Raw genomic sequence first — 57671 nt, 5'->3', positions numbered from 1 at the left:
GACGGCAACTCGCCCCAGGTGATCTGCGCCAACCCGATCCGGTTCTGCCCCGGCAGCTCGCAGGGCGTGTTCGGTGGCCAGGTCGCGGCGCCGACGTGGTTCAACGCGATGAAGGCGATCCACGAGGGCCTGCCGGTGGCGCCGCTGCCGCCGGCCGCCGCCAAGTACAAGTAGGGGCGAGTCCAGCACGGACTTGCCCGGCCTGAAGGGCCGCCGGACGCCAGCCGCGTCCGGCGGCCCTTTGCTTTGGGTGGGGTCTGTGGCGATGGACGGGGCAACGCCGCGATTGGTGGGCCCGCGTGGTGATGCCGCGCTGGGTAGATGACCTCCCACGCCTCGTCCATGCCCGAAATCCCGCGCGCACACGCCTGGTGACCGTCCCCAGGCGAGCCCGCCTCAAAACACGGCCGTGACCCTTTCACGATAAAGCGACTGACCAGTACAAACACCAAGACCGGGATTGGTACAAAGTGCGTTGACCAAGCAACTTGCCGCGTGACTACAGCGCGTTACCGCTAGTGGGCCTTGTCACCCAAACCCCCACATGGCTTGCCCGGGCCGGTGACGCGAGGTTACGTTCTGCGCCGCATGTCACGGTTCGATAACCGCAAGGACACGGATCCGCCCCCGAAGCGGTCCAGTCCACCACCGGGCCCCCGAAGCCCGCAGCCAGGCCCCCCGACGCCAGGCGAAGCGCGGTTGCCGAACTCCCCCGAGTGCATGGAGGCAGGTTTGGCACGGCATCGAGCGAAGGGCCCGCTGGTCGATTTCGTCGGCAGAGTGGACCTGGACCGCAAGAAGGCCGTTGCGGCGGTTGTCGCCGCGGGCGCCCTCGCCGGCGCTGGTTTCACCCAGGCGATGGCCACGGTCACGCCGGTCGACCGCATCGTCCCCGTTGCGGCCACCAAGGATCTCGCGGCGGCCATGACCGGACAGTCGCAGCCGCAGCCGCAGGACATCCAGACGATCCACTCGCTGGACACCGGTGCCGAGACGCGCAAGCTGCTTCAGGCCGAGCAGATTCAGGCGCAGTTCCACGTTCGTGAGGCGCTCAAGTCCGCTGAGGGCGCCTACGTGCAGCGGCAGGCGGCCATCAAGGCCGAGCAGGCTCGCATCGCCGCCGAGGAAGAGGCGAAGCGTCCCAAGGTCGTCAGGCCGGCCCAGGGGACGTTCACGTCCGGGTTCGGTGCTCGCTGGGGCACCAGCCACAACGGTGTCGACATCGCGAACGCCATCGGCACGCCGATCGTGGCCGTGATGGAGGGCACCGTGATCGAGGCCGGGCCCGCGTCCGGGTTCGGGCTGTGGGTGCGGATCCAGCACGCGGACGGCACCATCACCGTCTACGGGCACATGAACACCATCGACGTGCCGCAGGGTGCGAAGGTCAAGGCCGGGCAGCAGATCGCGACGATCGGCAACCGCGGCCAGTCGACCGGGCCGCACCTGCACTTCGAGGTCTGGGTCGGCGGCGGGCAGAAGGTCAACCCCGTGGGCTGGCTCGCCGAGCGCGGCGTCACCCTTTAGCCGTCCCATCAGGGTCCTTTCAGTAGTCGCAGCACGGCGAAGAGTGCGGATAGTCTCCGACCACGCTGCTGGGTATCAGGCCCGGCAGCGTGGACAACGGAGTCGAGCAAGTGATCTACCGCAGCCCCCTGCCGGCGGTGGTCGTTCCCGAAACCACCTTGCCCGCGCACGTCCTCGCGCCCAGCTACGACAAGCTGGCGCTGCTGGACGCCGTCACGGGCGAGCGGCTCACCTACGCCGAACTCCGGCAACAGGTCGAGAGCGTGGCGAAAGGCCTGGTCAGAACCGGCACGAAGCCCGGTGACACGGTCGCGATCGCCAGCATGAACCGGCCGAGGTACGCGGTCGGGCTGCACGCGATCATGGCGGCCGGTGCGACGGCGGCGTTGATCAACCCGATGCTCACGCCGCAAGAGCTCGCACGGCACAAGGACCTCGCGCGCGTCACCCGGACGCTCGACCTCGACGACCTTCCCGAGGGCGGCACCGAACCGCTCCCGCCCGGCGACCCCGGTGGGATCGCGGCGATCCTGTTCTCCAGTGGCACCACGGGACTCACCAAGGCCGTGAAGCTGAGCCACCGGGCGCTCACGGCCAACCTGGAACAGCACCGCCCCGGCTGGCGCATCGACGAGACCGACGTGCTCGCGGCGAACCTGCCGTTCTTCCACATCTACGGCTTCGCGATCATCCTCAACTCCGGCCTGCTCGGCGGCGCCACGCTGGTGACCCTGCCCCGCGGCGACGCCGGCACCTACTTGCGGCGCCTCGCCGAACATCGCGTCACACGGGCGTTCCTGGTGCCGCCCCTCGCCGCCGCGATCGCGGACCACGAAGGCGAAATCCCGAGTCTCGACCTCAAACTCGTCCTGTGCGGCGCCGCCCCGCTCGACGAAGGCATTCGCCAGGCCGCCGAACGCAAGATGCGGGCCCCGATCCGGCAGGGTTACGGACTGACCGAGGCGGGCGGCACGCACCAGACATTCGACGACGACCTGGAATCCGACCCCACGAGCGTCGGCGTGCTCTGTCCCGGCACCGAGGCGCGGATCGTCGAGCCGGGAACGGGCAACGACGCGGCCGAGGGCGAGATGCTCCTGCGCGGCCCGCAGGTCATGGACGGCTACCTGAACGACGACGAGGCCACGCGACAGGCCTTCGTGGACGGATGGCTGCGGACCGGGGATCTCGTGCGCGTCCACAACGGCCGGTTCCACGTCGTCGACCGGATCAAGGAAATGATCAAGTACAAGGGCTACCAGGTCGCGCCCGCCGAGCTGGAGGCCTTGTTGCGGCGCCATCCCGCGGTCGAGGACGCCGCGGTGATCGGTGCGCCCGATCGGGTTAACGGCGAGGTGCCCAAGGCCTTTGTGGTGACTCAAGGCGACGTCACCGCGGAGGAGTTGATGGCGTTCGTGGCGGCGGAGGTGGCGCCTTTCAAAAAGGTGCGCCAGGTTGAGTTCGTGGAAGAGATACCGAAGTCCGTCTCGGGCAAGATCCTGCGCCGGCTGCTGAAAGAGACCGAGTAGTGCGTGTTCTGATCACCGGCGGCGCCAAGGAACTCGGCAGGGCGTTCAGTGAAGTTCTTGGCGCGCAAGGACACCGGCTCGTCATCACCGGCCGCGACGAGAAGGCGCTCGACGCGGCGGAAGCCGAGCTGAAGGCCAGGGGAGTGGACGTCTCGGCGCACGTCGCGGACCTCGGTGACCCCGACGCGACCCCGAAGCTGATCGAGAGCCTCGGCGGGATCGACGTGCTGGTCAACAACGGCGCGCTCGGCGGACCGGTCGGACCGACGTGGCAGGTCGACGAAAACGAGTGGTGGCACACGTTCGAGGTGAACCTGCGCGGCACCGCGTTCGCCGCGAACGCCGCGATTCGCACCATGACGAGCGGGCGGATCATCAACGTGGTCAGCAACGCCGGGGTGCACCGATGGCCTTACGTCACGGCGTATTCGGTGTCGAAAGCGGCCGTGATCAAGCTGACCGAGAACCTCGCGATCGAGCTCAAGCACCGGCCGATCGCCGCGCTGAGCTACGACCCCGGCATGGTCGACGTCGGCCTGATGCGCCGCGGCGCCACCATGGAGTCCGATGACCCCGACCAGCAGCGGATCTCCGAGTGGGCAAGGTCTCAGCGCGACGCGGGCAGGTTCACTCCGCTGGAGCAGTCGGTCGATCTTTTGGCCCGAATCGTGAGCGGAGAGTTCGATCACCGCTCGGGAGGGCTCATCACGCCCCAGGACGGCTGAACACCTTTGCTGTCAACGGACAACGACTTTCTACCACGCGCTGGAACGGAGAAAAGAAACTTCTTCGTGTAGTGCGTTTAGACCCTTCCTCGCGGACAGATCAACCGGGATCGTCGCGAGTGGCTCCCCATGTCGTCCACAGGAGGCGTCGTGCCTGTCGGAACTTCTGCCGCCGCCATCACCCTGGCCGCGGCTCTCGAACCTGCCCACCTCGAACGCGCGCGCGATCCGCTGCACGTCGAACTTCCCGGCGACGTGCGGGCGCGGATCGCGCGGTGCCGCGAATTCGTGCTCGAAGCCAGTGGCTCCGGACGCGAGATCTACGGCGTCACAACGGGTTTCGGCCCGCTCGTGGAATTCCGGGGCCGCGCGGACGGCGCCGGTCAAAGCGACAACACGATCATTCACCACATCGTCGGCCACGGCGAACTGTTACCGTCGGCGGTCGCCCGCGCGGCTGTGCTGGCCCGGCTGTTCTCGTTGGCACAGGGGCGATCCGGAGTATCGGAGCAGGTCGTGGACTCGCTGATCCGCATGCTGGACACCGAGTTCGCCCCCGCGGTGCCCAGACTCGGCTCGGTCGGCGCGAGCGGTGATCTCCAGCCGCTCGCGTACGTCGCACATGCGTTGCGTGGTAACGGGAACGCGTTGTTCCAGGGTCGGCTCATGCCCGCGGGGGAAGCCCTCGCCCGCGCCGGGCTCCCGAAACTGGAACTGGACGGCCGGGACGCGCTCGCGTTGGTCAACGGCATTTCGGTGACCGCCGCAGCACTCGGACTCGCTGTCGCACAGGCCATCCGCGCGCGCCGGATCGCGGAGTTGTTGTCCGCCTTGATGACCGACGTCCTCGGCTGCGGACTTGAGTTCACGTCGGGTGGACTACTGGCCGCGTTCGGCCATCCGGACGTCGCCGACACCGGCGCGGCGATCAGAACCTGGCTGGAGGGCGGCACGCCGTCCGGTGAGCGTCCGTTGCAGGAGGCCTACAGCATTCGTTGTACGCCACAGCTGATCGGTGCGGCCGGCACGAGCATTCGGCACGCGGAGGAGGTGGTGCGCCGCGACCTCAACGGGGTGAGCGACAACCCGTTGTTCTTCCCGGAGACCAACGAGATCGTGCACGGCGGCAACTTCTTCGGTCAGCCCAGCGCTTTCGCGGCCGACCAGCTCAACGTCGCCCTGGTGCAGCTGGGCAATCTGGCCGAACGTCAGCTGGACCTGTTGGTAGATCCCCATCGCACCAGTGGTTTGCCGCCGATGCTCAGTCCCGCACCCGGCATGCACCACGCGTTGCAGGGCGTGCAGATCTCCGCGACGGCGACCGTGGCCGCGATGCGCCGTGCCGCCGCGCCCGCCTCGGTGCAGAGCCTGCCGACGAACCTGCACAACCAGGACGTCGTCCCGTTCGGCACCCAGGCCGCGTTCACCGCGCTCGACCAGGCGAACCTGCTGCGGTACCTGCACGCGGGGCTCGCGATCGCGCTGCGCCAGGCCGTGCACGTCGGCGCGCGTCGCCCACACGCGTCACGGCTCGCGGCGGCGTTCGACCGGATAGCCGAAGAGGTGCCACCGATCGTGGAAGATCGGCCACTCGACACCGCGCTGGGCAGGGTGGCGGACCTCCTGGACGTCCTCGTGTCCGAAGTGGAGGGTGTGCGATGAGTGCTCCCGCCTGCCTTCCCACGTGGGGCCACACGTGGGTCGACCTGCCTCTTCTGCGCATGCCGATGCCGGGTGCGGAATTGATTCCGTGCGCGAGCGGCTGCTATCAACTTCCCATCGTGATCAGCCCCCCCGAAGATCCGGTCGAACGCGCCGTGCACCGCTGGTTTCTCGGCCATCACGGTGCATTTCTGGTCTGGAGGTTTCTTTCGGATTCACTCGATCGGTTGATACGCGAGCCTGATTCGCAACTAGTCCCCCTCGCTGCGCTTGGATATGACGCGTACTCGGTGATGCTTGCCTATTCGGGCAGTTGTTCCCGTGAGGTGTACGAGGACGTCATCCGGCCGATGATGGTGACGTTCGACCCGGCGTTCAGCGGGCGGTGGGCACGTGACTACGAGCCCGTGCCCGGCCTGCTGCGCCGGGCCCGTGCCGCACTGGGGCCCGTGGCGGCCGCGCCGCTTTCCCTCGCGAGCAAGGCGAACCTGTTGGCACACATGGAGGTCATGCGCAGACTCGTACCCGACGGCAACTCGCTGCTGCGCGAGTCGGGTCGTACCCGCGTGACCACCACCGATGCCGAGAGAGCGCGGTTCGACGAGTTCTTCCTCGTCAGCCGGGAGAACGTGTGCGTGAGCCGCTATCGGGCGCACCGTGCCGCCATCTTGTCCGCTATCGGCCTTGACCTCGCGAAACACCCCCTGCCGCCCGAGTGCGGAGCCACACTCGGGGACACACTCAGGACGTTCGTCACCCGACTATGAGAGAAGGCCGCGCGTGAACGACTTCAAGGCCGTGGTCATGACCCCGCAGATCTACCGCTACGTGCGCGAGCAGGCAGGCCAGCCCAGCGCGGTGCAGGAGAAGCTGATCGCGCGGACGCTGGAGCTCGGCGACTCGGCGGAGATGCAGATCCCGCACGAGCAGGCGGTGCTGCTGTCCCTGCTGGTCAAGCTCACCGGCGCGCAGACCGTGGTCGAGGTCGGCACCTACACCGGGTACTCCACGCTGGCGTTCGCACAGGCACTTCCCCCGTCCGGCAAGGTCATCACCTGCGACATCTCGAGCGAGTGGACCGCGATCGCCGAGGAGGCCTGGCAGGCGGCGGGCGTGCGCGACCGGATCGAACTGCGCCTCGGCGCCGCCGCGCAGACGCTGGCCGAGCTGCCGGAGGAGCCGGTCATCGACCTCGTGTTCATCGACGCGGACAAGGTCGGTTACGTGCACTACTGGGACCTGCTGGTGCCGCGGGTCCGGCAGGGCGGCCTGCTGCTCGCGGACAACACCCTCTACTACGGCGAGGCGGCCGCCGAGCAGCCGGAGGGCAACGCCGCCGCGATCGACGCGTTCAACAGGTTCGTGCGCACCGACACGCGCGTCGAGTCGGTGCTGGTGCCGATCGCGGACGGCCTGACGATGGCGCGGAAGAAGTAGGTCGCGGAAGAAGCAGGTCGCGGAAGAAGCAGGTCTCCGAACATGCTTCGAGGCGCCGGTACGCACGTGCGGTTGTGAGCATACCGACCGGTCGGTAGGGTGGCCTCCAAGTAGTGACACTCATAGAAGCAAGCTGAGCTGGTGATGTTGTCGACACGCGAGAAAAGCACTCGCGTGTCGACAACATCACCAGCGATGTGGAGGCTGTTCATGGCTCGTTGGGGAATCACGCTGCCGCTGCTCGGCGTGCCGGTGCTGGAGCACCGCGCGCTGGTGTCCGAGCTCGCCGGACTCGGCTACACGGACGTGTGGTCGGCCGAGACGACCGGCACGGACGCGTTCACGCCGCTGGCGCTGGCCGCGCAGTGGTCCTCCGACCTGCGCTTCGGCCCGGCGATCGCACCCGTCTACACGCGTGGGCCTGCGACGCTCGCGATGACCGCGGCAACCATGGCGGAGGTGACCGGCGGCCGGTTCGTGCTGGGCATCGGCTCGTCGTCGCCGGTGATCGTGCAGCGCTGGAACGCGATCCCGTTCGAGGAGCCGTTCAAGCGGACCCGTGACACGTTGCGCTTCCTGAAGGCCGCGCTGGCCGGCGAGAAGGTCACCGCCGAGTACGACACGTTCTCGGTGTCGGGCTTCAAGCTGGAGCGCCCGCCGGCCGAGAAGGTGCCGATCATGCTGGCCGCGCTTCGGCCGAACATGCTGCGCCTGGCCGGTCGCGAGGCCGACGGCGCGATCACCAACTGGCTGGCCGCCACCGACGTGGCGCAGGTCCGCGAGGAGCTCGGCGACTCGGAGCTGGCGGCACGCGTCTTCGTGTGCCCGACCGAGGACGCCGACGCCGCACGGGCGTTGGGACGCATGCTGATCAGCACTTACCTGACCGTGCCGGCGTATGCGGCGTTCCACGACTGGCTCGGTCGCGGCGAGGTGCTGCGCCCGATGCACGACGCGTGGGCGGCGGGCGACCGCAAGGCTGCCTCGAAGTCGATTCCGGACGAGGTCGTGGACGCGCTGGTCGTGCACGGTTCGCTGGACGAGTGCCGCGCCCGCGTGGCCGAGTACCAGACGGCTGGCGTCGACACGCCGATCATCGCCCTGCTCCCGACCGGCGGCGACCAGGTCGAGCAGGTACGCGCCCTGGCTCCCGGGGCTTAGCGATGCCCAGCGCGACCGAGCAGAAGATCATCGACGCGGCCGTCCGCCTGTTCGCGGCGCAGGGCTACGACGCGACCTCGGTGCAGGAGATCGTGGCGGCCGCCGAGGTGACCAAAGGCGCGCTGTACCACTACTTCCGCTCGAAGGACGACCTGCTCTTCGAGATCTACCGGCTGCTGATCACCTCCCAGTCCGCCGACATGGACCGGATCATCGGCCTCGGCCTGCCGGTCGCCGACACGGTCCGGGAGATCCTCGCCAGTCTGGTGGTGTCGACGGCCGAACGGGTCGACGAGACCGCGGTGTTCGTCCGCGAGTTGCACCGGCTCGGCGAGGATCGGATGACCGACTTCCGCGCCGAACGCCGCCGCTACCACGAGACGTTCCTCGCGGTGATCGAGAAGGGGCAGGCGGACGGGTCGTTCAGCTCGGCCGTGCCCGCGGACACCGTGGTGCGGATCGCGCTGGGCGTCGTGAACCAGCTGCCGATGTGGTACCGGCCGGACGGGCCGAAACCGCCACTGGCGCTCGCGGCGGAGATCGCGGACTTCGTGCTGGCGGGGCTGCGGTAGCGGTTAGCCTCCGTACAGGGTGGTCTGATCAACTGCGCGCATGGATCTGTTGTTCGCGACCATGCCGGTGCCGGGTCACGTCGCGCCGCTGCTGCCGATCGCCCGCGCGCTGACGTCGCGTGGTCACCGCGTGCGCTGGTGCACCGGCCGGGTGTTCGAGGACCGCGTCACCGCCACCGGCGCGGAGTTCATCGCGATGGATCCGTCGATCGACCACCTCGGGCGCAACGTCGACGAGCTGTTCCCGGACCGCACCAGGCTCAAGGGCATCGCGAAGCTGCGCTACGACATGCGCTCGGTGTTCCTCGACCCCATCCCGGCCCAGGTCGACGACCTCCGGCGCGCGCTCACCGCGCGGTCGGCCGATGTCGTCTTGCACGACGCCGCGTACGTCGGCGCCACGGTGCTGGAACAGCTCGGCGGCCCACGCGCGGTCAGCGTCGGCGTCACTCCGATGATGCTGCCCGCGCCGGACGTGCCGCCGTTCGGACCGGGTCTGAAGTACCGCGGCGGTCCGCTCGCCCGGCTGCGCAACTCCCTGGTGCAGGGGCTGCTGGACAACGTGGTGTTCAAGCCCGTGTTCGAGCACCGCGACCAGATCCTCGCCGCGCTGGGCCTGCCTGCCGGAGAACGCCGGCTGGCGAGCGTGTCGCCGCACCTGCACCTGCAGAACGGGGTCGCGGGCCTGGAGCACCCGCGGGCCTTCCTGCCGCCGCAGGTCAAGTACGTCGGTGCGCTGGTCGATCAGGCGCCGGCCGCGGAACTGCCGGAGTGGTGGGACCGGATGCTGAGCTCTGGCCGTCCGATCGTGCACGTCACGCAGGGCACGGTCGCCGACATGGACCTCGGGCACCTCGTCCTGCCGGCCATTCGCGCTCTTGCCGCCGAGAACGTCACCGTCGTGGCGAGCGTCGGTGCGCACGACGTGGGCCCGTTGCCCGCCAACGCTTTCGCCGCGCCGTTCCTGCCCTACGACCAGCTGCTGCCGAAGGTCTCGGCCATGGTCACCAACGGCGGGTTCGGCGGAGTGCAGCTCGCACTGGCCCAGGGCGTGCCGCTGGTCGTGGCCGGTGCGACGGAGGACAAGCCCGAGGTCGCGGCGCGGGTCGAACGGTCCGGCGCCGGGCTGAACCTGCGCACGTCCACGCCGTCGGAGAAGGCGATCAAAGCCGCGGTGGGCCAGGTGTTGCGTGGTGACTCGTTCCGGGAGCAGGCTCAGGTGCTGGCGGCGGAGTACCGGCGGCACGACGCGGGCGCGCTGAGCGCTGACCACGTCGAACGGCTCGGTCAGACCAGCGCCGCCGCCCGGTGACGGCGGGCTGTACGAGATCGACTTCCCGGTGAGGGGGTCACATGTCGCAGCAACCGCACGAGTACGGGGTCGCTCCGCCGTTGCACGAGGTGCGCAAGACGCGCAAAGGGCCGTGGATCTTCTTCCTGGTCATCGCGTTGCTGGCGCTGGGTGCGGCGATCTACGGCGGCCAGGCGATCAGCGCGTTGAACGAGAGCATCGACAACGGCACCGCTCCCGGCCGCTACACGGAGCCTCCGCCGCCGCCCGTCCCGCCCACGCGCGTGGTGGTGTTCGAGGTGACCGGCAGCGGCAAGGCGTTCAACGTCACGGCGACCGTCGGCGCGACCGTGCACAACGAGTCGAGCGTGGCCCTGCCGTGGACCAGGACCGTCGAGGTGCCGGCCGACCCTGCCTCCGAGTCCGTGATGCTCGTGGTGGTGGCGGGGCCGGACGGCGCCGAGGTGCACGGCAAGTACACGATCAACGGCGTGACTGTCCGCGAGGGCAAGGCTTCCGGGCCCTACGGCGTGCTGACGATCACCGACTCCTGAGTGCCGCCAGCGCCTTGTCCGCGTGGGAGTTCATGCTGAACTCGCTCTTGATCACCTCGATGATCTCGCGGTCGGCGCCGATGACGAACGTGTGCCGCTTGACCGGGATGGGCCCGAACCGGCGGCGCACGTCGTACTGCTCCGCGACGTCGCCACCGACGTCGGCCAGCAGCGGGTAGTCGAAGTTGTTCAGCTCGGCGAACTGCTTCTGCTTCGCCACGTCGTCCATCGAGATCCCCACGCGCTGGGCTCCCGCCTCCTCGAACTCCTTGCCGAGGTCGCGGAAGTGGCAGCTCTGCGCGGTGCAGCCGGACGTCATCGCGGCGGGGTAGAAGAAGAGCACGACCGGGCCGTCGTTGAGGAGATCGGACAGCTTGCGCTCGGTGCCGTCCTGGTCGGGCAGGGTGAAGTCGGGGGCGAGGTCGCCGGGCTTCATGGATCTCCAATACGCTCGGGCCGTGACCAGCATGTCCGATGTGGCCAAAGCCGCAGGGGTGTCGGCTGCGACCGTATCGCGGGCCCTGCGCGGCGAACCGGGCGTGTCCGAGGCCACGAGGCAGCACGTGAGCGAAGTCGCGCGGCGCATGAAGTACGCCATCGCACGCGACGCCTCCTCTCTCGCCGGTGGGCGCCGGTACGCGATCGCGGTGCTGACGTCCGAGGTCAGCCCCGTGCTGGCCGGCGCGGAGGGCGCTCTGCGGCAGGCGGGCTACGACGTGCTGCTGTACGTGCTCGGGTCTGCGGACGCACGCGAGAAGTTCTTCGACGAGCTGCCGCTGGGCCGCCGTGTGGACGGTGTGCTCCTGCTCTCCATCTCCATGACGGACGCCGAACGAGCGGCGTTGGAGTCGCTCGAGGTCCCGCACATCACCGTCGACGACGCCGACCTCCGGCACGCGTTGCGCACGGCCGTCGCGCACCTGCAGGCGCTCGGTCATCGGGACGTGGCGCTGGTGCTGTCCGACGGCGAGGACGAGTCGTACGACGAGATCCTGATTTCGGCCGGCCTCGAGGTGCGTCCGGAGTGGACGGTCTGGTGCTCGCCGACCGTCGACGGCGGCGAGCAGGTGGTGGACGTGCTGCTGGACGGCGAGCGGTTGCCGACCGCGGTGATCAGCTCGAACGGCGCGGCCGCGCTGGGCATCTTCCTGCGGATGCAGCGGGACGGGCGGGCGGTGCCGGACGAGGTGTCGATCGTGTCGCTGGACGGGCAGGAGCTCACCCGCGTGGTCGGGCTGACCGCGGTCGAGGGTGCGGCGAAGGAGCAGGGGGAACGGGCGGTCGCGGACCTGTTCACGTTGATCCGCGGCGGGGAGATCGAGCCGGCCGAGCACCACGTGCGGCTGGTCGTGCGGAACTCCAGCGGACCTGTCGCCTGAGTAGTGTTCGGCCCATGCCCGCCGAAGAGCGTCTGACCGAGCTGCCCGCGCTGCCGACCACGCCCGGCTACGCCCACGCGGTGGCGGTCACCGGGAAGCTCGCGTTCATCTCCGGGCAGGTGGCCGTCGACGCCAAGGGATGTGTGGTCGGGGTGGACGACCTGGCGGCCCAGACGCGGCAGGCGTTGAGCAATCTTCATCACGTCATTCGGAGGTTTGGCGCGGACTGGTCGGATGTCGTGAAGTTCACCTGGTTCGTGCTCGACGCGTCGGAGGTGCAGACCATTCGTGACGTGCGGGACGAGATTCTGCGGCCCGCGCTCGGCGAAGTGCCCAACCCTGCCAGCACGTTGGTTCAGGTGGCGGCGTTGTTCGGACGTGATTTCCTGGTCGAGGTCGAAGCCGTTGTGGCGATTCCAGGCGAAGCATCCGATGTTTGAGTAAATGCACCTCTGGGTGTGCGTCCCAACCGGCCTGCACCCTTCGGGTGACCAGGGACCATTTGCTCTGGTAATAACCATCGAGCTGTGACATAGCTTGTAGTTGTGGAGGAGTTGGTGGCGCGGCTGGCGGACGCTTGGGGCGTTGCCACTCGGTACGAGAACGCGGACCAGCAAGAGGTCACCGTCGATCCGGACGTCGTGGTGAAGGTGCTCGCCCAGTTCGGTGTCGACGCGTCCACTGAGGACTCCGTCGCCCGCGAGCTCGCCGCGATCGAGCAGCGCCGCGCGGAGCAGGCCCTGCCGCCCACGATCGTCATCCGCGAGTACGAGACGTACGACCTGCGCGGCCCCGCGACCGTCGAGCTCGAGGACGGCACCAGCTTCGAGACCGAGCGCCACCTGCCAGACTCGCTGCCGCTCGGCTGGCACCGCGTCGTCACCGCCACGCAGACCATCACGCTGGCCGTCGCGCCCAGGACGCTGCCGGACGTCCCGCACACCTGGGGCTGGATGCTCCAGCTCTACGCCGCGCGGTCGAAGGACTCGTGGGGGATGGGCGACTTCGCCGACCTCGCCACGATCGCCCGCCGCTCGTCGCTGGAGCTCGACGCCGGTGTCGTGCTGGTCAACCCGGTGCAGGCGCCGTCGCCGACCCACCCCGTCGAGCGCTCGCCGTACTCGCCGACCAGCCGCCGGTTCGCGAACCCGCTGTACCTGCGCGTCACCGACACCGCCGAGTTCCTGCAGGCCTGCCCGCGCACCCGGCAGCTCATCCGCGACCTCCGGCCCGAGAACCGGGACCTGATCGACTACGACGCGATCTGGGACGCCAAGAAGCAGGCCCTCGAGCTGCTCTTCCCCGGCGGCGACGTCGAGATGGACGAGGAGCTGGAGAAGTTCGCCACGTACTGCGCCCTCGCCGAGATCCACGGCAAGGACTGGCGCAGGTGGCCCGCCGGTCACGAGGCGCCGCCGGCCGAGCGGGTCGCCTTCTACGCCTGGCTCCAGCACCTCTGCACCCGCCAGCTCCAGGACGTCCGGCTGGCCGCGCACGAGGCCGGCATGGCCATCGGCGTCATCCACGACCTCCCGGTGGGCGTCGACCCCGGCGGCGCGGACACGTTCGCCGACCCCGAGGCGTTCGCCATCGACGTGACGGTCGGCGCGCCACCCGACGCGTTCAGCGCGGACGGCCAGGGCTGGGGCCTGCCGCCGTGGCGCCCCGACAAGCTCGCCGAGTCCGGCTACCGCCCGTTCCGGCAGGTGCTGCGCAGCGTCCTGAAGCACGCGGACGGCATCCGCATCGACCACGTCGCCGGGCTCTGGCGGCTGTGGTGGATCCCGCCGGGCGAACCGCCGTCGCGCGGCACTTATGTCTACTACGACGCCGACGCCATGCTCGGCGTGCTCGCGCTGGAGGCGTACCGGGCCGGCGCGGTCGTGGTCGGCGAGGACCTCGGCACGGTCGAGCCGGTCGTCACCAAGACGTTGCAGGAGAACGGCATGCTGACCAGCGCCGTCCTCTACTTCCAGCGCGACTACTACGCCGACGGCCACCCGCTGATCCCGCCGTCGCGGTGGAACCCGAAGGCGATGGCCAGCATCTCCACGCACGACCTGCCGACCGCCGCGACGTTCTTCTCCGGAGCCGACGGCCCCGACTTCGACGAGTTGATGCGCGAGGAGGGCATCGACCCGTCCGATCGCGTCGCGGGCGCCCACGAACTGCTCGCGCAGGCACCCTGCGCGTTGGTCCTGACTTCACCTCAGGACGCTCTGCGGGAAACCCGGCAGCCGAACGTGCCGGGCACGATCGACGAGCACCCGAACTGGAGAATCCCCCTGCCGGTGGCACTGGATGACTTCTTCCCACGCGTCCGGGAGATCACCCGGCCACTCCGCAGCCGCGGAAGATGAAACTTTTGCGTAACGGCAGGTCATGTACCTGCGGAGTACTGTAAAGCCGTCACCCGACGGCGGACGACGAACGTTTTGGAGGTGGCGTAGCAGATGAGCTCAGCCGTGAGCACGCGGACACCAACCGGCGTGCTTGAACTGGCCGTCGAGCAGGTCCTCGCTTCGGTGAGACCCGCTGCACTCGGCGACCCGGTGGTCGGGGCACGGCGCGCGGAGGAATCACTGCGTGACGCGCTGCGGGACGCAGGTCCCGTTGAGGACAACCTGGCCTTGCAGCACGCCCTGGCGTGCGCGGAGGCCGCTTGTGAGCACTTGAAGTACTGCGAGATCCAGGAAGCGCGAACGTTGCTCATGGCCGCACGTGGGCAGCTGGTTCTGGCACACGAAGGAGTGTGACTGCATTCCGTAGTTGCCGGTCGGTGACGATCACACGATCGAATTAACCCGCTCCCACTCTCGTGAGAACCTCGCTGTAGCGGGCCCGGAATCGTCGGTGCTCGCTCGTAGGGTTCGGAGTGTGATCGTCCACCAGACCTACCGGTTCGCATCGGACCCGACCCCGGCACAGGCGCGGGCTCTGTCCGCGCACTGCGGTGCCGCACGGTTCGCGTTCTGCTCCTCCACCTGCGATGTACGGCGCGCGGATCCGTCACCCGGGATGCTGCGCGACCGCCGGCTGGCGCGGTCGATCGCCGACACCGGATTCGCTGCGGTCCGGCGCCAACTGGAGTACAAAACGCGGTGGCGGGGTAGTCGTCAGATCGTGGCCGATCGCTGGTTCCCGTCGTTGAAGACCTGCCCGGATCGTGGCGTGGTGACGCCGCGCGTCCGGGCGTTCCGCTGCGAGTCGTGCGGACCGGAGATCGATCGCGATCCGAGTGCTGCCCGCGATCTCGCCGCGCTGGTGGTGAGAAGCACAACAGGTACCGGGGGAGGCCGGAGACCTGGAGCCCCAGGGCTCGAACGGACGCGAAGCCGACCGGAAGACCCACGTCACGTGGGCTGGTGGCAGTGAAGCGTTCACCTCGCACCGGGCAACCGGATCGGACGAGGACCGGACCATCCCTCACAACGGAGTCATGCCACGACGTTGTGACCCGGATATGGTCTGTCAGTAGCTACCTTCTTGTGACGAGGAGCATTGTGCGACCCTGGCCTGGAAGGCCCTACCCGCTGGGCGCTGGATATGACGGCGTTGGCACGAATTTCGCCCTGTTCTCCGAGGTCGCGGAGTATGTGGAGCTCTGCCTGTTCGACGACGACGGCACCGAGACACGCGTGAGGCTGCCGGAGGTGGACGGTTTCGTCCACCACGGCTACCTGCTGGGCGTGGGCCCGGGACAGAAGTACGGGTACCGCGTGCACGGCCCGTACGACCCGGCGCGAGGCCTCCGCTGCAACCCCAACAAGTTGCTCATCGACCCGTACGCCAAGGCCATCTCGAACGGCCTGACGTGGGACGAGGCGTTGTACGGGTACAAGTTCGGTTCACCGGACGAGCGCAACGACACCGACTCGGCGCCGCACGTGCCGAAGTCCGTGGTGGTGAACCCGTTCTTCGACTGGACGAACGACCGGCTGCCCAGGACGCCGTACAACGAGAGCGTCATCTACGAGGCGCACGTTCGCGGTCTGACCATCGACCACCCCGAGATCCCGCCGCGCCTGAGGGGCACGTACGCGGGGCTCGCGCATCCGGTGATGATCGATCACCTGATCAAGCTCGGGGTCACCGCGGTCGAGTTGATGCCGGTGCACCAGTTCATCAGCGATCACACGCTGGCGGAGCGCAGGCTCAGCAACTACTGGGGTTACAACACGATCGGGTTCTTCGCGCCGCACGACGGTTACTCGGCGTTGCCGTTGAACCAGGTGCAGGAGTTCAAGGGCATGGTCCGTGCCCTGCACCAGGCGGGGATCGAGGTCATTCTCGACGTCGTCTACAACCACACCGCGGAGGGCAACCACCTCGGGCCGACGATGTCGATGCGCGGTATCGACAACGAGGCTTACTACCGGCTGGTGGAAGACGACCCGAAGTTCTACATGGACTACACGGGCACCGGTAACTCGCTGAACGTGCGTTCGCCGCACACGTTGCAGCTCATCATGGACTCGCTGCGGTACTGGGTCACCGAGATGCACGTCGACGGGTTCCGGTTCGACCTCGCGTCGGCGCTGGCCCGCGAGTTCTACGACGTCGACCGGCTGGCCACGTTCTTCGAGGTCGTGCAGCAGGACCCGGTGGTGTCGCAGGTCAAGCTGATCGCGGAGCCGTGGGACGTCGGGCCCGGCGGGTACCAGGTCGGCAACTTCCCTCCACTGTGGACGGAGTGGAACGGCAAGTTCCGGGACACGGTCCGTGACTTCTGGCGCGGTGAGCAGGCGACGCTGGGCGAGTTCGCGTCGCGCATCACCGGCAGCAGCGACCTCTACCAGGACGACGGGCGCCGGCCGTACGCGTCGATCAACTTCGTGACGGCGCACGACGGCTTCACGCTCAACGACCTGGTGTCGTACAACGAGAAGCACAACGAGGCGAACGGCGAGGACAACCGCGACGGCGAGGACCACAACCGGTCGTGGAACTGCGGTGTCGAGGGGCCCACGGACGACGAGGAGATCCTCGCGCTGCGAGCCCGGCAGCGGCGGAACCTGATGGCGACGACGTTGTTGTCGCAGGGCGTGCCGATGATCGTGAACGGCGACGAGTTCGGCCGCACGCAGCACGGCAACAACAACGCGTACTGCCAGGACAACGAGGTCTCCTGGGTCGACTGGTCGTTGCTGGAGAGCAACGCCGAGCTGGTCGACTTCACCTCGGCGCTGGCCGCGTTCCGCAAGGCGCACCCGGTGTTCCGGCGCAAGCGCTTCTTCGCGGGCCGGCCGATCCGCAAGGGCGAGGAGCTGCGCGACATCGCGTGGTTCACGCCGTCCGGCGAGGAGATGACCGAGCAGAACTGGGAGGACGACTTCGGCAAGTGCGTCGTCATCTTCCTCAACGGTGAGGGCATCCCGGACCTCGACTCACGCGGCATGCGGGTGGTCGACGACTCGTTCCTGATGGCCTTCAACGGGCACTACGAGGACATCCAGGTGACGCTGCCGGATCTCGAGTACGGTCCTGAGTGGACGGTCGTGGTCGACACGGCGACCGGGCAGGTCGGCAAGGGCGAGAAGGCGATCGCCGCGGGCGGGGAGCTGAGCCTCACCGCGCGGTCGCTGGTCGTGCTGCAGAGGGTGGGCTGATGGGCGCGCCGTCCTCCACGTACCGCGTCCAGTTCACCCCGTCCTTCACCTTCGCCGATGCCGCCGAAATCGCGGACTACCTGGCGCGCCTGGGTGTCGGCGCGCTGTACGGCTCGCCGATGCTCGACGCGCGGGAAGGATCGACGCACGGCTACGACGTCGTGGATCCGACCCGCGCACGGCCCGAGCTGGGTGGCGACGACGGACGCAGGGCGCTCCAGGAACGCCTTGGCGCTCACCGGCTCGGCCTGGTCGTCGACATCGTGCCGAACCACATGGTCGTGCCGAACCCGTGGTGGGAGGACGTGCTCGCGAACGGCCAGGAGTCGAAGTACGCGCGGTACTTCGACATCGACTGGTCGTCGGGCAAGGTGCTGCTGCCCGTGCTCGCGGAGGACGCTCCCGACGAACCGGGCGAGCACTTCGTCAAGGTGAACTGGCGGCGGGGCAACACCGAGCTGAACTACCGGCGGTTCTTCGACATCACCGAGCTCGCGGCGGTGCGGGTCGAGGATCCCGAGGTGTTCGAGGCGACCCACCGCGAGGTGTTGTCGTGGGGCGTCACGGGACTGCGCGTCGATCACCCGGACGGCCTGGCCGATCCCGGTGGCTACTTCCGGCGGCTGCGTGAGCACTTCGACGGCTGGCTGGTCGTGGAGAAGATCCTCGGGCCGGACGAGTCGCTGCCGCAGAGCTGGCCGGTCGACGGCACGACGGGCTACGACGCGTTGCGGGAGATCTGCGGTGTGTTCATCGCGCCCACCGACAGGTTCGACGGCGACTTCCACGAGGTCGAGCACTCCTCACGGCAGCAGGTCGCGGACTCGATCCTCGCCGCCGAGGTGCGCCGGATCGCGCGACTCGTGCAGGGCGTGCCGTTCGAGGACGCCTGCGCGGCCGTCGCCGAGGTGATGGTCAACTTCCCGGTGTACCGGTCGTACCTGCCGGAAGGCATGCGGCACTGGGAAACCGCGGTCCAGCGGAGCAAGTCGTCCGCCGTGCGGGCGTTGGACGAGCAGGTCCGCGCCGATCCGCACGGGGAGCTGGCGACCAGGATCCAGCAGACGTCCGGCATGGTCGTCGCGAAGGGCACCGAGGACACCGCGTTCTACCGGTACACGAACTTCGTGGCGCTCAACGAGGTCGGTGGCTCGCCGGACAGGTTCGGCCTGTCACCGCGGGACTTCCACCAGCGCGCGGCGAACCGCGAGTCCGGTGAACCGGACGCCATGACCGCGCTGTCGACGCACGACACCAAGCGGTCCGAGGACGTGCGGGCACGGCTCGCGGTGCTGGCGGAGATCCCGGACGAGTACCTGGCGTTCGAGTCCGCGACGAGCGAGCAGCACGGCATCTCCGAGCCGTCGCTGAACAGGCTGGCGTGGCAGTCGCTCGTCGGCGCGTGGCCGATCACCGAGGAACGCCTGGGCCAGTACCTGGAGAAGGCGTCCCGCGAGGCGAAGATCAAGACGTCCTGGGTCGACCGGAACGCCGAGTTCGACGCCGAGGTGGCCGCGTGGCCGGCGAAGGCGGTGAACGAGCCGGAGGTCAGCGCGTTCGCCGAACGGATCAAGGCGCCCGGCTGGTCGAACTCGCTGGGGCAGAAACTGGTCCAGCTCACCGCACCGGGTGTCCCGGACGTGTACCAGGGCACCGAGCTGTGGGACTTCTCGCTGGTCGACCCGGACAACCGCCGTCCGGTCGACTACCAGGTGCGCCGGGACCTGTTGGAACGCATCGAATCCGGCTGGCTGCCGGAGGTCGACGACTCGGGCGCGGCGAAGCTTCTCGTGGTGCAGAAGGCTTTGCACGTCCGCAAACGCGGCCTGCACGGATACCGGCCGCTCACCGCCGAGGGCCCGGCCGCGGAACACGTGCTCGCGTTCGAACGGTCCGGTGTGATCACGGTGGCCACCCGTCTTCCGGTCGCACTGGAGCGAAAGGGCTGGCAGGACACGGTTCTGCCGTTGCCGGGTTCGAAGTGGACGGACGTGCTCACCGGGCGTCCCGCGACCGAGGACCTCGCGTCGCTGCTCGACACCTATCCGGTTGCACTGCTGGTGCGAGGGGAATCGTGAGCTTCTCTGTCTGGGCGCCGACTCCCGAATCGGTGCACGTCCGCGTCGACGGCTTCGACCACGAGATGAAGCGCGACGGCGACTGGTGGCTGTCCGATGCGGAATCGCCGGAGGGGACGGACTACGCGTTCGTCATCGAAGGCAAGGCGTATCCGGATCCGCGGTCGCTGTGGCAGCCCAACGGCGTGCACGAGGCATCCCGTGTGTACACGCACAACTTCGAGTGGTCAGACAGTGCGTGGACCGGTCGTGCGTTGCCCGGCGGGGTGATCTACGAGCTGCACATCGGCACGTTCACGTCGGAAGGCACGTTCGACGCGGCCATCGGGAAGCTCGACCACCTGGTGGACCTCGGCATCACGTTCGTCGAGGTCATGCCGGTCAACAGCTTCGACGGCGTCGAGGGCTGGGGCTACGACGGCGTCCTGTGGGGTGCCGTGCACGAGCCGTACGGCGGGCCGGACGGGTTCAAGCGGTTCGTGGACGCCTGCCACGGCAAGGGTCTCGCCGTGCTGCTCGACGTGGTCTACAACCACCTCGGACCGTCCGGCGCGTACCTCGACAGGTTCGGGCCGTACTTCGCCGGGCGCAACGACTGGGGCCCAGGGCTGAACCTCGACGGACCGGGCTCCGACGAGGTCCGCCGGTACGTGATCGACAACGCGCTGCAGTGGCTCGGCGACTTCCACGTCGACGGGCTGCGGCTCGACGCCGTGCACGCGCTGGCGGACCGGCGCGCGGTGCACGTCCTCGAAGAGCTGGCGGTCGAGGTCGAGGCGCTCTCCACCAGGGTGGCGCGGCCGCTGACGCTGATCGCCGAGTCAGACCTCAACGACGCCAAGCTGGTGACCGCGCGCGAAGGTGGCGGACACGGCCTGCAAGCGCAGTGGTCAGACGATCTGCACCACTGCCTGCACGTGGCGCTGACCGGCGAGACTTTCGGCTACTACGAGGACTTCGCGGCACCGGGCGCGCTCAAGAACACCCTGGAGAAGGTGTTCTTCCACGCCGGCACCTGGTCGTCGTTCCGCGAGAAGCACCACGGCAAACCGGTCGACACCGCGCTGATTCCCGGCCACCGGTTCCTCGCGTACACGCAGAACCACGACCAGATCGGCAACCGCGCGACCGGTGATCGGCTGCCGGCCACCGTGCCGACCGGGAAGTTGTTGTGCGCGGCGGCGATCGTGCTGTGTTCGCCCTACACGCCCATGATCTTCATGGGGGAGGAGTGGGCCGCTTCGACGCCGTGGCAGTTCTTCGCGTCCTTCCCGGACCCGCAGCTGGCGGAGGCCGTCCGGACGGGCCGGCGCCGCGAGTTCTCCCGGCACGGCTGGGGTGAGTCCGACGTTCCGGACCCGATGTCGCCCCAGACCGTGGAGAACTCACGGCTCAAGTGGGACGAACGGTCCACCGGCGACCACGTGAAGGTGCTGGAGACCTACAAAGCCCTGATCGCGTTGCGCCGCTCCCGCCCGGAGCTGGCCGATCCGCGGTTGGACAGGTTCGTGGTGGAGCAGGACGGGGAGTGCTTCGTGCTGCACCGCGGGACGACCCGCGTGGTGGTGAACCTCGGCACGACCCCCGTCCCGCTGCCTCAGGGAGACGTGCTGCTGACCTCCTCCGCGAACCCGTCGTCGCTGTCACCCGAGTCGTTCGCGGTGGTCGCGTCGACGTGATCCCACAGCATCTGGTCGGCCACGTTGACGGGCCGTCCGAGGTGCGCGTGCACGAACGCGGTGACCAGCCGGTCGGCCGCGACGTGCAGCTTGATGTTGTGGTGCTGGGATATGTGCACCAGCAGCTGGAACGCCTGCTGGGGTGTGCAGGGTTTGCGTGCGGCGATCAGGCCCGTGGCCTGCCCGATGACGGTCCGGGACACCAGGGCTTTGCGCAGCCCTGCCACCTCGGCCTCGAGGGCGGTGATTCTCGCGGACGACACCGCCGGCTCCTTTCACGTCGTCATGGTCACAGCGGCATGCCGGTGCGACGACGGTGCTCGGGAGCTCTCGAAGGGGCGGGACACACCCAGAGCAAGCCGTCTCATCGGCTTGCGGCTGGGTTCTCAACCGCGAGTGATCACCTTATCAACTGTTTCGGACGGTGCTCGCCGGGTAACCAATCGACGTAGCTGACCTCTAGTGAAGGAGCCTTCTTCATGGGTGCCGACGACAAGTTCAGCAACAAGGCTGATGAGCTCAAGGGCCGCGCGAAGGAAGCCGTCGGCGACGCCACCGACAACGAGCAGTGGCAGGCCGAGGGCCGCGCCGAGCGCGCCAAGGCCGACATCAAGCAGGCCGGCGAGAAGGTCAAGGATGCCTTCCGTTCGGACAAGTAACGCGAAGCCCGACGCCGCCCAGTTCGTCCCCGAGGGGAAGAACTGGGCGGCGTTGCGTTCAGCGGCTGAAGGTTGTCGCGGCTGCGACCTCTACCAGGACGCCACGCAGACCGTCTTCGGGGAGGGGCCGGTACCGGCGAAGCTGATGATGGTCGGCGAGCAGCCCGGCGACCGCGAGGACACCGAAGGGCACGTGTTCGTCGGCCCGGCCGGACGGTTGCTCGACAAGGCGCTGGCAGCCGCCGGGATCTCGCGGGACGAGGTCTACCTCACGAACGCGGTGAAGCACTTCAAGTTCACCGAGCGAGGCAAGCGCAGGATCCACCAGCAGCCGAGACGGGGTGAGGTGGTGGCGTGCTTCCCGTGGTTGCGCGAGGAGATCCGGGTGGTGCGACCGTCGCTGGTGATCGTGCTGGGAGCCGTGGCGGCGAAGGCGTTGCTGGGGCCGTCGTTCAAGCTCACCGAGCATCGCGGCGAGGTGCTGGAACACGAGGGGCTGCGGATCGGGGTGACGGTGCACCCGTCGGCTGTGCTGCGCGCCGAGAACCGCGCCGAGGCCTACGAGGAGCTCGTCAGCGATCTCAAGGCCCTGCGAAAAGGGTTGTGAAATGGGACAACCCCCGGACGGCTCCCGCGTGAGCGGGCTGAGCGGGACCAACGCTCAGAGTCCGGGGGCCGGGTGGCTGCCTTGGTTTACGACTAGGCGTCACCGAGGGCGGTCCTAGCGGACAGCCACCTCACGAGTCCTGTAGCTATACAACTTGGGACCACCTCCTCTCTTGTGTACGACGAACCTATGACGTGATCGGCCGGGGTCGCAACGAGTTTTACGGAGTGGCACTTGCGCCCGTCGACTTGTGTGTTTCGCGTAGAATCCGCACCCATGGTGCGCATTCCCCTGACCTCGACGGAGCGGGAGCGCGGCCGGCGGCTCGGTCAGTTGCTGCGGGACGCCCGCGGCGACGAGAGCATGGTCGAGATCGCGGCCCGCGCCGGGTTGTCGGCCGAGACCGTGCGCAAGATCGAGACCGGACGTGCCCCCACGCCGTCGTTCTTCACGATCGCCGCGCTCGCGGGCGCGCTCGGCATCTCGCTGGACTCGATCACCGAGCTGCTGTCACCGCAGAGCCGTTCGGCCTAGCCCTACTATGGTGCTGAATTCGCTCGGGTGAGTTACCACTGAAGTCGGCGCTACCCTGCCGTTCTTCGAGTAAACCTTTGGCTTGGTCTTGTGTGCCGTGTTCCGGTGGAGCTACGAGATTCGCTCTTCTCGGAAACGGGGGAAATGATGAAATTCATTTCAGCGGTACTCACGGCATTCTTGGCGTTCGTGCTCGTGAGTGCTCCGGTATCGGCTGCACCGCAGGTCGGCAGGGGGGGAGATGCTGCAGCGCGCGGCGTCGTGGCTGACCGCGAACAACGGCGGCCGCGTGCCGTACAGCATGGAGAAGTACTGGACGGACGGTTATCGGCAGGACTGCTCGGGCTTTGTGTCGATGGCCGCGAACCTGGGGAACAGAAATCCCAAGGGAGGCCCGAACACCGAGGCGCTCGCCACGGACAAGTACACGACTTCGGTGAAGATCGCCGACATGCAGCCCGGTGACCTCTTCATCGACCTGGTGGACGAGCCCGGCGACGACTTCCGGCACGTCGTGATCTTCGAGAAGTGGACTAAGGGCGACAAGTCCGAGTACATGGCCTACGAGCAGCGCGGCGGGTTCGGCACCGACCACCGCACGCGGACGTACGGCCTCGAGCCGAACAGCAAGTACAAGCCTGTCCGGCTCAAGAGCGTCACCGGCTAGAACTCACCAGGCGATCGGCATGGCCAGCGGACCCCGCATGGTCATGCCGTTTCGCCGACGCACCGGTAAACGCTTTCATCCGAGGCTTGACTGGTCTTGACCCACCCTATGGGCAGTCCTAGGCTGCGTCTGGCTAGTACACCTCCGATCTTTGGTCGCTGCCGCCGCGGACCTGAAAGGTGTTCTGTGGATCTGTCGCGGCGCGGACTGCTCGGTGGGGTTGTGGCGGGGGCGGCGCTCACCGCGTTGCCGGTCAGGGCGAGTGCGGATCCGGGAGTCGCCGGGTGCGCCACGAGGATCGACTGGGAGAGGTTCCTCGGCGAGCAGGACCTGGTGTGGCAGCGGATTCCCCGTGCCTGGTACGAGGGTCCGTTCCTGGGCAACGGTTTCCTCGCCACGGCCGGCTACCGCGAGCCCGGTGCGAACGCGTTGCGGTTCACCGTCGACCACGCGAAGGTGCAGGACCACCGGCCGCAGTTCGGCAACGAGTGGGGAGTGGCACGGCTGCCGGTCGGGCGGCTGTTGCTGACGCCGGTCGGCAAGATCACCGGGGTCGACCTCAGGCTCGACCTGTGGAACGCCGAGCTGCGCGGCAAGATCGCCACGGACCGGGGCGAGCTCGCGGTCAGGTTGTTCGTACACGCCGAAAAGTCGTTGCTGCACCTGGAAGTGCGGCCGTCCAGCGGTGAGAGCGACTTCAAGCTGGAGTTCCAGGCGCTCGACGCCCTGAGCCCGCGCACGATCCGCGAATCGCCGCCCGCGACTTTCCCGCTCAACCCCAAACCGGTCACCCGCGTCGAGAACGGGCTCGCGCTCGTCACCCAGGAGATGGTCGCGGGCGGTCAGACGGCCACGGCGTATCGCGTCAAGAAGTTCCACGGCCGCACGGAGTTCCTGCTGTCCGTCGACCATTCTTTCCCCGATCGCACCGCCGAGGCGACTGTCCGGGAGGCGGTCACCAAGGCGTCGATCCCGGAGATGCTGCGCCACCAGCACCAGAAGTGGTGGCACGCCTTCTACCGCAAGAGTTTCGTGTCCGTTCCGGACGCGTTGATGCAGAGCTTCTACTGGATCCAGCTGTACAAGCTCGCGTCCGGGGCTCGCGCGCAGGCGCCGATCATGCCCACCTCAGGGCCGTGGCTGGAGCCGACGCCGTGGCCGTCGGTCTGGTTCAACCTCAACGCCCAGCTCGAGTACTGGCCGGTGCACGCGTCGAACCACCTCGAACTGGACCCGATCCCGCGCACGATCGCGCAGCATCAGCAGATCCTGGTCGACGCGCTGAGGCCCGAGTTCCGCGCCGACTCGATGGGGTTGCGGCGCAGCACCGACCCGACGTTTCAGGACGCCGGGTTCGTCGGCTCGCCACTGCACCCCTCGCCGGACCCGGAGATCGGGAACCTGCCGTGGTTGCTGCACAACGCGTGGCTGACCTACCGGCACACCATGGACGAGCGGATCCTGCGCGACACGGTCTTCCCGGTGCTGCGCCGATCGACCAACTACTACCTGCATTTCCTGCGCAAGGGCAACGACGGCAAGCTGCATCTGCTGCCCACTTACTCGCCGGAGTACGGCGTCGCGCCGGACTGCAACTACGACCTCGCGCTGCTGCGGTGGTCGTGCCGGACGTTGATCGAGTCGGCGCGGCTCCTGCAGATCGCCGATCCACTGGTGCCGAAGTGGCAGGAAGTGCTCGACCAGCTCGTCGAGTACCCGGCGGACGCGGGCGGGTTCATGATCGGCGCCGGGGTGCCGTTCGCGAAGTCGCACCGGCACTACTCGCACATGCTCGCGGTCTACCCGTTGCACGAGGTCAACTGGGAGCAGCAGGAACGCCGTGACCTGATCGAACGCTCGCTGAAGCACTGGCTGAGCTTCGAGGGGTCGTTGCGCGGCTTCACCTTCACCGGCGCCGCGTCGATCGCCGCCCAGATGACCCGCGGCGACGACGCGTTGCGCTACCTGCGCGAGTTCGTCGCCAGGTTCGCCCAGCCGAACACGATGTACTTCGAGGCAGGACCGGTGATCGAGACTCCTCTCTCCGCGGCGAAGTCGTTGCAGGACATGCTGATCCAGAGCTGGGGCGGACTGATCCGGATCTTCCCGGCCGTGCCCGCCGTCTGGCAGGACGTCACGATCCACGACACCCGGACCGAGGGCGCGTTCCTGGTCAGCGCGGTGCGCCGGGGTGGTAGGACGCGGTTCGTCCGGGTGCACAGCGAGGCCGGCCAGCCGTGCCGCGTCCGCACCGGCATCGAGGGGCCTCTCAGCGTCCGGGGCTGCTCGCGGTGGAGCGTCCGCGACGGTGTGGTCGAGCTGGAGCTGCGCCGTGGCCAGGAAGCGTTGATCCACGCGAAGGGCGAACGCGACTTCACCATCGCGCCGGTCCGGATCACCGAGCCCGGCCGGCGCTGGGGCCTGCCCGCGTTGCCTCCCGGTGGGAGCGCGGTGCCGGTGGACATCAGCGCGGCGCTCGACAACGACGGGCTGTCCAACGAGTTCACCAGCCGGGACGGCGACTTCGACGGCCTGGGCAACACCTACCCTGCCGCCCAGCTGCCGCAGACCGGTTCGGTGACCGACGACAGCATCCTGTTCGAGTTCCACAACGGCGACGAGGCGAGCAGGAACAACGTCATCGCGGGCGGGCAGACGCTGGCCTTGCCCGCCGGGAAGTACGTGAAGCTGCACCTGCTCGCGGCCGCCGACACGGGGAACGTCGAGGCGGACGGCGCGCTGGTGTACGCCGACGGCCCCGTTCCCGCGCGGTTCCGGGTCACGGCCTGGCAGCAGCGGCCGCAGTTCGGCGAGTCGGAACCCGTTGCCACCACCCTGATGCACACGCCGGCCGGTCCGGTGACCAAGCAGGTGTCGATCTTCCACCAGACCGTCGAGCTGGACGCCACCAAGGAACTCTCCGCCGTCACCTTGCCCAAGACGGGCGGGCCACGCCTGCACGTCTTCGCGATCACCCTGGAGAAGCCGAAGTGAGAGCACTGCTCACCGCGTTGGCGCTCGTCGCAGCGTCCGTGGTCGTACCCGCCCTACCCGCCTCCGCAGCGCAGCCGGACCCGACGCTGGCGCTCACCCCGCCGATGGGGTTCAACAACTGGAACACCACCGGCTGCGACATCAACGAGCAGATGATCCGCGACATGGCGGACATCTTCGTGACCAAGGGGCTCAAGGACGCCGGCTACCAGTACGTCAACGTCGACGACTGCTGGGCCGACGCCACCCGCGACCCCGCCACCGGACGGCTGCGCCACCACCCCGTGCGGTTTCCCAGTGGCATGAAGGCGCTCGCGGACTACGTCCACGCACGCGGCCTCAAGTTCGGCATCTACACCAGCGCGGGCACGCAGACTTGCGCCAAGACGATGCCGGGAGCGTTGGACCACGAGGAGATCGACGCGCAGACGTTCGCGGACTGGGGCGTCGACTACCTCAAGTACGACAACTGCAACAACCAGGGCCGTCCCGCTCTCGAGCGCTACACGAAGATGCGTGACGCGCTGAAGAAGACCGGCCGCCCGATCGTCTACTCGATCTGCGAGTGGGGCCAGAACAAGCCGTGGGAGTGGGGCAAGGGCGTCGGCCACCTGTGGCGCACCACCGGTGACATCAACGACACCTGGTCCAAGACCGTCGAGATCCTCAAGCTCAACGCGCCGCTGGACGCCTATGCCGGTCCGGGGCACTGGAACGACCCGGACATGCTGGAGGTGGGCAACGGCCGGCAGTCGACCGTCGAGTACCAGAGCCACTTCGCCCTGTGGTCGATCATGGCGGCGCCGCTGTTGATCGGCGCGGACCTGCGCAAGGTGTCCGCCGAGCACTTCGACATCCTGCGCAACAAGGAGATCATCGCGATCAACCAGGACAAGCTCGGCGTCCAGGGCAAGGTGATCCAGCAGAAGGACGGGCACTGGGTGTTCGTGAAGCCGTTGGCCAACGGCGACAAGGCGGTGGCGCTGTTCAACGAGTCCGAGGTGAACGCGACGATCTCCACTTCCGCCCGTGACCTCGGGTTGCCGCGCAGCGTCGGCTACACCGTGCGGGATCTCTGGCAGCACAAGAACTTCCAGTCCGCGGGCAAGATCTCTGCTTCCCTGCCGCCGCACGGCACCGCGATCTTCCGGGTGAAGGCGTCGCAGGACTGGTACCGGTACGAGCCCGCGATCGACACGTCGCTGGACATCGCCGCGCAGATCGCCGGGATCCCGAGCACGATCACTCCGGCCGGTGAACCGTTCGTGGCCACCGTGACGGCGACCAACCAGGCACCTGTGCCGGTGCTGAACGCCGCTACTTCGTTCGTGGCGCCCGCGGGGTGGAAGGTCGAGCAGCTGTCATCGGAACGCGCGCCGGTGTTGCTGACTTCGCAGTCGGTGCAAGGCAAGTGGCGGGTGACGCCGCCTGCCGGGGTGGTGCCCGGGGCGCACGTCTTGAACGGCTCGTTGGGCGTCACCTGGGTTGGGCACGGGAAGCTGTCGCGGCCGGTTGACGCCGGTGTGCTCGTGCCTGGCGCGCCGCCATCGGGCGGGACGTTGTGGGCCAGTGACGTCAAGTTCACCACTGAGCGCAGCGGTTATGGGCCTGTCGAGCGGGACAGGTCCAACGGCGGTTACGTCGGTGGTGACGGGAAGACGTTGACCATCAACGGGAAGACCTACGAGAAGGGGCTCGGCGCGCATGCCAACGCCGAGCTCATCCTCTACGTGGGTGGACGCTGCACGTCGTTCTCGTCCGACGTCGGCATTGACGACGAACGTGACGTGAACCAGCTGGGTTCGGCGATCTTCGAGGTCTGGGCGGACGGCACGAAGGTCGCGTCCAGCGGGCTGCGGACGTGGAGGGACGACGCGGTTTCGATCGCGGGGTCCTTGCAGGGCGCCAAGTTCCTGCGGCTGGTGGTCAACGACAGCGGGGACGGCGTCAGGTTCGATCGGGGAGACTTCGCCGGCGCAAAGCTGACCTGCTGAGCGCCACGGCCGCGATGACGGCGACGAGCACGCCCGTGGACAGGATCTGACCACGGGCCTGCTCGTCGCTGAGCATCAGCACGATGATCGCGGCGATGCCGGCCAGCGCGAGCCACGAGAGGTACGGGTAGCCCCACATCGGGACCGCGGGGCTGGGGATGTCGCGACGCAGGCGGATCTGTGAGACGGCGATGAACGCCCAGACGACCAGCAGCGCGGAGCCCACGGCGTTGAGCAGCAACAGGAACACGGTGTCCGGCCACAGGTAGTTCAGCACGACCGAGAAGAACCCGAACCCGACAGAGGCCAGCACCGCGTTGCGGGGGACGCCGTTCTTCTTGTTGAGCAACGCTTTGGGGGCCTCGCCGCGTTCGGCGAGCGAGCAGAGCATGCGGGCGGCGCCGTACAGGGTGGCGTTGATGGCACTCAGCAGGGCCACGAAGATGACGACGTTCATGATCTGACCGGCCGCGGGAATGCCGAGACGGTTCAGCACGGCGACGTACGGGCTGGCGCCGACCTCGGAGTCGTTCCAGGGCAGGAGGGTGACGACGACGGCCATCGAGCCGAGGTAGAAGACGAGCAGGCGGGTCATGGAGGTTCTGACCGCTTTGCCGATGGCGCGCTTGGGGTCTTCGGCGTCGGCCGCGGCGATCGTGACTACTTCCAGGCCACCGAATGCGAAGACCACGGCCATGAAGCCGGCGATCACGCCGCCCCAGCCGTTGGGCATGAAGTCGGTGAGGTTGGTGAGGCCGGGGGAGTCGACGTTGGGGAGGAGGTTGAGGATCGCGGCCGCGCCGAGTGCCAGGAAGAGGACGATCGCGGCGATTTTGAGGCCGGCGAACCAGAACTCGAACTCGCCGAAGTTGCGGACGTTCGTGAGGTTCACCGCGGTGAGGGCTGTCATGAAGATCAGCACCCAGGTCCACTGGGGTACGGCTGGGATCCAGTTTGCGGCGATCTTGGCGGCGCCGGTGGCTTCTACGGCCAGTACCACGCCGACTGTTGCCCAGTAGGTCCAGCCGACGGTGAAGCCTGCCCAGGGGCCCAGTGCTTTCTCGGCGTGTACTGAGAAGGCGCCGCTGCTCGGGTGTTCGGCGGCCATTTCTCCGAGCATGCGCATGATGAGCAACGCCAGGAATCCGGCCAGGCCAAATGAGATGAGGACCGCCGGGCCGGCCAGCGCGATGCCGGCGCCTGTCCCGACGAACAGGCCCGCGCCGATCACACCTCCCAGCGCGATCATGGTGACGTGGCGTTGTTGCAGGTGGGTCACGCTCTCCAGCCCCGTTCGAGTGTGCCGATGGCGGGCCGATAGTGAGTTCATGGCGGCGGAGAGTCAAATCGTGTGATCGGAGTTACACCGTACCGAAAAGTTAGTGAGGGTGAGATCGATGAACTCGCCTGAGGGAGCTTTGCCGTCCGGAGTGTTGCGAGCTGGAGAGTTGCGGGCTGGAGAGTTGCACGGCGGAGAGTTGCCGTCTGGGGTGTTGCCGCGGCTTGACACGTTCTCCAGTGCGCTTGAGCGGTACTCGGACTGGGGGTGGTTGGTGTTGCGGTCGGAGAACCGGTTGCTGTTGACCACTGATCACCAGGTGTCCGCTGTGGAGCTTGGGGCTGGGATTGGTGGGGAGGTGCAGCACTACCTGTCGGTGCGCCTGCTTGGAGGGCCCGTGGTGGTGTTGCCTGGGGCTCCTGGGAGGTGGCTCATCCTGACTTCTTCTGCTGATGAGGCTTCGCAGGTGAATTTGATCCGGTTGCGGGCGCGGGGGGCGTTGACGCATCGGTTGGGGACGTTGGTGCCGTTGCCGCCTTCGCGGATTGATCGTGGGGTGGTGGGGTGGTTGGGGGACGGGCCTGCGGCTGGGGCTGGTGGGAGGCCGTTCTTGCCGCCGTTTTCGGCTGTGGTGGCGGCTTTGAGGGCGGTTACGGAGACTGCTGGGTTGCGGTGATCGTGGGGGCGCTGGCTTTGAGGGTGGTCACCTTTGTGGGTCGCGAGCTTTGAGGGTGGTCACCTTGCGGGCGGCGAGCTCGGCTTGCGTGCTTCCCCTGGGCGCTGCCCCCAGACCCCCGCCAATCTGATCTGGGGAGTCCTCCGCCGTGCGTGGGTTGATGGCACGCCTGTTGAGTTGGGCGGAGTTGCGTTGCGTAGGTGGTGCGGTCCGGGCGGGTCCCCGTCACAAGTCGGGCCAGAGCAAGTGCTGAGGCACGACTCGTGACGGGGACCCGCCCGGAGCGCTGTTTCAAGCGAAAGGCGCCTCGGCTTCGCCGTCGGGTCGCCTCGCCTGCGGCATGGCTGGGTCACCTGGCGGTGACTGGGGGGTGGATGTTGGCTCGGAAGTGGTTCAGGGTGTTGCCTCGTTCGGCGAAGTTGACCACTACGTAGATGCCGTTCTTGCCCTGCTTGAGGCCTACGCCTACTCGGGTTGAGGACTTCCAGACCATTGCGGTGAAGTGCAGGACGTCGTAGTTGACGTTGGACTGGGTCATCTCTTTGGAGTAGTCGTAGCCGCGTGATTCGCGGTACCAGTTTTCTAGGGCGTTGGTGGCCACTGTATCGATTGCGCGGGTGCGGCTGCTGGTCCAGTAAAGGTTTTCGCCGTAGGGGTTGTTGGGGCGGTGCTGGAAGTCGTTTGTTTCGTGGAGGTGATCTGCCCATTGCTGGGCTGTATTGCTTACTTCGGAATCGAGGGAGAGCGGGGGTGCGCCGTGCTTTGCGCGGTAGGTGTTGAGGAGTTCTACGGTCTTGGTCACGGGGTCGGCGGCCTGTGCGGGGGTCGTGGGGACGACCAGGGCTGCCGCTGTGGCGATTACGGTGAGCATTGATCGCATGACTGGTTTTGTCCCCCAAATGGGGTACTGGGGGGCAAGGTCTTGTGGCGATTTGCTGTCTTGATTGGCGCTGTGTAGCCGTGAGGTGGGTCGAGTGTGTGGTGTAGGGCACACTGGCGGGGTGTGTTGGGGGTCACCCCCTACGACCCCCTTGGGTTACCGGCGACTACCCCGGTTGCGGTGCAAATTCACTCCACAGGACGCCGCTGAGGCTCTACGGTTTGTGATGTCAGCCACCACGGAAGATCGTTATAGGGAGTGGACTATGGACGGCTACGAAATTCTTGCCGACGAGGATGGCCACGTTCGCGGGTACGACTAGAGGGGTACTCGGCTGGCCGCGCGAGGGAGTCAGGTGACTCCCTCGCGGCCCGAGTGGTTGGCGGGGTGGGTCGGTTGTTCGTTCATGATGAGGAATGCGCCTGGGCCGACTGATGCTTTGGCCAGGACGCCTTGGTGGCCCCTGATTGCTGCTGGCTTGTAGGGCTGGTCGGTGTAGCCGGTGGCCAGGTGTTTGACGATGGCGATGAGGTCCGTCCTACCGGGGTGGTCGGCGGGCAGGATCTCCGGCAGGCCGACGGCGGTCATGTCGAACCAGCCGATGGCTCGGGCTTCCGCCGAGCTTGTCGGGTGTGAAGCGTTTCGGCCGGCGGTGCTGCGGCGGAGGCGAGGTGAAGCACTCCCGGTTGTTGGGGGAGAGTCAAGCGGACATCGGGTGTTTGCGCGTGCTTGCGCGGATCACGAGCTTTGTCGGGAGTTCCCGTTGCTCGGTGGGGCCGCCCTCGAGGAGGTTCGCGAGGAGGTCTACGGCGACGTTGCCGGCTTCTTCGGTCGGCATGTGGACCGTTGTGAGGGCGGGGGAGCACATTGCCGCGTACAGGATGTCGTCGAAGCCGGTCACGCTGATCTGCTGCGGCACCTTGATGTCGTTCGACGCAAGGTAGCTCAGGGCGCCTAACGCCATCAGGTCGTTGTAGGCGATGAACGCCGTCGCGCCGGTCTTCAGCGCCTGCTCGGCGGCTGTGTGGCCGCCGCCGAAGTTCGGTTCGAACGAGCCGATCAGCTGGGCGCGGCCCCGCAGGCCCTGCATCCTGCGGTGGTTGGACCATGCCGCGTCGGGGCCGCCGAGGTAGACGTAGTGCTTGTGGCCCAACGACTCCAGGTGTGTGACCACCTGCTCCATGCCGGAGGCGCTGTCCATCAGCACCGAGGAGACGCCTGGCACGATGCGGTTGATGAGCACCAACGGGGTCGCGGTGGCCAGTTCGATGATGGTCTCGTCGGACAGCAGCGACGCGCACAGCACCACGCCGTCCACCTGCGCGGCCATGGTGCGGACCAGCTCGGCCTCGGTTTCCGGGCACTCCCTGCTGTCGCAGAAGAACACCGAGGTGCCCGCCTCGCCCGCCCGTGTCTGCACGCCGCGCAGGACGGCGGGGAAGAACGGGTTCTCCAGGTCGGGCACCACGATGCCGAGATTGCCGGTGCGGCCCGTGATCAGGCTCCGCGCGGCGCGGTTCGGCTGGTAGCCGAGTCCGGCGACGACGTCCAGGACCCGTTGGCGGGTGGTCTCTTTGACGAGGCCCGGCGCGCTCAGTGCGCGCGAGACCGTGGAGACGGAGACCTGAGCCTGGCGAGCGACATCCCTGATGGTGACGGCCACGCGTGCATCATCGCAGTCAAGGTCAATGTCGACCCATTCGTCGGATCTCTGTTGGTTGCGACGGAAGTGCCCTTTCGGCTCGTTGCACGCGAATTTTCGACTGAGTGGTCAGTCAGTAAACCGTGGGAGCCTCGGGCTCACGCCGCCGGTGAACCTGAGAAGGGGTGACCGTGAAGATCAGAATTCTTGCTCTCGCGCTCGTGCTGACGTTCGCCGGGACCGCGGCCCAGGCCGAGGTGAAGCCGTACATCGTCGGCGGCGAGTTCGTGACCAACGCGCCGTGGGCGGTCCAGTTGCAGAACGGCGGTTCGTTCGGCTGCACGGGATCGATCATCGCGCCGGAGTGGGTGCTGACCGCGCGGCACTGCTGGGGGGACAGCGTGCGTGTCGGCGACATCGACCTCGGTCAGGGCGCGTACCGGGCGATCATCGAGCACGTCGAACATCCGGCGGCGGACCTGCGGCTGATGCGGCTGGAGTCCGAAGTGGACACGGAGTACGTGAGGCTGGCCGATCAGGCGCCGGAAGTCGGGAGCACGCACCACATCTACGGCTGGGGCACGACCGACTACGAGTGCTGCGACTCCATCTCGCCGATCCTCAAACGCGCCGCGGTCACCGTGATCGGCACGTCGCGGGACGCCTACGGCGGCGTCGCCGTCGAGACCCGGTGGGCGACCGGGACCGCCGGATACGGTGACTCCGGCGGTCCTCAGCTCGACGGCTACGGTGTCCAGGTGGGCGTGTGCTCCACCGGCGACTACGTGAGGACCCAGTACGCGAGCGTGGCACATCACCGCGACTGGATCCGTTCCGTGGCAGGCGTTTAGAGCTCCAGGCCCGTCAGCACGAGCACGCGGGGCTCCGTGAGGTCCTCCATGGCCGCGCGGAGTCCCTCGCGGCCGATGCCGGACTCCTTCACGCCGCCGTACGGCATCTGGTCCGCGCGGTAGCTCGGCACGTCGCCGACGATCACGCCGCCGACCTGGAGTCGTTGGGCGGCACGGAAAGCCAGCCGCACGTCGTTCGTGAACAGGCCGGCCTGCAGGCCGTAGCGCGAGGCGTTGACGCGGTCGAAGGCCTCCTCGACGCTGTCCACCCTGGTCAGCGTCACGACCGGGCCGAACACCTCCTCGGCGCTCACCTTCGCGTCTTCCGGCACGTCGGTCAGCACGGTGGGCGCGTAGGTCCGGCCGTCACGGGTGCCGCCGGTCAGCACGGTCGCGGACGCTTCGCGCACCCAGGCTTCGACGCGGTCGGCGGCGGCGTCGTTGATCAACGGGCCGACGTCGCCCGCCACGTCGAGTTTGTTGACGTGCTGCACGATGGCCTCGGACAGGGCGTCGTAGATGTCGGTGTGCACGTAGACGCGCTGCACCGAGATGCACGACTGGCCCGCCTGGTACATCGCGAACGTGGCGATGCGCTGGGCGGCGAACTCGAGGTCCAGCCAGTCGGGGGCGACGATCGCGGCCGCGTTGCCGCCCAGTTCGAGGGTCACGTGCTTGCGCGGCACGCGTTCCTTGATGCCCCAGCCGACCGGGCCGGAGCCGGTGAACGAGACCACCGGCAGGCGCGGGTCCTCGACGAGGCGTGCGGTGTCCTCATTGGACAGATGAAGGACGGACCACGCGCCGTCCGGGAGGTCGGTTTCGGCGAGCAGCGTGCCCAGCAGGAACGCGACCTTCGGGGTGGCGGGCGCGGGCTTGAGCACGATCGGCGCGCCGACGGCCAGCGCCGGAGCGACCTTGTGCGCCACCAGGTTCAGCGGGAAGTTGAACGGCGCGATGCCGAGCACCGGGCCGCGCGCCACCCGGCGGACCAGGGCCAGGCGGCCCTCGGCGGACGGGTCGGTGTCGAGGCGCTGCAGCTCACCGGAGAACCGGCGGGCTTCCTCCGCGGCCCAGCGGAACGTGGAGATCGCGCGGGTCACCTCGATGCGCGCCCACTTCAGCGGCTTGCCGGAGTCGTCGGTGATGGCCTGCGCGAACTCCTCAGCGCGCTCGGCCAGCCCGCGCGACACGTGGTCCAGCGCGGCGGCACGGCGGTGTGCGGGCAGGGAGGCGAGTTCGGGTGCGACGGCAGAGGCCGCGGCGACCGCGCGTTCGACGTCTTCGGGGGTGTTGAACGGAATCATGCGAGCAGAGCTCCTTCGAGCACGTCGAGGCCTTCGGCGAGCAGGTCGTCCGGGATGACCAGCGGAGGCAGCAGACGGATCACGTTGCCGTAAGTGCCGCACGTCAGCACGACGACACCCTGGTCGTGGCACGCCTTTGCCACGCGTGCGGCGACATCGGGCGTGCGTTCGGTGAACTCGATCGCGAGCATCGCGCCACGGCCGCGGATGTCCGCGATGATGTCGGTCTTCTCAGCGACGGCACGGAGGCGCGCCAGTACGGTTTCCTCGATGCGCTGAGCAGCGGCGTTGAGGTCGCGCTCGCGCATCGTGCGGATGGCGCCGAGTGCGGCGGCGCACGCCACGGGATTGCCGCCGTAGGTGCCACCGAGGCCACCGACGTGCACGGCGTCCATGATCTCGGCGCGGCCCGTCACGGCGGCGAGCGGCAGGCCGCCCGCGATGCCCTTGGCCGTGGTGATCAGGTCCGGCACCACGTTCTCGTGGTCGGAGGCGAACCACGAACCGGTGCGGCAGAAGCCTGTCTGGATCTCGTCGGCGACGAACAGGACACCGCGCTCACGGCACCACTCGGCGATCGCGGGCAGGAAACCCGCGGCGGGCGCGATGAACCCGCCCTCGCCCTGGATCGGCTCGATCACGACGGCGGCGGTGTTGTCCCCGCCGACCTGCTTCTCGACGGCGGCGATGGCCCGCGCGGCCGCCTCGGCGCCGGTCAGGCCGTCGTGCAGCGGGTAGGACGCCGGCACCCGGTAGACCTCGGGCGCGAACGGCCCGAACCGGTGCTTGTACGGCATGTTCTTGGCGGTCAACGCCATCGTGAGGTTCGTGCGGCCGTGGTAGCCGTGGTCGAACACCACGACGGCCTGCCTGCCGGTGACGTGCCGGGCGATCTTGACCGCGTTCTCCACGGCCTCGGCACCGGAGTTGAACAGCACCGACCGCTTCTCGTGGTCGCCGGGCGTCAGGGCGTTGAGCTCCTCGCACACCTCGAGGTAGCCCTCGTACGGCGTGATCATGAAGCAGGTGTGGCTGAACCTGTCGATCTGCGCGTGCACCGCCTCGGCGACGGCGGGTGCCGGGTTGCCGACGTTCGTCACGGCGATGCCGGAGCCGAGGTCGATGAGCTGGTTGCCGTCGACGTCGATCAGCAGCCCGTCGTCGGCCGAGTCGATGTAGACGGGCAGCGTCGAGCCGACTCCCGCGGCCACGGCGTCCTTGCGCCGCGCCTGGAGTTCCAGCGATTTGGGACCTGGGATCGCGGTGCGCAGTCGGGTCATGGTGCCCAGCATGACCCTGGTCAAGGCGGTTTGCAGTGTCTGAAATGGCGATCTATTGGTCTCTGGTTGTACAAATTGGCACATGCCCATCACGTTGGACGAACTCGCGCGGACGTTGCGGCTTCCCGTGCTCGCCGGGGACGTGTCGAAGCCGGTCGGGTGGGTGCACGGCACGGAGCTCGCGGACCCCACGCCGTTCGTGGAGGGCGGCGAGCTGCTGCTGACCACCGGCCTGACTGCCGTTGGCGAGGGCTATGTCGAACGGCTCGTGCGCGCCGGTGTGGTCGGGCTCGGCTTCGGCACCGGGCTGGGCCACGACGTGGTGCCCGTGGCACTGGTGGAGGCGGCGGAGAGGGCGGGTCTGGGGCTCGTGGAGGTGCCGCGGGAGGTGCCGTTCATCGCGATCAGCAAGGCGGTGTCGAAGGCGCTCGCCGCGGACGAGTACGCCGCGCTGACCAGGACCAGCGAAGCGCAGCGGGCACTGAGCCGGGCCGCGGTGAGGGCGGGTGTCGGGGGAGTGGTGCGCAGGCTCGGCCAGTGGATCAACGGCTGGGTCGTTCTGCTCGACGCCGCCGGGGAACCCGTCCACGCACACAACCCGCGCCTCGTCCCGGACCTGACCCAGCCGGTGCCCGTCCGCGACTCGCGCCCGGACTCACCTCGGCCGGCGCCCGCCCGCGACTCGCGCCCGCTCCCGGACCTGACCGCGGAGGCGGCGAGGCTGCGCACCGCGGGCGGGCTGGCGAGTGCCGCGTTCGAGACGGGCGGCTGGCACGTGTTCCTGCAGATGCTCGGAAGCAGGGCCAGGGGACAGCTCGCCGTCGGCACCACCGCTCCGCTCGACGCGGCCGACCTCAGCATCGTCAACACGGCGGCCTCACTGCTCACCCTCGCGCTCGCCCAGAACGATGCCGTTGACGCGGCCCAGCGCGAACTGCGGTCCGGCCAGTTCCGTCTGCTGCTGGCGGGACTGCCGGTCGAGGGCCTCCCCGAGCGGTTCCGGGTGTTCATCGTGGACGAACCGCCGGACGACGTTTTCTGGGCCGAGCACGAAGGCCACGTAGTCGCGCTGACGCAGGAGACCGACGGCTTCGGTTCGTCCGAAGTGGACGTTCGAGAGGTCGCACGTGGCTATCGCGAGGCGCAGCAGGCGAAGCGGGCCGGTATCCGCAGGTTCGAGGACTTCGCGGGCGGCGGTGTCACGGTCCCCGACGGCTTCGTGGACGCGTTGCTCCGCCCGCTGGACGAGGAATCCCGCGCAACGCTCAGGGTCTGGCTGGCGCACCACGGCGCCTGGGATCCCGCCGCCGCGGAACTCGGCGTGCACCGGCACACGTTGCGCAACCGTGTGCGCAAGGCGGAGCAGGCGTTGAACAGGTCGATGGACTCGCCCGGCCTGCGCGCGGAGCTGTGGCTGGCGCTGAACAGGCCTTAAGAGATTCGTGTCCTTATCCGGGACGCGTCGGCGCGCGTAGCGTGCGTCCCTGGCCGGGCTGGTCCCCCTCGGCCGGAAATCCGCCGCCACGACGAAAGGGATCCGAAAGAAGGCAATTCGACATGGGTACATTGCTGCCCGTCGCCGCCGCCGCTGTGCTGGTGCTGACCGGCTCGGCCGGCGTTTCCGCGAAGCCGCTGGACGTCTTGGCGTGCACCGATCTGAGCACTCGCACGTTGGACGGCAGCTGCAACAACCTCGCCCATCCGGAGTGGGGCAAGACCAACACCGAGTACCTGCGCGTCGCCGCGGCGCGGTATGCGGACGGCGTTGCCCGGCCGTTGGGCGGGCCGAACGAGAGGTACGTCAGCAACCGGTTGTACAACGACTCCGCGCAGAACCTGTTCTCCGAACGTGGTGTGTCCCAATGGGGTTTCGTGTGGGGTCAGTTCATGGACCACACCTTCGGCCTGCGGCAGGAGGCTGGAGGAGAGAACGCTCCCATCCCGTTCAACCGAAGTGATCCGCTCGAGGAGTTCCGCAACGACATCGGGAACATCGGGTTCCAGCGCACCCCGGCCGCTCCCGGCACGGGGACCGGGAACACCGTCCGCCAGCAGATCAACACCGTCGACAGCTACATCGACGGGTCCAGCGTCTACGGCTCCGACGCGGCGCGCGTCGAGTGGTTGAGGGAGGGCCCGGTCGACGGAAATCTCGCCAACAACGGTGCGCGTCTGTTGCTGGACAACGGGTTCCTGCCGAGGCGGGACTTCAGAGGCAACGCGTCCACGGCGCCGGTGATGGCCGCCGACGGCCGGCTCCGGGCGACCCCCGGCCGGGCGATGGTGGCGGGCGACGTCCGAGCGAACGAGAACGCGGCGCTCACCGCAACGCACTCGTTGTTCGCCCTGGAACACAACAGGATCGTCAACGCGCTGCCCCGCAGCCTGCCCGCTGCGACGGCGTTCGACATCGCGCGCCGGGTGGTCGGCGCCGAGCAGCAGTACATCACCTACACCGAGTTCCTGCCCGCGCTCGGCGTGTCCCTGGCGCCGTACCGCGGTTACAACCCGAATGTGAACGCCGCGCTGTCCAACGAGTTCGCGGTCGTCGGCTACCGGGCGCACAGCTTCATCCACGGCGAGCTCGAACCCATCGCACCAGAGGGGACGTACACCGAAGCGCAGCTGGAAGCCTTCGAGGCACAGGGCATCGAGGTCGAGCACGAGGACGGCAACGTCGTTCTCGTCGTGCCGCTGAACATCGCGTTCTTCAACCCGGACCTGCTCAGGGGCATCGGCCTCGGACCGGTGCTGAAGGGCATCGGCGCCGAGCCGGAGTACAAGAACGACGCGCAGATCGACAACCAGCTGCGCAGCGTCCTGTTCCAGATCCCGGTACCGGGCAACCCCGGCTGCCTCGACGGTCCGCAGCTGCCGCAGTGCTTCCGTGCCGTGACGGACCTCGCGGCGATCGACATCGCACGCGGCCGTGACCACGGTCTGCCGCTCTACAACGACCTGCGGCGCGCGTACGGGCTCGCCCAGAAGACCACCTTCAACGCGATCACCGGGGAATCCAGCAGCACCTTCCCGAACGACCCGTTGATCAACCCGAACGACCCGGTCAACGACCCCGACACCCTGGACTTCGTCCGCCTGCGCGACGGCGCCGGCAACGTGGTCCCGCTCGACGTCGCGGCCGCCGCCGACGCGATGGGTGTCACGGGCGTCCGCCGGTCCAGCGACGCCGCCCGGATGCGGGCGATGTACAGCGACGTGAACCGGCTCGACGCGTTCGTCGGCATGTCGGCCGAACCGCACCGCTCCGGCCACGAGCTGGGCGAGCTGCAGGAGGCGATCTGGAAGAAGCAGTTCGAGAACCTTCGTGACGGCGACCGGTTCTTCTACCTCAACGACCCGGTGCTGGCCGACATCCAGGCCCGGTACGGGATCTCCTACCGGCGCACGCTGGGCCAGATCATCGAGCAGAACACCGGCACGGACGTGGAGGCCAACGTGTTCCTGTCGGACATCCCGATCCTGCCCGCGTGGGCCAACGCCACGGCGTACGCGATCGACGACGTGATCGTCTACAGGGGACAGACGTACGTGTGCCGTCAGGCACACAGGTCCCAGCTGGACTGGACGCCACCGGTCACCCCTGCGCTCTGGCGGCTCGTCAGCTAGAACCGCGTCGAGTCAGGTCCGTCCGGCCGGAGCCCTTCGGCCGGGCGACCGCGGCCTCACGGGCGATACAGGGCGATCGCCGCCTCGTTTGTCACCGACGACGTTCAAGCCGAGCACCGTCATACCCTCACGAGCGATGAGCGCTTCAGCGGCCGTGAGGATGGCGGATCCGTATCCGAGACGTCTGTGTGTAGGGAAGACGTTGATGTCGTACAGCCATGCGGAGCTCGCCGTGCCGGTGACCTGCCCGGGGTCCGGGCCGATCCACGCGTTCCCCACTGCCTCGCCGAGCTCGTTCTCGGCCGTCAGCAGATGGTGGCCGGCCGTGCCGAGGCCGTCGGGGAGGAATCTCGTGGTGCCACTCCGGACCCGCTCCAGCGCGACCTGTTCCGGCATCGTCCTGCTGAGCACACGCACCGACTCGGCTTCACGATGGTCGGTCGCGGACCGGTACTCCGCGATCGTCATCTTCCGCAACGTCACCTGCTGCACGGCCATGGCGCCATCTTCGATCGACCACGTGCGACGACGCCACTCGATTCCGAGCCGGCGCGGCTCAGTCGACGGCGAAGGTCAGCGCGGCGGTGTAGCCGGACTGGACGTTCCCCGACATGGTCGCCATCTGGTGGTCCACCCCGTCGCGGAACACCATGTCCTGCTTCAGGGAGGTCCGCGACATGTTCTGGACGCTCTGCGTGTACCCGGTCGTGCCGTAGACCTCCTTGCACGTCGTCTCGGGCAACGCGAGCTGGGACGTCGTGACCTTGTTGCCCGCGCTGGTGGCCGCTGCCAGCGTCGGGTAGACCTCGAAGTGGATGTGCGGCCAGCGTCCCGAGTACGCGCCGGGGAAGACGCTGACGAACTTCAGTTTCCCGGAGCTGTCGGCCTCCTGGACGCCACGCAGGAAGTTCTCGCTCTTCACGCGGTCCGAGTACATCGAGTAGTCGCCGTTGATGTCGCAGTGCCAGAGGTAGACGGCGGCACCGGCGAACGGCTTGCCGTCGGGGTTCTGGACGGTCAGCTCGATGGTCAGCCGCACGCCCTCGGCCGTGCGGGTCGAGGAACCGAAGCTGGACCGGATGTCCGAGCGCACGATGCCGCTCTGGGTGAGCGCGTTCGGGCCGTTGGAGCCGTCACCGGGGTAGGGACCGGCGGTCTCCTCGGGGATCGCGGCCAGCGGGCTGCCGTCAGCGGTCGTTCCGGCCGAACCGGTGGTGGTCGTGGTCGAGGGGGACGTGGTGGTGGTCGACGGGGCGCAGGCCACGAGCGTGAGGCCTGCGCCGCCGATCAGCGACAACGCCCGCCGGCGCCCGAAGAGCGTGGCGAGGTCGAACTGGAGGCCGCGGTCGTGGTTGTCCGTCATGGGCACCAGATTGCGGCCATTTCCTGTGAAGCGCCTGTGGAAGGCCTGTCTGTGTCTTATTGCCGCTGCTCCGCAGACGGCGGTGAGTTCGTCGAGAAGTCGGTCGTCCGGCCACCGCTTCGGGCCGAATCGCCTCCGGCGGTTGACCCGAAGAGGCGACCGGACGACCGACACGAACTCACAGAGATAGCAGCACGGTGCTGGAGCCATGTCGGGGTAGGAGCTTCAGCACCGTGCCGCCGAACGTGCCGGGCGTTGAGGAGAGTGACGCCCAGCCCGTCGTCTTGGAGCGCAGTTCCTCGACGGTCGAGGCCTCCACGACCTTGCCGTCGATCACCACCCGTTTCACCCCGGCCGGAATCATGAGCTGCGATTCCTGAGGCGCGTCCTTGAGCCGGACCAGGAGGTGCTTGCCGAACGAGTCGGCCTGGAGGTTGCCGAACCTGCCGTCGGCGGTGGGCGACACCAGCCAGCCCGCGCGGTCCTTCCGGTCGAGGTCGTTGACACCCCACGGCTTCGCCCAGATGTCCGGCGTCCGGAAGTTGAACGGCATCGCGGAGGAAGCCCGCAGGTAGAGCGGCGATTCGTCCAAAGTGGTCTCACGTGTGATTGTTCGCCCACCGGCCACCGTCGTACCGCTGTACAGGTCGATCCACTCGCCGGGAGGCAGCCACACGTCCACCGGCGTGGGCTTGCCGGCCGCGCCATCGGCTTCGGCGCGATCGGCTGTCACCGGAGCCGCGAGGAGGTCGGGCCCGACCATGAACTGCTGGTCAGCTTTCCAGGCAGCCTCCTCGCGCGGATACCGGAACGCCATCGGCCGCGTGATCGGCGTGCCGTCGCGAGACGCCCGCACGGCCTGCGCGTAGAGGTACGGGAACAGCTCGTAGTGCAGGACGGCGGCGCGCTTGAACCGGTCGAACGTCGCCGGGTCGTACACCCACGGCGTCGAGTTGCGGCCCGAGCTGCCGACCTGGAACACCGGCGTCACCGCGGACTGCTGCGCCCACCGCACGAACAGCGACTCCGACGGCCCGCCACCGAGGTTGCGGTAGCCGCCGATGTCCGAGCCGTGCACGGGGTGGCCGGAGATCCACGAGTTGATGCCGCGCCGGGTCGTCAGCCGCAGCCCGTCGAAGCTCATGTCCGCGTCGGCCTGCCAGAACCCGCGCAGCAGCGTCGGCATCCCGTCGCCGCCCGCGCGGAACAACGTCGTGTAGTTGTCGCCGTGCACCTTCCGCAGCATCTTCACCACGGATTCCGCGTACAGCAACGGATACTGGTTGTGGATCAGCGTGCCGGGCCCGCCGGCGAACGTCGTCTCCTCGAAGTTGTGCTCCTCGCCGCGGTCGCCCTTGACGAAGTTCACGCCCATCCGGAACACGGCTTCGAGCTTCGCCTCGTAGTGAGCGCGCGCGACCGGGTTCGTGAGGTCGATGTCCCGCACGTTGGTGCGGTCGGACTGGGCGAAAGAGCCCTCGGGGTAGTCGTGCGGGCATTCCTTGCCGTCAGACAGCTTGCTCAGGAACGGCGCCACCCACACACCCAGGTTCACACCACGTGAGCGCATCCAGTCGATCGTGCCCTGTGCGTCCGGATACATCGTCTTGTCGAACTTCAACGCGCCGATGCACGCGTACGTTGGCCGTGCGCCTACCGGACCTTGTTCCCACGGGTTGTCGACCCAGAGCGTGTCCAGCGGGACGCCGCGTGCCTGGAACTGCGTGACGTCCTCGACGATCTCGTCGGAGTGGTTGTACTTGTCCCGCCACTTCGTCAGCGCGAACTGCCTCGCGGGCGGCAGGGTCGGCGTGCCGGCGCGCTGGAAGTACGCCGAGTTGACCTGCGCCGGCGAACCCGCGTGGACCTCGTAGTCGAGCCGTGAAGTCTTGAAGCACAGCTGGATCCGGTCCGGGACGCCGTACGTCACCGGACAGGGAGCGGGCTTGTCCGCGCAGTGGTCGTCGGCGAGAGCGCCGGGGAACGCCGTGCGGCCGATGGCGCGAGTGTCCGCGTAGACGCCGTAGCCCGCGCTGGACATGAAGAACGTCGACGGCGCGCCGTTCTTGTTGCACTTGCCGAACGTCGAGGCGCCGACGAACACCGCCTTGTTCAGCAGCACTCGTCGTTGCAGGTCGACGAACATCGTGTGTGCGCCACCGCCGAGGAAGTGCTCCTCCAACGACCCGGTGAGGTTCGCCGACACCTGCGCGACGCCGGTGGAGGGCTCCAGCGTCCAGCCGACCCGCAGGCCACGAGCGGTTCGCGTCACGACCACGGAAGCGCTCCTGGACGCCTCCGTGGTCGCCACGACGTACCGCACGCCGCCCGGAACCCGTTTCTGGGCAACGACGTTCGTCAACGAGTGCTGCGTGCCGTCCGCGAGCCGGTAGAACGTCTCGCGCTGGCCGGTCAGCGTTCGCCTGCCGTCCTGGAAGTCCAGCGAGAACGGGTTGTTCACGGCTTTCCACGACAGGCCGGAACCGGCCAGCGCGACCGGTGAGCCGGCCGAGAGCCCGGCCGCGACGAGGAGGAGTGCCAGCAGGAACCTCATGCCGGCACCACCCCGTTGATCGTCGTGTTGCGGAACACCAGGTTGTCGGTGTTCTCGATCAGGTTCGGCTGGGTGATCCCGGTGAAGGTGGAGTTCGAGATCAGCACGTTCTTGATGTGGGACTGGGGGAACCCGCGGAACGTCGCCGCGGTCCGGCCGCCGTTGATCCGCATCCGGTCGACGGTCACGTTGTTGATCTGCGGGAAGAAGCCCTTGGTGCCACCGTTCTGGTAGTACATCGACACGTAGAGGATCTCGCGCTCCACGTTCTGGCCGAAGACGTTGCGCAGGTGGACGCCGTCGATCACGCCGCCGCGGTCCTGGTTCGTCTTGATGTAGAGCGCGTGCTTGATCGGGTAGCGGCCGGGAAAGTCCGGCGCGTTGATCTCGCAGTCGCGGCAGAACACCTTCCGCACGCCACCGGACATCTCGCTGCCCACGGTGATCCCGCCCCAGCGGCCGGAGAACTTGCACCGCTCGACCACGATGTGGGTGGACGGGATGCCGACCCGCCGTCCGTCGGCATCCCGTCCGCACTTGATGACGACACAGTCGTCGTTGGTGTTGAACTTCGAGTCGTGCACGTGGGCGTACGAAGAGGAGTCCAGGTCCACGCCGTCGCCCTGGGAGTTCGTCGAGTAGATCTCGATCCGCCGCACGGTGATGTTCCGCGAGAACACGAAGTGCAGCGACCACATCGCCGGGTTCTTGATCAGCACGTCCTCGACGAGGAGATTCTTGCAGCGGAAGAACTGGATCATGTTCGGCCGCATGTTCTTGCCGGGACCCATGACGCGTTGCTCGACGGGCACGCCGTCCTCGCCCCACTGCCGCAGCAACGCGGTGGAGCCCGCGCCCCAGCTCGCCCACTTGCCGCTGGGCGCGTCGCCGTCGATCGTGCCCTTGCCGGTGATCGCGATGTTCTTCTGCTCGAACGCGTAGATGAACGGCTGGTAGTTGTAGCAGAGCGTGCCCTCCCAGCGGGTGAGCACGAGCGGCAGGTAGTCCTCGGGGTCGGTGGAGAACTTGACGGTCGCGCCCTCGCGGACGTGCAGCTCCACATTGGACAGAAGTCTGATGCCGCCGGTGAGGAACGTGCCCGCGGGAACGACGACACGTCCCCCACCGGCTCGGTGGCACGCCGTGATCGCGCGGTGGAACGCCTCGGTGTTCTTGGTGAGGCCGTCACCCTTCGCGCCGTACGCGGTGACGTCGTAGTCCTTCCTTCGGAAACGAGGAGGACAGATGCGCGCCAAGATCAGCGGCACTTCCCACCACGGGTCTTTGCCGAACCCCTGCAGGGACGGGGAGGCTGCCGCCACGCCTGCCGGGAGCAGGAGACCAGCGGCCGTCAGACCGGACACACGCGCGAAATCACGACGTGACAAGGACACAGGGCTTCTCCTCAGACCTTCTTGCCGTTGATGGTGACGTTCGTGAACGTGGTGCCGTCCGCGTTCTTGATCGACGGTTTGGCGGTCGAGACGCCGGTGAACGTGCTGTTGGAGACGGTCACGCCCTTGATGTGCGACTCGGACAGGCCGTCCAGGGTGACGGCTGTCTTCTTGACCCCGTTGACGGTGAAGCCGTCGGCGGTGATGTTCTGCACCTTGGGGTTCACGACCGGGCCGTAGCCGGGACCGGTCAGGCTGTAGTTCAGCGTCACCATGATCGCCTCGCGATCGACGTCGGTGGCCTTGATCCGCCGGGCGTGGACGTTCTCCACGGTGCCGCCGCGCCGCTTGTTCGTCTTGATGTACAGGACGTGGAACGGCTTGTACGACGAACCCTTCTTGACCGTGCAGTCCTGGAAGAACACGTTGCGCACGCCGCCGGACATCTCGCTGCCGACCGTCAGCGCGCCCCAGCGGCCCTCGAACGAGCAGTTCTCGATGACGATGTTCTCGCTCGCGACCCCGACCCGCCGTCCGTCGATGTCGCGGCCGGCCTTGATCGCGATGCCGTCGTCACCGCAGTCGAACCGGCAGCCCGTGATGTGCACGTACTGCGAGGCTTCCGGGTCGCAGCCGTCGACCATGCCGCCGCGGCTGTAGACGAAGATGTTGCGGATCGTCACGTTGGTGCACAGCACCGGATGCACGTTCCACATGGCGGAGTTCCGCAGCCGCACGCCCTCGACGAGGACGTTCCGGCACTCGTAGAGCGTGATCATGTTCGGCTTGAGGTAGTGGCCCATGCCGAACCTGCGGTCCGTCACCGGCCTGTTGTCGACGGCCTGCTTCTGCAGCTGCTCCCAGTCGGGCTGCCGCTTGCCGTCGTAGTCGAACCACGGGCCGGACGGGCCCTGGCCGTCGATCAGGCCGGGACCGGTGATCGCGATGTTCTCGGCCTTGCGGGCGTAGATGAACGACGAGAAGTTCATGCACTCGATGCCCTGCCACCGGGTGTAGACCAGCGGGTAGTCCTTGGGATCGGTGGAGAACTTGATCGTGGCTCCCTCGGAGACGACGAGGTTCACGTTGCTCAGCAAGGTGATCGCGCCGGTGAGGAAGCTGCCCTTCGGCACGACGACCTGGCCGCCGCCCGCCGCGTTGCAGGCTTCGACGGCCTTCTTGAACGCCTCGGTGTTCTTCGTCTTGCCGTCGCCCTTGGCGCCGTAGGCGGTGATGTCGAACTTGGCGGAGGGGAAGGTCGGCGGCACGATCTTGGCGAGGATCGCGGGCACCTGGTCCCACGGCGACTCGGCCATCGGGATCGCCGCGTGCTCTTCCGCCGCCGCCACCGGTGCGTTCAGGAACGAGCCCGACAACATCGTGACACCAGCGGTGGCCCCGGCGACTTTGAGGAAGTCGCGGCGGTTGGTCTCCATCGGCCGTCCTTTCGCGCGCATGCGTTGAAACCACAAGCTGCGGCGGCGGCTCTTGAGAAGGTTGTGTAAACCTTTTCAACCGATGTCTACACCCGTTTCCGGCCCCGCGTCAACGGCTGCCCGAAGTCGGCATACTGGCGTGCGTGCTCGGATTGCGTCCGGCGGAACTCGCGGTTTACGAGACGCTCGTGGACTCGTATCAACTAGGTGTGACGGAGCTTTGTGCTGCGACGGAACTGGCGGAGCGGCTCGTTCGCGCCGCGCTGGGGTCCTTGACCGATCTCGGTTTCGTCCATCAGGCGAACGGGCTGCACACGGCGGTCGCTCCGGACGTGGCGCTGGCGATGTACCTGCTGCGGCGCGAGGACGACCTGCGCAGGGACCGGTTGCTGGCGGGGGAGTTGCAGGTGCGCTACGAACGCGCGGCGGGCGTACGCGCTCCCGCCGACCTCGTGGAGGTGGTGCACGGCGCGGAGGCGATCTCGCGGCGGGTCGACCAGGTGATGCGCACCGCCCGGCACGAGGTGCGGTTCGTGGACAAGCCGCCGTATGCCAAACCTCCGACGTCGTTGCACCCGGTGGAGGAGGAGCTGCTGAACCGCGGTGTCCGGTTCCGCGGGATCTACGAGCGGCGGGCGCTGGAGCTGCACGACCTGCGCGCCGACCTGGAAATGGGGCTGTCGCTGGGGGAGGAGGCACGGGTGGTCGCGGTCGCGCCGACGAAGATGATCCTCGCCGACGCGCACCTGGGACTGATCCCGTTGCACAGCACGGAGACCGCGCTGGAGAGCGCGGTCATCGTGCACCGGTCCGCGTTGCTCGACTCGCTCGGAGCCCTGTTCACCCGGTTCTGGGAGGACGCCGTGCCGCTCGCGCTGCCCGGCGAGCCCGCCTCGAACGAGGTCTCGATCGGGGACGCGCGGCTGCTGGCGTTGCTCGCCACCGGGCTGCCGGATCGCAGCATCGCGAAACAGCTCGGGCTGAGCTACCGCACCTACCAGCGGCGGTTGCACCGGCTGATGGAGGAACTGGGCGCGCAGACCCGTTTTCAGGCGGGTCTGCGCGCCGCGGCCAGGGGCGCGGGATCCCTGCTACCCCCGCCCCAGACTCCGGGCCGGAATCCGGCTCAGCCGGACTGAACCCGGAACGCCTTCTGGATGGTCTGCGTGACCGTGTTCCCGGCGCCGTCCCTGGCGTCGGTGCGCAGCCACACCTCACCGGCGGGCTTGTCGATCGTGACCTGCCAGCCGTCACCGTCCGGCTGGATCTGCGCCGGACGCCACGTCACGCCGTCCGTCGACCACTGCACCTTCACCACGGTGATCGGCGCGCTGTTGGTCGCGTGCACGTGGTACACGAACGGTTTGCCGGCCGGGGCGGAGTTCGTGAGGTCGAGCGGCAGGTCGTGCCGGAGCTGGATGAGCGGCTGGAACTGACAGGCCGGGGCCTGCGCGTGGCAGGAGTAGCCGCGCGGTGGCGGGTTGAGCGAACGCCGGGACTGGAACGTCCAGCTCGTGTCGGTGCGTGGCGCGAGCGTGAACAGCACCGGGTTGACCGCTCCCGCGACGGCTCCTGGCGCGTGGGTCTCGATCGTGTCGAGGCGGTAGGTGGCCGGGTCGGGGGACAACGGGAAGGTCGGGTAGAACGCGAGCGGGTCCTGGTTCGCCGGGATCTCCCGCGTGCCCTGGAAGAGCCTGGCCTTGGTGGTCGTGAAGAACTTGCTGTTCTGGTAAGGGTTCGTGTAGTGGCCGGGGTTGCCGTCCGTCCACTGCAGAGCGGGGACGAACGTGTCTCCGGTGCGGCAGTTCGAGCAGAGCTGCCGCCACGCGTCACCGGCCGCGGGATAGCGCGCCGGGTGGTCGGACTGCAGGTCGATCGCGGTGCTGTGCATCGGGCCCGCGAACCACCGTTCGACGGCGGCCGCCTGGCCCGCCCTGAACACGTTCTCCTGGTACATGGCCATGGCGGCGCGCTGGCCCTTGGCGTCCGTGCCGCTCAGCGTGACCGAGCGCTTCCAGACGATCCGGTCGTCGCCGGGGCCGATGTACTCGGTCCAGGCCTGGGGCGGGGTGAACGTGGTGCCGCGCATGATCTGCGACTGCCACAGCCCGGTCGGGAACGGGTACCAGGTCTTCTGCACGGTCAGGCCGGGTTTGTCGGCGTGGTAGGCGGTCTTGCGCATGACGAGCTTGGAGGGGTCGACCGTGGTGCGGTGGTTGGCGGGGATGCCGTTGGCGTCCAGGAAGCTCAGGTTGAACACGGATTCCGGGCCGCGCTTGATGCTGAGCTTCGTCGTGGTCTGCTTCGCCACGAACTCGCCGTCGGCGTTGCCGATGCTGAGCGAGGGCAGCGCCGTGCTCGCGAGACCGGTCAGCGGGAGTGCGCCGGGTTCATCCACATAGGACAGCAGTGCCTTCTTGCCTTCCTGGGCCGCGATGATCGCGGCGGCGTTGGCGGCCTTCACCATGTTGGCGGGGATGTCCGGCCGGAGTTTGACGACCTTGATGCCGTCGGTCACGTCGCCGGCCCACTTCGCGGACAGGGTCGCGACGTCGCCGTCGGCCTTCAACGTCCGGCCACCGGAGGTCAGTGAGACCGTGGCGGACTGCAGCGTGACGTTGTCCTGCAACGAGATCGCGCCCTCCTTCGCGGCGGCGGCCGGGGTGGCGCGGACCTCCCACGGCGAGGTGCCGAGCACGGCGGAGGTCTCGATGATCAGCGGTTGCTGTTCTCCCGGGAGCACGCGGCGCATGGTGACCGTGCGATCGCGTTGCTCGGCCGGGCCCGGCGGGACGACCTCGACCGGGACCGTCTTGCGGGCGTCGAGCGAGACGTCCGCGGCGCCGCTGACGGTGAGTTCCGGTGCGGCGAGAGCGGACCAGCGGCGGGTGCCGGGGGTGTTCTCGGTCGCCCAGCTCACGGCGGAGTAGCGGCCGCTCGGCACGTTCGCGATGCCCTCGCCGTTCACGACGTCGAAGTAGTAGCTGACCGTGTCGTCGAACGGGTCGTTGAGGTCGTCACCGCCGTTGGAGTCGTCGATGAGCTGGCCGAACGCCGGTGCCGGCGGCTTCCCGGCGGCGTCGCGGACGTGCACTGAGACCGGGAAGGTCCGCGGTGCCTCGTACACGCTGACCGGGGTGCGCAAGGTCGTTCCCGGACCGGTGGCGGTGACGACGCCGCCGTAGACACCGGCCGGGCCGGCCTCGGGGTCGAGGGTGAGGGTGGCGGTGGCCTTCGCACCGGCCGGGATGGTGAGACGGGACGGGGTGAGCCGGAACGCGGTGGTGGGCTTGCCGTCCCAGCCCTTGAAGCCGGCGGTGAGATCCAGGGTCAGCGGGACCGCGGAGTCGTTGGTGTAGCCGAGTTCGCGGGTGAGCGTGCTGTTCGTGCCCCGGTCGTAACGGCCGAAGCTGGCCGCCGCGGTCGCCGTTGCCTTCTGCGTGACGGCACGAGCCACGTCCACTCGCCCCGCACCCTGCTCGTACCAGGGCATCCCCACGTCGGCCGCACTCGTGACGAGCGCGTTCTTCAACGTCTGCGCGGACCAGTCCGGATGCTGCTGAGCGAGGATCGCCGCGGCCCCGGCCACGTGCGGTGTCGCCATCGACGTGCCGGAGGCGGCGGTGTGCAGGTCGTCGACCGGGGCGCCCATCGACGTGCCGGCGGCGCGGGCGGCCACGACCCCGACGCCCGGTGCGTTGATCTCGGGCTTCACCCACGCGTCGCCGATGCGCGGTCCGGTGCTGCTGAACTGCGCCAGCTTGTTCTGCCGGTCCACCGCGCCGACCGTCAACGCGGACGCGGCGGCGCCGGGAGAGGTGACCGAGCGACCGGCCGGGCCGTTGTTGCCCGCCGCCACCACGAACAACGTGCCCGTCTCGGCGGACAGCTGGTCGACCAGGGCGCTCAGCTCGTCGGTGCCGTCCGTGACGTCGCCGCCGAGGCTGAGGTTGACGATCTTCGCGCCGGAGCGGGCCGCCCACTCGATGCCGGCCATGACCTGGGAGGTGTCGCCCTCGCCAGCGCCGTTGAACACCTTGGCGATCACCAGTTTCGCGCCGGGGGCCACGCCTTTGTACTTGCCGCCGGTGCCCGCGATGGTCGCGGCGACGTGCGTGCCGTGACCGTGCAGGTCGGTCGCGTCCGGCTCGTCGGAGAAGTTCTCGACGGCGGTGAGCTTGCCGGCGAGGTCGGGATGCTGGGCGTCGACGCCGGTGTCGACGACGGCGACCGTGACGCCAGCGCCGTCCAGGCCCAGCTTCCAGGCTTCCTGGGCACCGATCTGCTTCGTGGTCTGGTCGAGCGCGACGCGGATCGGGCGGTCGAACGTCAACCGCGTCCCCGATTTCGCGCTCATGTCCAGCGACTGCCAGAACTCCCGCGCCTTGGCCTTCTCCACGTGGATGCCGGAGGCGTTGAGGCTGGCGATCCTGGTGTGGGCCTGGGCGGAGAAGCCACCTGTCATCAGCACCGGGACGGTGGTGGTGCGGTCGTCGGACTGACCGGTGCGGACGAGTTCGGTGACGTTGAAGAGGGTCCGTGCGACGGTGCCGGACGTGACGGCGCCGATCGCGTCCGACGGGTAGACGAACAGACCCTTGGGCGTCGTCATCGTGTGGAAGATCGGTTGCTCGCCGTCCCGCGGCGCGGCGTGGATCTGCGCGAGTTTGCGGCCGTCGTGGCGTTCGGTGTAGTCGACGACGTCACCGGTGATGAGCGTGATCCGGTGGGAAGCCTCGGACGTCTGCGTGGGCGGCGGTGGTGCCGCGGCGGACGCGGGTGGTGCGACGAGCGTGGCCGCGGCGATGACCAATGCCGCCAGGTGTCGAATCACGGCGCCTCCTCCGGTGATCAGGTCATCGCAGGATGAGGGGCCGGAATTCGTTGGGAAACAGGAAGATGCGGCGGTTAGTCGCCGTTGGCGACTTCGCGCCACACAGAGGAGTGCCCTGACCGTCGGGCTCGACGGTCAGGGCACTCGGTGCACCCGCGGTGTGGATCTGTTAGAAGGTGCGTTCCTGCAACGAGAAGTCACGCTGGTTGTTGTTGGTGTCCTGGCTCAGGATGTTGCGCGTGTTGGAGCCGTTCAGCTGCGCGGTCTGCGCGGTTTCCGGAGCAGCGTTCGTGCCTTCCTTCGGCGTGACCGCACCCGCGGAGAACGCGACACCGTCGATCTTGAAAGCGGTCGGCGCGCTGCTGCCGAAGATCGCGACACCACCGAACACCGGAATGCCCTCGGCACCCAGGAAGTTCACCGGCATCACGTGCGGGGTGGAGACCGTGCCGGAGAACTCGGCGCCCGTCAGCACGAGGGTGTCGCCCACGTTGTTCCTGGGCGCCAGCACGATCTGGGAGCCGGTCGTGTCGACCAGCGGGATCGTCTGGATGACCTGGTTCTGCTGGTTGTAGATCTTGAGCACCCAGTTGGTGAGGTCGAGCTGCTGGTCCGTGGTGTTGACGATCTCGATCGCCTCGTCGAGCGGGCCGTTCGCGCCCATCGTCGAGACCTCGTTGATGAGTACCGCCGGCACTGCCAGGAGCTCGGGGCTCTGCGGTTCCTCCGCCGCGGTCGCCATTCCGGCGAACGCGATCGTGCTCGCAAATGCGAGAGCGGTGGCACCGCTCAGCAGTCGACGCATTGTTCCTGTCCCTTCGAGAGATTGCTCGGGAATTTCTCGCAGGCGGCACCTGGGCCTTCGGGGTTGGCCCTGTCTTGCCGCCGGGACTGACTTTGCTCCCGTTTGGCGCATCATCGTAAGGGGCCACTCAATGTTGATTATGGATTGATTTCTCCTGGAGAAGGAATGCGGCACGTGAAGTCGGAGGAGTTGTGATCGGTGTCGCTGGAGGCGCTGTCGCGGCCGAGTGACGAGTCCTGGCCAGAATGTGGACAGGGCGCTGCCGGGGCGTCTTCGCGGCACGGTGATGAGGAGGTCAGCCCCACGCTGTCGGTGTGCGCGCCGTGCCGGTTTCGAGCGATTACGCCGGAACCGTCCACGGTGTCCACAACCAGTCCGGCGGGCACAGTTCCGCTGAACGCGCTGCCCACTATCAGGAAGTATTCACCCGGAGGCACCACGGTGTTCGGGGGGATGGTGGCCAGGATTCGTGGCGTGCGGCCGGAGCAGGCCTGAACGGACCATCCTCCGACGTCTGCGTAGGTGGTCCCGGTGTTGCGCAACTCGACGAATCCGCTCGAACCGAGCGCGATCTCGTTCACTTTCACCGGAGAGACCCCCGGTGAGCTGCCGAACGCGGCACCGGCGAGGAGCAGACACGTTGCGACGGTGTTTCCTGAGGGTGTCACGATCGCAGTCTGGCCTGCTCGCACCGGCCGCTACAGGGGGCCAAAGGCCTTGCCTGCCTGGGACTTGCGTCGACGAACGGTGGCTGCGGGGTCTGGGCGGCGCACCGTTGCACGACGGGGGGCAGGTCAGGCGACCTGCCCGCGCTCCGCTAACCGTAGTGGTCTTCCTTGCTTCCCCGGCGCGTCTCGCGTGCGACGATCGCCGCTTTGTCCACCTCGGCGTGCGGCACGTCGAGCGCCGTGCTGAGGAAGGCGCGCCAGTAGGGGCCGGGAATGCGTTTGCCGCGTTCCCATCTCGACACTTCTTCACGGGTGACGCTGTCGTTTTGTGAGATCTCGCACAACAGGTCCGCAAGTTCGCGCTGAGTGAGGCCCTGCTCCCTCCTCGCCTGCGGAATCAGCGCGGTAATGGGCGGCACATCCTGGTGCTCGTGGGCTGGTTGGACTGCCTTGAGCACGGTTCTGCTCCGTTTCGGTGTGATGGGGTAGGTATGCCGACTACCCTGCCGCAAAGTCTGGATCATGTGTCGGTGCAATGCGGTGATACCGACGGTCGTTGAAAGTTCGCGTACCGACGGAATCGTTCGATCGGATGTTTGGGGGAAACGGAGCTGGTCCAATGGGGTGTGCGTTCTCACATTGTGCGCGGCTGGCTAGTGTGAGCAAGCCGTGATCGTTGCGACAGCAATGACCGGGATGAGAAGGTGGCGAAAATGCTCTCGACGGTCGAAGTGGTGCAGGTGTTCCTCGCGAGACTCGCGGCGCAGGACGCACCGGGCATCGCGCGGTTGTGCGCGCCGGCCGTCGAATGGGAGGCGCCCGACCCGAACGGCGCCAGATGGTCGACCGGCACGCGTACCCGTCGTGAGGTCGAGTCCCAGTTCCTGACCCTGTTCGCCACGTTCGGCCTGGAGCGGCTCGCGGTGCGCCAGGTGATCGTCGACGGAGGAGATGCCGCCGTGGTCGGCTCGGCTCGCTGGCGGGTGCTCGTCACCGGAAAACGCGTGGACCTGCGCTTCGCCGCGGTGCTCTCGGTGCACCTCGGCGAGATCGAGCAGTACTGGCAGATGCCGGACACACTGGCCGCCGCCGTCGCGACCGGCGTCGCGCGGACAGAGGCATGAGCGTCAAACGCGAACAATCGACGCGCACGAGGGCCAAGCTCCTGCTGGCCGCCGCGGAGGTGTTCGACCGCGACGGGTTCGCGGGATCCACTCTCACCGCTGTGTGTGCGCGGGCCGATGTGTCGAAAGGCGCGTTGTATTGCCATTTTCGCTCTAAAGAAGCGCTCGGTGTCGCGATCGTCGAGGAACAGTCCCTTCTGTGGCACCGGTTGCGCGACGAACAGCTCGCGGTGGAGCAGTCGCCGATCCAGGCGCTGATCGCGATGTCGTTCGAGTTCGTCCGCAGGCTGGAGACCGACCTCACCGTGCGGGTGAGCGCGAAGCTGTTGCGGGAGGCGGTGTTCTTCGACGTCGTAGCCGCCGCGCAGGTGGTCGGCTGGGTCGCGGTCGTGCGCGAGCTGCTCTCGCTGGCCAGGGAACGCGGTGAGTTGCGGGCCGAGGTGAACGTGCGGCACGCGGCCGAGCAGATCGTCGCGGAGCTGCTCGGGCTGCAGTTCGTGGCCCAGGCCCTGACCGGTGGAACCGACCTGCGCACCCGGCTCGCGCGGGTGTGGCGGGCGTCTTCTGGCTGTTTGGTGACAGCTCCTGCCTACGAGAAGTTGCGTTTCGAGTGACGGTCGTCTCGGCCCAATCGAGACAGGAATGCCTGGTCACACCGCTGCTGTTGTGCTCCTCGTTCGGTAGACGTCTTTACGATCCTGAGGAGCAGTGGTGGCGGACAGCATCGTCGTGGTGGATCCCTACTCGGCCGGCAAGGGCATCGCGCCCGCGTTCGCCGAGCGCGGCGTCGAGGCGATCGCGGTCCTGACCACCCCGGAGCCGCCCGCGGGACTCGCGAAGACGTGGATTCCCGACGACTACCGCGAGGTCCACGTCCTGTCGGACCTGGACGAGCTCGCGGCGAAGCTCGCCGCGCACGCCCCGATCGCCGTCGTGCCGGGGACCGAGACCGGCGTCGAGACGGCAGAGGCGTTGTCCGAGCTGATCGTGCCGGGCCGGTCGAACGTGCTGACCCTGTCGTCCGCGCGGCGGGACAAGTGGCAGATGGCCGTGGCGCTGCGGTCCGCTGACGTGCCACACCTGCGGCAGATCAGCTCGGACTGCGCCGACGAGGTGGCCGGGTGGTTGCGCCGCGAGGGGCTGGAGAACTCGTCGATCGTGCTGAAGCCGCAGGAGAGCGGCGGTACCGACGACGTGTTCGTGGCGCGGCCGGGTGACGACTGGCGGGCCAAGTTCAACCGGATTCTAGGAAGCGTTAACAAGCTGAACATCCGCAACGACAAGGTGCTCGTGCAGGAACTCGCGGTCGGCACCGAGTACGAGGTGGACACCTACTCGATCGACGGTCGGCACGGCCTGGCCGCCGTGTGGCGGTACGCCAAGGAGTGCCGCGGCGACCGGCTCGGCATCTACCTGTCCAACACGTTCGTCGCGGCGGACGACCCGGTGGTCGACGTGCTGTTCGAGTACGTCTGCCAGGTCCTCGACGCGACCGGCGTGCGCAACGGTCCCGCGCACGTGGAGGTCATGATCACCGCCGACGGCCCGCGGCTGATCGAGATCGGCGCGCGGCTGGCCGGTGCCGAGCAGCAGGAACTTTCGATGCTCGGCGCACGAGAAAGCCAAATAACGCGGATGGTGCGTCATCGCGTGGACGGTGACACGTCTGTAGGTAGGTACGAGCAACATCAGCACGTGAAGTCGGTGTACCTGTCGTCGCCCGCCGCCGGAGAGCTCGCCAACGCCGTGCGGTTCGACGAGCTTTCCTCACTTTTGCCGAGTTACCACAGTGATGTGCTCCCGTACCGGGAAGGTTCGACGGTTCCGCGTACCGATGACCTGTGGACGTCGTTGGGGTACGTGGTGCTGGCGACGATCGACCTTGAGCAGCTGGAACGCGATGAGGTGCTGGTGCGGGAGATCGAAGCGGGACTGATCGTAGTTTGATCTTCAGGTTGGCCGGGTAGCCGGAATTCCACGCGACCCGTTAGGTTGCTTTGCAACGAGCGGAGGCCCATGAGCGAACCTTGGGACGGTGACCTGACCGGCGCGGTGATCGATGATCGCTACGTGGTCGGCTCGCTGCTCGGGTCCGGTGGCATGGCAGAGGTCTATCGCGCGTACGACCGCTCGACCACGTCCTCGGTCGCCATCAAGATCTTCGCGGGCCCCGGCCTCCCCGACGACGAACTGCGGTTGCAGCGCGAGGCGACCATGCTGTCGTCGCTGGAATGCCCCGGCATCATCCCGGTGTACGCGTCCGGCACGTTGTCGCGCCGCCCGTACTTCGTGATGCGCGAGATCACCGGCGGTACCCTGCGCCAGCGCATGCGCGAGCCGCTGCCGCCCCGGTTCGTGGCGCGGTTCGGCAGCCAGATCGCGTCGGTGCTGGACCACGTGCACTCGCTCGGCGTGGTGCACCGCGACATCAAGCCGTCGAACATCCTGCTCGACGACGAGGAGAAGCAGGCCTACCTGGCGGACTTCGGTCTCGCGCTGGTCGCCGAGGTGACGCGGGTGACGACGTCCGGGGTCCTGGTGGGGACCGCGGGATACCTGTCACCGGAACAGGTTCGCGGTGGTGACGTCGGACCGGCCGCGGACGTGTACACGCTGGGCCTGGTGCTGCTCGAGTGCCTGACCGGGCGGGTCGAGTACCCCGGTGGTGACGCCGAGGCCGCGCTGGCCCGGCTGGCGCGGGCGCCGCGGATTCCGATCGACCTGCCGTTGGCCTGGGTGTCGTTGCTGTCCGCGATGACCGAGATGGATCCAACGCGGCGGCCCACCGCCGCACAGTGCGCCCGGTCGCTCTCGGCTGCTTTCGAGGCCAGCCGCGGGTTGCCCGCGTTGCTGCCGGACGCGGCGGTGTCGGCTCCGGCCGCGGTCTCGGCCTCGGTTTCGCCTGAGGTGCCTCGGCAGTGGCGGGGCAAGCGGTTGGCGATCTCCGCCGCCTGCGCGGCGGCCGCGACGGCGGTGGCGGTCGCGGTGGCGAACTTCGGCGGGGGCGGGAGCGAGGCGCCGGCCGCCGACCAGACCGTGATCCAGGACCCGCGGACTCAGGTCGTGACGGTGACGCCTTCCACAGTGACCGTCGTGCAGACGACGGACGGGCCCGGGGCACCGCAGCCAGGAGGTCCGGTGCCGGGCACGGTGGCGCCCACCTCGTCGCCGGCGGGCACGGAGGGCGGTGTCGTGGCACCGACCGGGGAGTCGGCCAAGCCCAGTGAGGACAGGCAGAAGGGCAAGAAGAAGGACCGCACGGGGTCGTCGGTCCCGACTCCCACCTCGCTTCC

General features: G+C 68.0%; 50 protein-coding genes (1 of these 50 running past the window's edge). 33 read left to right on the top strand and 17 right to left on the bottom strand.

Features of this window, described 5'->3' with window-relative positions:
* From SK803_RS40030 to SK803_RS39980, 11 genes are all read left to right on the top strand, one after another.
* On the top strand, window positions 1-174 hold the end of the coding sequence (locus SK803_RS40030; protein ID WP_319971420.1) for a transglycosylase domain-containing protein. The gene continues 1908 nt to the left of window position 1, outside the view; only the last 174 of its 2082 coding nucleotides appear in the window; its start codon lies beyond the left edge, outside the window; it ends in the stop codon at window positions 172-174.
* A 558-nt stretch (window positions 175-732) separates the two neighbouring features.
* Window positions 733-1527, top strand: a complete 795-nt coding sequence (locus tag SK803_RS40025; RefSeq protein WP_319971419.1) for a M23 family metallopeptidase — start codon at window positions 733-735, stop codon at window positions 1525-1527.
* Window positions 1528-1637: 110 nt separating this feature from the next.
* The gene (locus SK803_RS40020; RefSeq protein ID WP_319971418.1) at window positions 1638-3056 is read left to right on the top strand and encodes an AMP-binding protein; all 1419 of its coding nucleotides are present in this window, start codon (window positions 1638-1640) and stop codon (window positions 3054-3056) included.
* Window positions 3056-3781, top strand: coding sequence for an SDR family NAD(P)-dependent oxidoreductase (locus tag SK803_RS40015; RefSeq protein WP_319971417.1), 726 nt, complete (start codon window positions 3056-3058; stop codon window positions 3779-3781). Before SK803_RS40020 ends, SK803_RS40015 begins: the two co-directional genes overlap by 1 nt.
* A gap of 150 nt (window positions 3782-3931) precedes the next feature.
* On the top strand, window positions 3932-5443 hold the full coding sequence (locus tag SK803_RS40010) for an HAL/PAL/TAL family ammonia-lyase (RefSeq protein ID WP_319971416.1): 1512 nt from the start codon (window positions 3932-3934) through the stop codon (window positions 5441-5443).
* Complete coding sequence (locus SK803_RS40005; RefSeq protein WP_319971415.1) at window positions 5440-6210, top strand: L-tyrosine 3-hydroxylase; 771 nt, start codon at window positions 5440-5442, stop codon at window positions 6208-6210. The genes SK803_RS40010 and SK803_RS40005 overlap by 4 nt, the downstream gene beginning before the upstream one ends.
* Before the next feature lie 13 nt (window positions 6211-6223).
* The gene (locus SK803_RS40000) at window positions 6224-6880 is read left to right on the top strand and encodes an O-methyltransferase (RefSeq protein ID WP_319971414.1); all 657 of its coding nucleotides are present in this window, start codon (window positions 6224-6226) and stop codon (window positions 6878-6880) included.
* 210 nt (window positions 6881-7090) lie between these two features.
* A complete protein-coding gene (locus tag SK803_RS39995) occupies window positions 7091-8041 on the top strand; it encodes an LLM class F420-dependent oxidoreductase (protein ID WP_319971413.1) in 951 nt (316 codons plus the stop codon).
* A gap of 2 nt (window positions 8042-8043) precedes the next feature.
* On the top strand, window positions 8044-8613 hold the full coding sequence (locus SK803_RS39990) for a TetR/AcrR family transcriptional regulator (protein WP_319971412.1): 570 nt from the start codon (window positions 8044-8046) through the stop codon (window positions 8611-8613).
* A 40-nt stretch (window positions 8614-8653) separates the two neighbouring features.
* A complete protein-coding gene (locus SK803_RS39985) occupies window positions 8654-9925 on the top strand; it encodes a glycosyltransferase (protein WP_319971410.1) in 1272 nt (423 codons plus the stop codon).
* A 41-nt stretch (window positions 9926-9966) separates the two neighbouring features.
* Window positions 9967-10458: an MmpS family transport accessory protein gene (locus SK803_RS39980; protein WP_319971409.1), complete on the top strand. Its 492-nt coding sequence runs from the start codon at window positions 9967-9969 to the stop codon at window positions 10456-10458.
* Here the strand turns inward: SK803_RS39980 and SK803_RS39975 are convergent.
* Entirely contained in the window at window positions 10445-10894 is a 450-nt protein-coding gene (locus SK803_RS39975; protein ID WP_319971408.1) for a peroxiredoxin, read from the bottom strand. The genes SK803_RS39980 and SK803_RS39975 overlap by 14 nt on opposite strands.
* A gap of 31 nt (window positions 10895-10925) precedes the next feature.
* Here SK803_RS39975 and SK803_RS39970 point away from each other — a divergent pair, with 31 nt between their 5' ends.
* The 8 genes from SK803_RS39970 (at window position 10926) to treZ (ending at window position 21203) form a co-directional block, all read left to right on the top strand.
* Window positions 10926-11837 (top strand): LacI family DNA-binding transcriptional regulator, encoded by a 912-nt coding sequence (locus tag SK803_RS39970; RefSeq protein WP_319971451.1) that lies wholly within the window; start codon window positions 10926-10928, stop codon window positions 11835-11837.
* Window positions 11838-11851: 14 nt separating this feature from the next.
* Window positions 11852-12277, top strand: coding sequence for a RidA family protein (locus tag SK803_RS39965; protein ID WP_319971407.1), 426 nt, complete (start codon window positions 11852-11854; stop codon window positions 12275-12277).
* Window positions 12278-12382: 105 nt separating this feature from the next.
* Window positions 12383-14197, top strand: a complete 1815-nt coding sequence (locus SK803_RS39960; protein ID WP_319971406.1) for a 4-alpha-glucanotransferase — start codon at window positions 12383-12385, stop codon at window positions 14195-14197.
* 93 nt (window positions 14198-14290) lie between these two features.
* Window positions 14291-14593 carry a hypothetical protein gene (locus tag SK803_RS39955; protein ID WP_319971405.1) on the top strand — a complete coding sequence of 101 codons (303 nt, stop codon included), beginning with the start codon at window positions 14291-14293 and terminating at the stop codon, window positions 14591-14593.
* 262 nt (window positions 14594-14855) lie between these two features.
* Entirely contained in the window at window positions 14856-15212 is a 357-nt protein-coding gene (locus SK803_RS46670) for a zinc ribbon domain-containing protein (RefSeq protein ID WP_406601653.1), read from the top strand.
* 128 nt (window positions 15213-15340) lie between these two features.
* A complete protein-coding gene (gene glgX / locus SK803_RS39950) occupies window positions 15341-17446 on the top strand; it encodes a glycogen debranching protein GlgX (protein WP_319971404.1) in 2106 nt (701 codons plus the stop codon).
* Entirely contained in the window at window positions 17446-19524 is a 2079-nt protein-coding gene (gene treY / locus SK803_RS39945) for a malto-oligosyltrehalose synthase (RefSeq protein ID WP_319971403.1), read from the top strand. Before glgX ends, treY begins: the two co-directional genes overlap by 1 nt.
* Window positions 19521-21203: a malto-oligosyltrehalose trehalohydrolase gene (treZ, locus tag SK803_RS39940; protein ID WP_319971402.1), complete on the top strand. Its 1683-nt coding sequence runs from the start codon at window positions 19521-19523 to the stop codon at window positions 21201-21203. The genes treY and treZ overlap by 4 nt, the downstream gene beginning before the upstream one ends.
* On the opposite strand, the gene SK803_RS39935 is transcribed toward treZ, so the two are convergent.
* A complete protein-coding gene (locus SK803_RS39935) occupies window positions 21122-21466 on the bottom strand; it encodes an ANTAR domain-containing protein (protein ID WP_319971401.1) in 345 nt (114 codons plus the stop codon). The two genes, treZ and SK803_RS39935, sit on opposite strands and share 82 nt — an antisense overlap.
* A gap of 216 nt (window positions 21467-21682) precedes the next feature.
* Here SK803_RS39935 and SK803_RS39930 point away from each other — a divergent pair, with 216 nt between their 5' ends.
* The 6 genes from SK803_RS39930 (at window position 21683) to SK803_RS39905 (ending at window position 28658) form a co-directional block, all read left to right on the top strand.
* Window positions 21683-21862 carry a CsbD family protein gene (locus SK803_RS39930; RefSeq protein WP_319971400.1) on the top strand — a complete coding sequence of 60 codons (180 nt, stop codon included), beginning with the start codon at window positions 21683-21685 and terminating at the stop codon, window positions 21860-21862.
* Complete coding sequence (locus SK803_RS39925) at window positions 21840-22469, top strand: UdgX family uracil-DNA binding protein (protein WP_319971399.1); 630 nt, start codon at window positions 21840-21842, stop codon at window positions 22467-22469. Before SK803_RS39930 ends, SK803_RS39925 begins: the two co-directional genes overlap by 23 nt.
* 276 nt (window positions 22470-22745) lie before the next feature.
* The gene (locus SK803_RS39920) at window positions 22746-23003 is read left to right on the top strand and encodes a helix-turn-helix domain-containing protein (protein WP_319971398.1); all 258 of its coding nucleotides are present in this window, start codon (window positions 22746-22748) and stop codon (window positions 23001-23003) included.
* Between the two features lie 241 nt (window positions 23004-23244).
* Complete coding sequence (locus SK803_RS39915) at window positions 23245-23670, top strand: NlpC/P60 family protein (RefSeq protein WP_319971397.1); 426 nt, start codon at window positions 23245-23247, stop codon at window positions 23668-23670.
* 186 nt (window positions 23671-23856) lie between these two features.
* Complete coding sequence (locus tag SK803_RS39910) at window positions 23857-26664, top strand: glycosyl hydrolase family 95 catalytic domain-containing protein (protein ID WP_319971396.1); 2808 nt, start codon at window positions 23857-23859, stop codon at window positions 26662-26664.
* Window positions 26661-28658 carry an NPCBM/NEW2 domain-containing protein gene (locus tag SK803_RS39905; RefSeq protein WP_319971395.1) on the top strand — a complete coding sequence of 666 codons (1998 nt, stop codon included), beginning with the start codon at window positions 26661-26663 and terminating at the stop codon, window positions 28656-28658. Before SK803_RS39910 ends, SK803_RS39905 begins: the two co-directional genes overlap by 4 nt.
* Here the strand turns inward: SK803_RS39905 and SK803_RS39900 are convergent.
* From SK803_RS39900 to SK803_RS39885, 4 genes are all read right to left on the bottom strand, one after another.
* On the bottom strand, window positions 28612-29988 hold the full coding sequence (locus SK803_RS39900) for an amino acid permease (RefSeq protein ID WP_319971394.1): 1377 nt from the start codon (window positions 29986-29988) through the stop codon (window positions 28612-28614). The genes SK803_RS39905 and SK803_RS39900 overlap by 47 nt on opposite strands.
* A gap of 974 nt (window positions 29989-30962) precedes the next feature.
* Complete coding sequence (locus SK803_RS39895) at window positions 30963-31493, bottom strand: CAP family protein (protein WP_319971393.1); 531 nt, start codon at window positions 31491-31493, stop codon at window positions 30963-30965.
* Window positions 31494-31844: 351 nt separating this feature from the next.
* Window positions 31845-32081 (bottom strand): hypothetical protein, encoded by a 237-nt coding sequence (locus tag SK803_RS39890; RefSeq protein ID WP_319971392.1) that lies wholly within the window; start codon window positions 32079-32081, stop codon window positions 31845-31847.
* A gap of 112 nt (window positions 32082-32193) precedes the next feature.
* Window positions 32194-33156, bottom strand: coding sequence for a LacI family DNA-binding transcriptional regulator (locus SK803_RS39885; protein WP_319971391.1), 963 nt, complete (start codon window positions 33154-33156; stop codon window positions 32194-32196).
* 170 nt (window positions 33157-33326) lie between these two features.
* On the opposite strand from SK803_RS39885, the gene SK803_RS39880 reads away from it, so the two are divergent.
* Window positions 33327-33986 (top strand): S1 family peptidase, encoded by a 660-nt coding sequence (locus SK803_RS39880; protein WP_319971390.1) that lies wholly within the window; start codon window positions 33327-33329, stop codon window positions 33984-33986.
* On the opposite strand, the gene SK803_RS39875 is transcribed toward SK803_RS39880, so the two are convergent.
* Together SK803_RS39875 and gabT are read right to left on the bottom strand one after the other, a co-directional pair.
* Window positions 33983-35293 (bottom strand): aldehyde dehydrogenase family protein, encoded by a 1311-nt coding sequence (locus SK803_RS39875; RefSeq protein ID WP_319971389.1) that lies wholly within the window; start codon window positions 35291-35293, stop codon window positions 33983-33985. The genes SK803_RS39880 and SK803_RS39875 overlap by 4 nt on opposite strands.
* Window positions 35290-36573, bottom strand: coding sequence for a 4-aminobutyrate--2-oxoglutarate transaminase (gabT, locus tag SK803_RS39870; RefSeq protein WP_319971388.1), 1284 nt, complete (start codon window positions 36571-36573; stop codon window positions 35290-35292). Before gabT ends, SK803_RS39875 begins: the two co-directional genes overlap by 4 nt.
* 82 nt (window positions 36574-36655) lie before the next feature.
* Here gabT and SK803_RS39865 point away from each other — a divergent pair, with 82 nt between their 5' ends.
* Window positions 36656-38008, top strand: coding sequence for a PucR family transcriptional regulator ligand-binding domain-containing protein (locus tag SK803_RS39865; RefSeq protein ID WP_319971387.1), 1353 nt, complete (start codon window positions 36656-36658; stop codon window positions 38006-38008).
* 122 nt (window positions 38009-38130) lie between these two features.
* Window positions 38131-40200, top strand: coding sequence for a peroxidase family protein (locus tag SK803_RS39860; protein WP_319971386.1), 2070 nt, complete (start codon window positions 38131-38133; stop codon window positions 40198-40200).
* A 12-nt stretch (window positions 40201-40212) separates the two neighbouring features.
* Here SK803_RS39860 and SK803_RS39855 read toward each other — a convergent pair whose 3' ends face one another.
* From SK803_RS39855 to SK803_RS39835, 5 genes are all read right to left on the bottom strand, one after another.
* Window positions 40213-40698, bottom strand: coding sequence for a GNAT family N-acetyltransferase (locus SK803_RS39855; RefSeq protein ID WP_319971385.1), 486 nt, complete (start codon window positions 40696-40698; stop codon window positions 40213-40215).
* A 58-nt stretch (window positions 40699-40756) separates the two neighbouring features.
* Window positions 40757-41563, bottom strand: a complete 807-nt coding sequence (locus SK803_RS39850; protein ID WP_319971384.1) for a dioxygenase family protein — start codon at window positions 41561-41563, stop codon at window positions 40757-40759.
* Between the two features lie 178 nt (window positions 41564-41741).
* The gene (locus SK803_RS39845) at window positions 41742-44117 is read right to left on the bottom strand and encodes a TIM-barrel domain-containing protein (RefSeq protein ID WP_319971383.1); all 2376 of its coding nucleotides are present in this window, start codon (window positions 44115-44117) and stop codon (window positions 41742-41744) included.
* Window positions 44114-45511, bottom strand: a complete 1398-nt coding sequence (locus SK803_RS39840; RefSeq protein ID WP_319971382.1) for a glycoside hydrolase family 28 protein — start codon at window positions 45509-45511, stop codon at window positions 44114-44116. Before SK803_RS39840 ends, SK803_RS39845 begins: the two co-directional genes overlap by 4 nt.
* An 11-nt stretch (window positions 45512-45522) precedes the next feature.
* On the bottom strand, window positions 45523-46947 hold the full coding sequence (locus tag SK803_RS39835; protein WP_319971381.1) for a glycoside hydrolase family 28 protein: 1425 nt from the start codon (window positions 46945-46947) through the stop codon (window positions 45523-45525).
* A 143-nt stretch (window positions 46948-47090) separates the two neighbouring features.
* Here SK803_RS39835 and SK803_RS39830 point away from each other — a divergent pair, with 143 nt between their 5' ends.
* Window positions 47091-48086, top strand: a complete 996-nt coding sequence (locus tag SK803_RS39830) for a helix-turn-helix domain-containing protein (protein WP_319971380.1) — start codon at window positions 47091-47093, stop codon at window positions 48084-48086.
* Here SK803_RS39830 and SK803_RS39825 read toward each other — a convergent pair.
* The 4 genes from SK803_RS39825 to SK803_RS39810 all read right to left on the bottom strand — a co-directional run bounded on the left by SK803_RS39825 (window position 48074) and on the right by SK803_RS39810 (window position 53712).
* Window positions 48074-51781, bottom strand: coding sequence for a S8 family peptidase (locus SK803_RS39825; RefSeq protein ID WP_319971379.1), 3708 nt, complete (start codon window positions 51779-51781; stop codon window positions 48074-48076). The genes SK803_RS39830 and SK803_RS39825 overlap by 13 nt on opposite strands.
* A gap of 169 nt (window positions 51782-51950) precedes the next feature.
* Window positions 51951-52586: a lamin tail domain-containing protein gene (locus tag SK803_RS39820; protein ID WP_319971378.1), complete on the bottom strand. Its 636-nt coding sequence runs from the start codon at window positions 52584-52586 to the stop codon at window positions 51951-51953.
* 137 nt (window positions 52587-52723) lie between these two features.
* Window positions 52724-53173, bottom strand: coding sequence for a lamin tail domain-containing protein (locus SK803_RS39815; RefSeq protein WP_319971377.1), 450 nt, complete (start codon window positions 53171-53173; stop codon window positions 52724-52726).
* 230 nt (window positions 53174-53403) lie between these two features.
* Window positions 53404-53712 carry a helix-turn-helix transcriptional regulator gene (locus SK803_RS39810; RefSeq protein WP_319971376.1) on the bottom strand — a complete coding sequence of 103 codons (309 nt, stop codon included), beginning with the start codon at window positions 53710-53712 and terminating at the stop codon, window positions 53404-53406.
* A 255-nt stretch (window positions 53713-53967) separates the two neighbouring features.
* Here SK803_RS39810 and SK803_RS39805 point away from each other — a divergent pair, with 255 nt between their 5' ends.
* From SK803_RS39805 to SK803_RS39790, 4 genes are all read left to right on the top strand, one after another.
* Window positions 53968-54378, top strand: coding sequence for a nuclear transport factor 2 family protein (locus SK803_RS39805; RefSeq protein WP_319971375.1), 411 nt, complete (start codon window positions 53968-53970; stop codon window positions 54376-54378).
* Window positions 54375-54992, top strand: coding sequence for a ScbR family autoregulator-binding transcription factor (locus tag SK803_RS39800; protein WP_319971374.1), 618 nt, complete (start codon window positions 54375-54377; stop codon window positions 54990-54992). The genes SK803_RS39805 and SK803_RS39800 overlap by 4 nt, the downstream gene beginning before the upstream one ends.
* Before the next feature lie 97 nt (window positions 54993-55089).
* Window positions 55090-56325: an ATP-grasp domain-containing protein gene (locus tag SK803_RS39795; protein ID WP_319971373.1), complete on the top strand. Its 1236-nt coding sequence runs from the start codon at window positions 55090-55092 to the stop codon at window positions 56323-56325.
* Between the two features lie 69 nt (window positions 56326-56394).
* Window positions 56395-57671 (top strand): serine/threonine-protein kinase (locus SK803_RS39790; protein ID WP_319971372.1); only part of this gene is annotated, 1277 nt, incomplete at its 3' end.

It is taken from the genome of Lentzea miocenica, assembly GCF_033949945.1.
Classification (GTDB): Bacteria; Actinomycetota; Actinomycetes; order Mycobacteriales; family Pseudonocardiaceae; genus Lentzea; species Lentzea miocenica.
Note: the sequence above shows the minus strand (reverse complement) of the source record. Positions and strands in the feature narration are given on the sequence as shown.

Bases quoted from the DNA above. Each gene is read 5' to 3' on its own strand.
- SK803_RS40005 (WP_319971415.1), top strand. From the start codon at position 5,440: ATGAGTGCTCCCGCCTGCCTTCCCACGTGGGGCCACACGTGGGTCGAC.
- SK803_RS39995 (WP_319971413.1), top strand. From the start codon at position 7,091: ATGGCTCGTTGGGGAATCACGCTGCCGCTGCTCGGCGTGCCGGTGCTG.
- SK803_RS39990 (WP_319971412.1), top strand. From the start codon at position 8,044: ATGCCCAGCGCGACCGAGCAGAAGATCATCGACGCGGCCGTCCGCCTG.
- SK803_RS39985 (WP_319971410.1), top strand. From the start codon at position 8,654: ATGGATCTGTTGTTCGCGACCATGCCGGTGCCGGGTCACGTCGCGCCG.
- SK803_RS39980 (WP_319971409.1), top strand. From the start codon at position 9,967: ATGTCGCAGCAACCGCACGAGTACGGGGTCGCTCCGCCGTTGCACGAG.
- SK803_RS39975 (WP_319971408.1), bottom strand. From the start codon at position 10,894: ATGAAGCCCGGCGACCTCGCCCCCGACTTCACCCTGCCCGACCAGGAC.
- SK803_RS39970 (WP_319971451.1), top strand. From the start codon at position 10,926: ATGTCCGATGTGGCCAAAGCCGCAGGGGTGTCGGCTGCGACCGTATCG.
- SK803_RS39965 (WP_319971407.1), top strand. From the start codon at position 11,852: ATGCCCGCCGAAGAGCGTCTGACCGAGCTGCCCGCGCTGCCGACCACG.
- SK803_RS39955 (WP_319971405.1), top strand. From the start codon at position 14,291: ATGAGCTCAGCCGTGAGCACGCGGACACCAACCGGCGTGCTTGAACTG.
- SK803_RS46670 (WP_406601653.1), top strand. From the start codon at position 14,856: ATGCTGCGCGACCGCCGGCTGGCGCGGTCGATCGCCGACACCGGATTC.
- treY (WP_319971403.1), top strand. From the start codon at position 17,446: ATGGGCGCGCCGTCCTCCACGTACCGCGTCCAGTTCACCCCGTCCTTC.
- SK803_RS39930 (WP_319971400.1), top strand. From the start codon at position 21,683: ATGGGTGCCGACGACAAGTTCAGCAACAAGGCTGATGAGCTCAAGGGC.
- SK803_RS39925 (WP_319971399.1), top strand. From the start codon at position 21,840: ATGCCTTCCGTTCGGACAAGTAACGCGAAGCCCGACGCCGCCCAGTTC.
- SK803_RS39920 (WP_319971398.1), top strand. From the start codon at position 22,746: ATGGTGCGCATTCCCCTGACCTCGACGGAGCGGGAGCGCGGCCGGCGG.
- SK803_RS39915 (WP_319971397.1), top strand. From the start codon at position 23,245: ATGCTGCAGCGCGCGGCGTCGTGGCTGACCGCGAACAACGGCGGCCGC.
- SK803_RS39900 (WP_319971394.1), bottom strand. From the start codon at position 29,988: ATGAACTCACTATCGGCCCGCCATCGGCACACTCGAACGGGGCTGGAG.
- SK803_RS39895 (WP_319971393.1), bottom strand. From the start codon at position 31,493: ATGCGATCAATGCTCACCGTAATCGCCACAGCGGCAGCCCTGGTCGTC.
- SK803_RS39890 (WP_319971392.1), bottom strand. From the start codon at position 32,081: ATGACCGCCGTCGGCCTGCCGGAGATCCTGCCCGCCGACCACCCCGGT.
- SK803_RS39875 (WP_319971389.1), bottom strand. From the start codon at position 35,293: ATGATTCCGTTCAACACCCCCGAAGACGTCGAACGCGCGGTCGCCGCG.
- gabT (WP_319971388.1), bottom strand. From the start codon at position 36,573: ATGACCCGACTGCGCACCGCGATCCCAGGTCCCAAATCGCTGGAACTC.
- SK803_RS39865 (WP_319971387.1), top strand. From the start codon at position 36,656: ATGCCCATCACGTTGGACGAACTCGCGCGGACGTTGCGGCTTCCCGTG.
- SK803_RS39860 (WP_319971386.1), top strand. From the start codon at position 38,131: ATGGGTACATTGCTGCCCGTCGCCGCCGCCGCTGTGCTGGTGCTGACC.
- SK803_RS39855 (WP_319971385.1), bottom strand. From the start codon at position 40,698: ATGGCCGTGCAGCAGGTGACGTTGCGGAAGATGACGATCGCGGAGTAC.
- SK803_RS39850 (WP_319971384.1), bottom strand. From the start codon at position 41,563: ATGACGGACAACCACGACCGCGGCCTCCAGTTCGACCTCGCCACGCTC.
- SK803_RS39845 (WP_319971383.1), bottom strand. From the start codon at position 44,117: ATGAGGTTCCTGCTGGCACTCCTCCTCGTCGCGGCCGGGCTCTCGGCC.
- SK803_RS39835 (WP_319971381.1), bottom strand. From the start codon at position 46,947: ATGGAGACCAACCGCCGCGACTTCCTCAAAGTCGCCGGGGCCACCGCT.
- SK803_RS39820 (WP_319971378.1), bottom strand. From the start codon at position 52,586: ATGCGTCGACTGCTGAGCGGTGCCACCGCTCTCGCATTTGCGAGCACG.
- SK803_RS39805 (WP_319971375.1), top strand. From the start codon at position 53,968: ATGCTCTCGACGGTCGAAGTGGTGCAGGTGTTCCTCGCGAGACTCGCG.
- SK803_RS39800 (WP_319971374.1), top strand. From the start codon at position 54,375: ATGAGCGTCAAACGCGAACAATCGACGCGCACGAGGGCCAAGCTCCTG.